At 59.4% G+C, this 51,218-nt stretch carries 38 protein-coding genes, 1 tRNA gene and 3 pseudogenes; 12 read left to right on the forward strand and 30 right to left on the reverse strand.

What is annotated here, in order from left to right:
- Together B060_RS28085 and B060_RS0118040 are read right to left on the reverse strand one after the other, a co-directional pair.
- A pseudogene (locus tag B060_RS28085) lies at nt 1–129 on the reverse strand (IS256 family transposase); the annotation flags it as partial.
- Between the two features lie 1,024 nt (nt 130–1,153).
- Nucleotides 1,154–1,230: transfer RNA gene (locus tag B060_RS0118040), tRNA-Arg, on the reverse strand.
- A 148-nt stretch (nt 1,231–1,378) separates the two neighbouring features.
- On the opposite strand from B060_RS0118040, the pseudogene B060_RS26710 reads away from it, so the two are divergent.
- Nucleotides 1,379–1,629 (forward strand): annotated as a pseudogene (locus B060_RS26710) (transposase); the annotation flags it as partial.
- 151 nt (nt 1,630–1,780) lie between these two features.
- Here B060_RS26710 and B060_RS0118050 read toward each other — a convergent pair.
- A complete protein-coding gene (locus tag B060_RS0118050) occupies nt 1,781–5,341 on the reverse strand; it encodes a TonB-dependent receptor (protein WP_018083206.1) in 3,561 nt (1,186 codons plus the stop codon).
- 279 nt (nt 5,342–5,620) lie between these two features.
- Here B060_RS0118050 and B060_RS0118055 point away from each other — a divergent pair, with 279 nt between their 5' ends.
- The gene (locus B060_RS0118055; protein WP_018083207.1) at nt 5,621–6,646 is read left to right on the forward strand and encodes a hypothetical protein; all 1,026 of its coding nucleotides are present in this window, start codon (nt 5,621–5,623) and stop codon (nt 6,644–6,646) included.
- A gap of 157 nt (nt 6,647–6,803) precedes the next feature.
- Here B060_RS0118055 and B060_RS0118060 read toward each other — a convergent pair whose 3' ends face one another.
- The 4 genes from B060_RS0118060 to B060_RS0118075 all read right to left on the reverse strand — a co-directional run bounded on the left by B060_RS0118060 (nt 6,804) and on the right by B060_RS0118075 (nt 10,022).
- Complete coding sequence (locus B060_RS0118060) at nt 6,804–7,094, reverse strand: DUF3325 family protein (protein ID WP_018083208.1); 291 nt, start codon at nt 7,092–7,094, stop codon at nt 6,804–6,806.
- A gap of 81 nt (nt 7,095–7,175) precedes the next feature.
- The gene (locus B060_RS0118065) at nt 7,176–8,750 is read right to left on the reverse strand and encodes a PepSY-associated TM helix domain-containing protein (RefSeq protein ID WP_018083209.1); all 1,575 of its coding nucleotides are present in this window, start codon (nt 8,748–8,750) and stop codon (nt 7,176–7,178) included.
- Entirely contained in the window at nt 8,747–9,007 is a 261-nt protein-coding gene (locus tag B060_RS0118070) for a hypothetical protein (protein ID WP_211210477.1), read from the reverse strand. The genes B060_RS0118065 and B060_RS0118070 overlap by 4 nt, the downstream gene beginning before the upstream one ends.
- 235 nt (nt 9,008–9,242) lie before the next feature.
- Nucleotides 9,243–10,022, reverse strand: coding sequence for a 3-keto-disaccharide hydrolase (locus B060_RS0118075; protein WP_018083211.1), 780 nt, complete (start codon nt 10,020–10,022; stop codon nt 9,243–9,245).
- A 523-nt stretch (nt 10,023–10,545) separates the two neighbouring features.
- Between B060_RS0118075 and B060_RS0118080 the strand changes: the two genes are divergently transcribed.
- Both B060_RS0118080 and B060_RS0118085 read left to right on the forward strand, forming a co-directional pair.
- The gene (locus tag B060_RS0118080) at nt 10,546–11,112 is read left to right on the forward strand and encodes a gluconate 2-dehydrogenase subunit 3 family protein (RefSeq protein ID WP_018083212.1); all 567 of its coding nucleotides are present in this window, start codon (nt 10,546–10,548) and stop codon (nt 11,110–11,112) included.
- Nucleotides 11,113–11,134: 22 nt separating this feature from the next.
- Nucleotides 11,135–12,847: a GMC oxidoreductase gene (locus tag B060_RS0118085; protein ID WP_155847959.1), complete on the forward strand. Its 1,713-nt coding sequence runs from the start codon at nt 11,135–11,137 to the stop codon at nt 12,845–12,847.
- Nucleotides 12,848–12,917: 70 nt separating this feature from the next.
- Here the strand turns inward: B060_RS0118085 and B060_RS0118090 are convergent, their stop codons facing one another.
- The 7 genes from B060_RS0118090 to putA form a co-directional block, all read right to left on the reverse strand.
- Entirely contained in the window at nt 12,918–14,045 is a 1,128-nt protein-coding gene (locus B060_RS0118090) for an ABC transporter permease (protein ID WP_018083214.1), read from the reverse strand.
- A gap of 4 nt (nt 14,046–14,049) precedes the next feature.
- Nucleotides 14,050–15,012, reverse strand: a complete 963-nt coding sequence (locus B060_RS0118095; RefSeq protein WP_018083215.1) for an ABC transporter ATP-binding protein — start codon at nt 15,010–15,012, stop codon at nt 14,050–14,052.
- Complete coding sequence (locus tag B060_RS0118100) at nt 15,012–15,947, reverse strand: HlyD family secretion protein (protein ID WP_018083216.1); 936 nt, start codon at nt 15,945–15,947, stop codon at nt 15,012–15,014. The genes B060_RS0118095 and B060_RS0118100 overlap by 1 nt, the downstream gene beginning before the upstream one ends.
- On the reverse strand, nt 15,940–16,590 hold the full coding sequence (locus B060_RS0118105; protein ID WP_018083217.1) for a TetR/AcrR family transcriptional regulator: 651 nt from the start codon (nt 16,588–16,590) through the stop codon (nt 15,940–15,942). The genes B060_RS0118100 and B060_RS0118105 overlap by 8 nt, the downstream gene beginning before the upstream one ends.
- 274 nt (nt 16,591–16,864) lie before the next feature.
- On the reverse strand, nt 16,865–18,457 hold the full coding sequence (cimA, locus tag B060_RS0118110; RefSeq protein WP_018083218.1) for a citramalate synthase: 1,593 nt from the start codon (nt 18,455–18,457) through the stop codon (nt 16,865–16,867).
- Between the two features lie 51 nt (nt 18,458–18,508).
- Nucleotides 18,509–19,132, reverse strand: coding sequence for a peptidylprolyl isomerase (locus tag B060_RS0118115; RefSeq protein ID WP_018083219.1), 624 nt, complete (start codon nt 19,130–19,132; stop codon nt 18,509–18,511).
- Between the two features lie 119 nt (nt 19,133–19,251).
- A complete protein-coding gene (gene putA, locus B060_RS0118120; protein WP_018083220.1) occupies nt 19,252–22,320 on the reverse strand; it encodes a bifunctional proline dehydrogenase/L-glutamate gamma-semialdehyde dehydrogenase PutA in 3,069 nt (1,022 codons plus the stop codon).
- 126 nt (nt 22,321–22,446) lie between these two features.
- Between putA and B060_RS0118125 the strand changes: the two genes are divergently transcribed.
- Nucleotides 22,447–22,902 carry an Lrp/AsnC ligand binding domain-containing protein gene (locus tag B060_RS0118125; RefSeq protein WP_026172953.1) on the forward strand — a complete coding sequence of 152 codons (456 nt, stop codon included), beginning with the start codon at nt 22,447–22,449 and terminating at the stop codon, nt 22,900–22,902.
- A 136-nt stretch (nt 22,903–23,038) separates the two neighbouring features.
- On the opposite strand, the gene B060_RS0118135 is transcribed toward B060_RS0118125, so the two are convergent.
- The 7 genes from B060_RS0118135 to cyoA form a co-directional block, all read right to left on the reverse strand.
- On the reverse strand, nt 23,039–24,325 hold the full coding sequence (locus tag B060_RS0118135; protein WP_018083223.1) for a type II toxin-antitoxin system HipA family toxin: 1,287 nt from the start codon (nt 24,323–24,325) through the stop codon (nt 23,039–23,041).
- Nucleotides 24,315–24,653 carry a helix-turn-helix transcriptional regulator gene (locus tag B060_RS0118140; protein ID WP_026172954.1) on the reverse strand — a complete coding sequence of 113 codons (339 nt, stop codon included), beginning with the start codon at nt 24,651–24,653 and terminating at the stop codon, nt 24,315–24,317. Before B060_RS0118140 ends, B060_RS0118135 begins: the two co-directional genes overlap by 11 nt.
- Nucleotides 24,654–25,171: 518 nt before the next feature.
- Entirely contained in the window at nt 25,172–27,409 is a 2,238-nt protein-coding gene (locus B060_RS0118155; RefSeq protein WP_081606918.1) for a TonB-dependent receptor, read from the reverse strand.
- A gap of 310 nt (nt 27,410–27,719) precedes the next feature.
- The gene (gene cyoD / locus B060_RS0118160) at nt 27,720–28,151 is read right to left on the reverse strand and encodes a cytochrome o ubiquinol oxidase subunit IV (protein ID WP_018083227.1); all 432 of its coding nucleotides are present in this window, start codon (nt 28,149–28,151) and stop codon (nt 27,720–27,722) included.
- Complete coding sequence (gene cyoC / locus B060_RS0118165; protein ID WP_018083228.1) at nt 28,151–28,807, reverse strand: cytochrome o ubiquinol oxidase subunit III; 657 nt, start codon at nt 28,805–28,807, stop codon at nt 28,151–28,153. Before cyoC ends, cyoD begins: the two co-directional genes overlap by 1 nt.
- Before the next feature lies 1 nt (nt 28,808).
- The gene (gene cyoB, locus B060_RS0118170) at nt 28,809–30,890 is read right to left on the reverse strand and encodes a cytochrome o ubiquinol oxidase subunit I (protein ID WP_018083229.1); all 2,082 of its coding nucleotides are present in this window, start codon (nt 30,888–30,890) and stop codon (nt 28,809–28,811) included.
- Between the two features lie 6 nt (nt 30,891–30,896).
- On the reverse strand, nt 30,897–31,958 hold the full coding sequence (gene cyoA, locus B060_RS25110) for a ubiquinol oxidase subunit II (RefSeq protein ID WP_236621683.1): 1,062 nt from the start codon (nt 31,956–31,958) through the stop codon (nt 30,897–30,899).
- A gap of 399 nt (nt 31,959–32,357) precedes the next feature.
- Between cyoA and B060_RS0118180 the strand changes: the two genes are divergently transcribed.
- On the forward strand, nt 32,358–32,816 hold the full coding sequence (locus B060_RS0118180) for a hypothetical protein (RefSeq protein WP_018083231.1): 459 nt from the start codon (nt 32,358–32,360) through the stop codon (nt 32,814–32,816).
- Nucleotides 32,817–32,910: 94 nt separating this feature from the next.
- Here the strand turns inward: B060_RS0118180 and B060_RS0118185 are convergent, their stop codons facing one another.
- Together B060_RS0118185 and B060_RS0118190 are read right to left on the reverse strand one after the other, a co-directional pair.
- On the reverse strand, nt 32,911–33,621 hold the full coding sequence (locus tag B060_RS0118185) for an SURF1 family protein (RefSeq protein WP_018083232.1): 711 nt from the start codon (nt 33,619–33,621) through the stop codon (nt 32,911–32,913).
- A 74-nt stretch (nt 33,622–33,695) separates the two neighbouring features.
- Entirely contained in the window at nt 33,696–34,829 is a 1,134-nt protein-coding gene (locus B060_RS0118190; RefSeq protein WP_018083233.1) for an FAD-dependent oxidoreductase, read from the reverse strand.
- Between the two features lie 418 nt (nt 34,830–35,247).
- Here B060_RS0118190 and B060_RS0118195 point away from each other — a divergent pair.
- Nucleotides 35,248–36,258, forward strand: a pseudogene (locus B060_RS0118195) (LacI family DNA-binding transcriptional regulator); the annotation flags it as partial.
- 8 nt (nt 36,259–36,266) lie between these two features.
- Here the strand turns inward: B060_RS0118195 and B060_RS0118200 are convergent.
- From B060_RS0118200 to B060_RS0118215, 4 genes are read right to left on the reverse strand one after another with little or no spacing between them, the layout of a single operon-like run.
- Complete coding sequence (locus B060_RS0118200; protein WP_018083235.1) at nt 36,267–39,407, reverse strand: efflux RND transporter permease subunit; 3,141 nt, start codon at nt 39,405–39,407, stop codon at nt 36,267–36,269.
- A gap of 9 nt (nt 39,408–39,416) precedes the next feature.
- Nucleotides 39,417–40,664 carry an efflux RND transporter periplasmic adaptor subunit gene (locus tag B060_RS0118205; protein WP_018083236.1) on the reverse strand — a complete coding sequence of 416 codons (1,248 nt, stop codon included), beginning with the start codon at nt 40,662–40,664 and terminating at the stop codon, nt 39,417–39,419.
- Complete coding sequence (locus B060_RS0118210; protein WP_051081112.1) at nt 40,664–41,944, reverse strand: TolC family protein; 1,281 nt, start codon at nt 41,942–41,944, stop codon at nt 40,664–40,666. The genes B060_RS0118205 and B060_RS0118210 overlap by 1 nt, the downstream gene beginning before the upstream one ends.
- Nucleotides 41,945–41,992: 48 nt before the next feature.
- Nucleotides 41,993–42,454, reverse strand: coding sequence for a hypothetical protein (locus B060_RS0118215; RefSeq protein WP_155847955.1), 462 nt, complete (start codon nt 42,452–42,454; stop codon nt 41,993–41,995).
- Nucleotides 42,455–42,687: 233 nt separating this feature from the next.
- On the opposite strand from B060_RS0118215, the gene B060_RS0118220 reads away from it, so the two are divergent.
- From B060_RS0118220 to B060_RS0118230, 3 genes are read left to right on the forward strand one after another with little or no spacing between them, the layout of a single operon-like run.
- Nucleotides 42,688–43,494: a 3-keto-disaccharide hydrolase gene (locus tag B060_RS0118220; protein WP_018083239.1), complete on the forward strand. Its 807-nt coding sequence runs from the start codon at nt 42,688–42,690 to the stop codon at nt 43,492–43,494.
- A gap of 5 nt (nt 43,495–43,499) precedes the next feature.
- Nucleotides 43,500–44,090, forward strand: coding sequence for a gluconate 2-dehydrogenase subunit 3 family protein (locus tag B060_RS0118225; protein ID WP_051081113.1), 591 nt, complete (start codon nt 43,500–43,502; stop codon nt 44,088–44,090).
- A gap of 10 nt (nt 44,091–44,100) precedes the next feature.
- Complete coding sequence (locus B060_RS0118230; RefSeq protein ID WP_018083241.1) at nt 44,101–45,792, forward strand: GMC oxidoreductase; 1,692 nt, start codon at nt 44,101–44,103, stop codon at nt 45,790–45,792.
- A gap of 51 nt (nt 45,793–45,843) precedes the next feature.
- On the opposite strand, the gene B060_RS0118235 is transcribed toward B060_RS0118230, so the two are convergent.
- The 3 genes from B060_RS0118235 to otsB all read right to left on the reverse strand — a co-directional run bounded on the left by B060_RS0118235 (nt 45,844) and on the right by otsB (nt 48,456).
- Nucleotides 45,844–46,254 (reverse strand): c-type cytochrome, encoded by a 411-nt coding sequence (locus tag B060_RS0118235; protein WP_031221394.1) that lies wholly within the window; start codon nt 46,252–46,254, stop codon nt 45,844–45,846.
- An 89-nt stretch (nt 46,255–46,343) separates the two neighbouring features.
- A complete protein-coding gene (locus B060_RS25115; RefSeq protein ID WP_018083243.1) occupies nt 46,344–47,717 on the reverse strand; it encodes an alpha,alpha-trehalose-phosphate synthase (UDP-forming) in 1,374 nt (457 codons plus the stop codon).
- Nucleotides 47,692–48,456 (reverse strand): trehalose-phosphatase, encoded by a 765-nt coding sequence (gene otsB, locus B060_RS25120; RefSeq protein ID WP_018083244.1) that lies wholly within the window; start codon nt 48,454–48,456, stop codon nt 47,692–47,694. The genes B060_RS25115 and otsB overlap by 26 nt, the downstream gene beginning before the upstream one ends.
- 430 nt (nt 48,457–48,886) lie before the next feature.
- On the opposite strand from otsB, the gene B060_RS0118250 reads away from it, so the two are divergent.
- Together B060_RS0118250 and B060_RS26715 are read left to right on the forward strand one after the other, a co-directional pair.
- Nucleotides 48,887–50,686 carry a glycoside hydrolase family 15 protein gene (locus B060_RS0118250; RefSeq protein ID WP_018083245.1) on the forward strand — a complete coding sequence of 600 codons (1,800 nt, stop codon included), beginning with the start codon at nt 48,887–48,889 and terminating at the stop codon, nt 50,684–50,686.
- Between the two features lie 312 nt (nt 50,687–50,998).
- A partial coding sequence (locus B060_RS26715) for a transposase (protein WP_018083246.1) occupies nt 50,999–51,218 on the forward strand: 220 nt, incomplete at its 3' end.

A 51,218-nucleotide genomic window follows, 5' to 3' on the forward strand; every position in this document is an offset into this window, starting at 1 on the left:
GGCACCGGTCATGCCGCTCACCTCCAGCGCCATCAAGCGTTCAGCCGTAAAGCTGATCATGTCGCGCAACAAATCGCTGTCGGAGGTCTTTTCAACAAGCCCTTTCAGGGCCATCATATCGTTGGTCATCGGTGGTCTTTCGTCTCTGGAATGAGTGTAGGAACCCAAACCATATCCGAAAATCACTGATGGCCAACCCCGCTTCGCTGAGGCTCGCTTTGCCCTTTGGACGGGCAGCGAGCCTAGCGCTACGCTCTCAACCAATTACACCACGCTGTGGGACACGACCGAAGGTAGTTCCGCTTTGTGTAAGCGGGCGAAATAGCTTGAACGTCTCTTAAGGGCCAAAACCGGCGGTTTTCATTCGGCGCTTTAGCGCCTGCCGTATTCATTCTTGATGTTAGGTCCGGCGGAACGATATATAAAGTTCGGAATTCCGCGACCACCTCCCGATCGAAGACTGGTCGGCCTGCAAAATTTGAAATTACTGAGCAAACCAGTGCCTCAGTAGAACTGCTGCCAAGGACTTATTTGAGTGATAAACGTTGGCATCATGGCACGGCAAAAAACGAGGCCACAGTAAAATGCGGCCTCGTTTTTTAATTGGCCCCGCGCGGGGGGCATGAGGACGATGCTTTCTATGGCATCCATACGTTATTTTCGTGACCCACAAGGGGTCATGTTTAGCAGCCCGTGAAATCCGTTACGTGGACTAAAGATTCCCGCCTTCGGCATTGAGCTCTGACAGCGCAAAAAGAGTCAAGCGATGCCTGATTATGGATTTGGTTCGGCGGAATATCCAGTTTAAATTCCACGGCATAAGACTCAACTGGCATATGACGTCCGTATGAAATCAACGGTGGAACGCAAAGCTGCGAGGCTCGCAGAGATCTCCACATCAGAATCAGTGATCGATATGCAAAAGCTAGAGCGCTTTTCCATGCTCGATGAGCATATCGCCATTTACGGAAAAAACCGACCTCGCGAATATGACCGACGAAGAGTTCTTGAAGGCGGTCTTAGGCGAGGAAGTACCAACTCAAGCCCTAACCGGTCTGAGAACGCGTTCCGCACCTATCGCAGGTGGACTCCTGCGAAGTGCCCGATCTAAACGAACAACATGCCCGTTCTTATCTAGACCGCACAAAGGAAATGGCGCACCCGACGAGATTCGAACTCATGACCTACGGTTTAGGAAACCGGCGCTCTATCCTGCTGAGCTACGGGTGCGTTAGGTCCATTCCTAAAGTAAGCCGGCGAGAGGCTCAACAGGCAGAATGAGATTTTCTTCGAAAAGCTCGACATGCCACGGTCGCATGTGGAAATACCCCACTCACATTCACGCGTAGAGATCCCTTGATGCGTTGTGACAAGCGCTACATGCCATGTTTGGCAAGAGGCCCAAAATCAGACCGATGCCAACAGACTGACCGACTGGGGGAAGGCCATTGCCAGCGACGAAAGGAGACGGTGCAACGCTCATTCGCTGATGCCAAACAACTTCACGGACACCGATTTGTCAGGTTCCGAAGTCTGATCCGTGTCCGCCGGCAATGTTTGCTGGCAAGCACCGCCCAGAATATCAAGGCCATGCCTACGCAATTGACCAAAAAGGCATCGCCCGCATAACGCCCAGCCCCGCCCGCACAACAATTCCTACAAACAGAGAAGCCAACCAACCGGCCAAAAATAAACCCCGCCAAATGACGGGGTTTATCGTAGTCTGGAGCGCCGTCAGCGATGACGGCGCTCCTTCTCGTTTTCAGGATCAGATGCTTGCTTAGAAACTGTATTTCAGTCCTGCCATGACAGAGTAAAGCGTCGCCGACTGACTGACCGTCGGCGTTGTCATGGTCGTCGAAACGCTGGAAATCTGATAACCGGCGCAAACGGCGCTGGCGGCCGAAACCACCGCTCCCGTGGCATCTGTACAAGCCACCTTATAGATCGGCGTACCCTGACGCCCATCTAAACCGTACTCAGCCACAACACCCCACTTCTTGTTGAGCAGGTTGCCCAGGTTGAAGATATCGAGCGTCGCAGTCAGCTTATGACCTTCAAGCATCGGAACGGGAAGCTCCTGGGACAGGTGCAGATCCCAGCGCTTGACGTCCGGGTTGCGGTTGGAGCCCTTGGTCAGGATCCCGGTCGGCAGGCCAAACTTGTCGACGATCTTCTGCAGGTTGGTCAGATCGGCAGACGTCTTGAAATAAACCGGCACGTTTCCGGTCATGAAGCCAAGGGTGTTGCCGGACATCGGCGTCGACATTTGCGGTATGAAGGCCAACTGATTGTTGGACACCACGCCGAACACCTGACCACGTGCGGCCGAACCCGCGTCAGCCACATAGAAGCTCAACGGGCGGCCATCATGCAGATCGCCAAACAGGGTGATGTTGGTCTTGGCGCCGCGGATGAACTCGACCTCATAGCTCGCGTTGAACTTGTAACCACGGTAGATTTCGAAAGAAGACTTGCCAAGCGTCGGCGCATTCGGATCTTCAAGTGAAATCTGGTCGCCATAGTTCGAACCGCCGCAGCAGTCGGTCGTGGCGAATTCCGGCACGCCGCCATACTGGTTGGTCTTCTGGTTGGTATAGGCGGCCGACAAGTCGAGATGGTCTGGCACGCGGAAGAGGTTCAGGGTGTCGAAGCTCTTGGTCGCCGAGAAGGCAATGGTGCGGCTCGACGATTCCTGGGCCGGGTTATAGGCCTGGATGTCATAGCCAGAGCCCGGATTAGCCAGATCGAGGTCGTTGGTGCCGTCGGCATTCTTCGCGGTGTCGAGGCCGAGTGTCGTGCGGTTGGCAAAGATCGAGACGTTGCGGGTATCCAGCGTCGTGCCGGTGGTCGCCCCAACAGAAAGCCCGTCGTAACGCATACGGCCGTCGGGTGTATACTGCTGCACGCCGTTGATGGTCAGGGCGCGGGCGCGAACATCGCGGAACGCCAGGCCGGTGTGGCTGCGAACAAACACAGCATCAAGACCCAGAACCACGCCGATCGGGGTTTGGTAGTGCGTCGACAGGTTCAGCTTCCAGTCAGACGGCATCTCGAAGCCAGGCGCGATGCTGTTGGTATTGGCGACACGCACCAGGCCCGGATTGAGCGACAGCAAAGACGTGGCGGAGGACGGAACGCCCTGAGCGAAGGTGGCGTCTGACTTGTTGATGTTCATCAGAGCCGACGCCGTCGGATCGCTGGCGGCGAAGACTGTACCTGAGTTGGTTTCCTTGAAGGTGCCGTCGAGTTGGCGCTGCAAGGTGAAGGTCGCCGTCAGGATGCCGGTGTTGCCGAAGCGATTAGACAAGAAGACGTCCGGCAGGCCGCCCGTGTAGAGGCCAAAGCTGGCCGAGGCGTCGAGCGTACCCTCTTCATTATGCCACTTTGCGCCGACACGCGGCTGCAGCACGCTTAGGCCATCATAAGTGACTTGATTGTCGTAGCCATTGCGTGCCGTGAAGTTCGCGTTGAGTGCGGGCTTGTCGTCCATGTTCCAGAAGTCATAACGCAGACCATAGTTGACGGTCAGATTTTCCATCGGATCGAAGGTATCCTGCACGAACAGCGTGTTGTTCATGTAGGAGAAATCAGCCGCCGCCTTGCCAGCATCGCCGGAAGGATTGTTGTTGTAGAACAACTGATCGACCTTGCCGTCGCTGAAGGATTTCTGGCTGTCGAAATAGTAAAGGCCATTGGCGGCCTGAACGAACAGGTTGTAGATGCCGATTTGCTTGCCCTGATAGCCCCCCTTGATCGAGTGGCTGCCGAGACGATAGGTGCCGACAAATTCACCCGAATTGTTGGTGGTCTTCAGGACGTTGGCCTGACGGTACTGGTCGGGGCCAAAGTTGAGCGTCAGCTTGCCGGTCGTACAGCTGCTGACCGAGGCCAGGCTGGTGGCGTCGGTACAGACCTGAATGCCGGAGAAGCCCTGACCTTCCGGCGGCATCTGACCGCGCTGGTAGTTGCGCATGGTGATGCGCGCTTCCGTCGAGAAATTATCGTTCCAGCGCGAGTTGAGCTGCAGGGCGTAATTGTCTTCGTTTTCCGGCTGTGTGTACCAGTTAGTGTTGAGGTAAAGCGCCGGCGACGAGTTGGGCGCCCCTTTCCAGGTATTAGAGAAAGCGTGACGGTAGGTGAAGGAGACGCGCTGACCTTCCATGACGTTCCAGTCGAGCTTGACCGAGTACTTTTCGTCCTTGAACGGCGTGGTCAGCGGGATCGCGCCCGGATTGAGCGCAGCCGAGGCGGCATAGCTGGACCAAGGCGCCACGATGGAATCGATATAGGATTGATTGATCGGCACGAACGGCGGCGGCGCAACCGTATTGTCTGTATAGCCCAAGCTGGTGCCGAAACCACCGCCGTCCGGACCGGCGGCAACGACCGAAGCCGAGGTATATTTTTCATAGGAGGTGGCGAAGAAAAGCTTATCCTTCAGGATCGGACCTGACAGGAAGAAGCCATAGTTTTCGTCGGGAACGTAGAGCTTCAGCTTGTTGGAAACGCCAGTGTCGGGATGATAAAGCTGGTTGCCGTTCCAAGCCTTGTTGCGGAAATTATCGAACAGCGAGCCATGGAAGCTGTTGTTACCTGAGCGCAAGACCAGGTTGAGCGAGCCGCCGGTGAAATCGCCTTCTTCGACGTCGGCCGGGACGGCCTGAACCGTCATCTGCTCAACGGCTTCGATTGAGATCGGGCCCAGATTGGTCGACAGGCCACCGGTGTTCAAACCGAAGTCATCGTTCGAGCGCACACCATCGATGGTGATGCGGTTGGCGCGCGGGGCGGAGCCTGCGATATAGAGGCCGCCGGACGGACCGGTGCTGCGGGTATTGGGATCGAGATTGGTCAGGGGGTCACGGCGTGCCGCTTCACGAATATCGCGCTTGTAGGTCACGACTTCCGCCAGTTCGGCGCGGCCCATGCGGGTGCGCGAACCAGGATTGGACAGGATGGTCGTGCGCTTTCCGGTCACCACAACGGTCGTAGCGCCGACCTCTTCCATGGCAATATCAAGCTTTTGCTGGTCACCCAGGGTGAGATAAACGTCGCTCGTCTGGCTGTCTTTCAGGCCGGCAGCGGTAATGTCGATCTCGTAAGGGCCACCCACTTTCAGGCCTGACACATCATACCGCCCATCGGCGCCCGTGCGAGCGACAGCACGCGTGCCGCTGGACACATGGACGATCGTGACGGTGGCGTCGGCCACAGGCGCGCCCTTGGTATCCGTAACGACGCCACGTATGGCAGCCGTTGTCTGTTGTGCGTATACGGCCGGCGCGGAGGCGGCCATCAGCGCCACGGCGGCAGCGCCGAGCATATATTTGTTGAACATTGAGCTATCCCGTTTGAGTATGAGCGAGGCGTTGAAATCGACCCGGCGCAACGAGATGCGTATGAAATTAGCATGACACTTTTGTTGCGCCGCAGCGCACTTCTAAGAAATAAGTTGCCGTGCGGTCAAAATGCCACAACGGTGACGTACTTATTGAAATGTATGTCCTTTTTGAAATTTCAGGTTGCAAAATGGAGGCTTTGTCATCCGCCTGAAATAGGCGTAGTTTAGAGCAAAGTGTGCGGCGCACAATGACATTGCACCTCAAGGAGATACGCGATGAGGCTGAAGACGTTTCCAATAGTGCTCGTGGCCGTTGCCATAGCCATAACCGCGATCGCGCCGTCCTCCGCATCGGCCTGGGGCGATTCAGGCCACCGCATGATCGGCGAAGCCGCTATGCGCCGGTTGCCGAAGGGACTGCCAGCTTTCCTCTATACCGCGGCCTCGATCAGCGATGTCGGCCAGTATTCGCGTGAGCCCGACCTGTGGCGCAAGGCGGGTCTTGTGCATGATGCCGACCGCGATCCGGCGCATCTGATAAGGCTCGATGACACCGGAATTTCACTGGCAGGCATGGGACTCACCGATCTGCCGGCCACGCGCTCGCTTTACGAAGCGGCGGTGCGCGCTAAAGGCGTCGATCCGGTGCTCGCAGGCTACCTGCCCTACAGTTTGGCCGATGCCCATTTGCAGGTGACCAAGGACATGGCCTTTCTGCGCCTCATCGCCTTGGCTGACACGCACGAAAAAGATCCGGCGAAACGAGCGTGGCTCAAGGAAGCGTTGCGCCGCCGCCAGGACCTGACCCTGCGCGACATCGGCATCCTCTCCCACTATATCGCAGATGCCGCACAGCCGATGCATATGTCAGTACACTATGACGGCTGGGGGGATTTCCCAAATCCAAAGGGCTTCACGACCGCGCATATCCACTGGCCTCTGGAGGGCGCCTACGTGCGGCAGAACGTAACCCTCAAGGCTGTGCTGCAGGACATGGCGCCCTACGCGCCGTGCGCGGACAAGGTTGAGGTCTGCATAGCGCAGCGCCTGGAACGTGATTTCGATCAGATTATGCCGCTGTACGCATTGGAAAAAGATGGCGGCTTCAAGCCCGGCGATTCCAGGGGCGGCGCCTACATGACCGGCCGGCTAGCGCACGGCGCCTCAGATCTTCGCGATATGTTGGGTGAGGCCTGGCGCGACTCTGCGAACATGACGATCAATTTCGCCGAGCAGACCTACATGGATGCAGAAGCCGGTCATATCCCAGACCTCTACGCGCTTTTGGCCGGAGAAAGCTAAAGTGATGAGCAAGCATCGATATCTGTGCCATCGTACATTCGAAATCCAGCTGACGTCTTTTGACGGCGGTCTGCCAACTGGCTGCGTCCGAGGTATCACGCCTTGACGGTTGCCTTATCGGGTGAAAGATCTCTCGTGTGGCATCGAGATACTCAGGTCAGCGCCGCAGGTATTTCAGCAAGCGGTCCCGGTTGATATTCACCGCAATAACGACCAGCGCGGCGACCGCTATGCAGCCGCACCAGACGACCGTGCCGTAGGCAAAGCCCACTGTGAAACCTGCCACAAGCCAGGCCGCGAACAGAAGGCCGAAGCCCCCTGCCCGCAGACTTAGGCTAAGAGGCCGGGCCAGTTTGGCGCCGAACCACTCCTGCTGATGTCGGCTCATGGCCGCCAGCAGCAGGGCGAACGCCCCCAGACACAACAGAAAAATGAAGGCGTCGCTCATCATCAGTCTGCGATGTAGGACATGGTGGCGAACAGGACGGCACTCACGGCTATGATCTTGAACATGGCGGTCTCCTTCGGCTTAAGCGGGTTCGGGTTGGGTTTTGCTGGCCTTTGTCTTCGCCTTGACCATCGGTTTGTGACGCGCGACCTTCCTTGCGGCAAAAGCAAAGCCAATAGCCGTCAGTACCATCAGGCCATCGAAGCTGAGAAAAAGGATATCGCCGCTGACAAGGCTGTGGATAAGTCCGCGCGGCGTGGTGATCGCATTGACCACCGGCACCAACGCGAACAGACCAGCACAAACGCTCAGGGCCTCGACCCAGCCCCTTTTGGCCGGCCGCGCAAAGCCCCAGACCAGCACCGCTCCCCAGGCGATGAACAGGCTGTGGATCTCCCAATCGGCCCGTGCGGTCATGCCGAGCGGCAGCAGTCGGTTGGCGAGAAAATAGATGGCGATGCCCGCAGGGAAGCCGACGATGCAGCCGATATTGAGCTTTTCTACCAGTTTGAAACCAATGTGAGGACGCGCAGGATCGGGCAATTTCAGGCGGCGTTTGCTCGTCCATAAAACCAGCCCTGTGGCGATCATCATGGTCCCGCCGATGCCACCGATAAAATAGAGCCAGCGCAGCACGGCACCGGCATAGCGGCCGGCGTGCAGACCGACCATCACGCTTTCGGTCTTTGCTTCAACGCCGCGCACCGGCGAGACCCATAAAATCTGTCCGGTCACGCCGTCAAACTGCACACTGTCGCCGCGCGTCTGCATGCGTTTATCCGGCGCGCTCGTCGCCGTCAGGGTGGCGCCAGCATTGCCGGGATTGACGGCGCTGAGATAGGCGATGCCGGCGCCCTCCCAGCGCTGACGGGTGGTTTCAAACACCTTGTCGAGATTGATAAATGCCGCCGGCTTGCCGGTCGGTTCGCGCGTCGGGGCGACAGGATAAAGCGCCGCGTAATAGCTCTCTTCGGTCATCCCACTCGCCTTGATTGGCCACGGCATGTAGAGCGAGGCCAGCGTGACCAGACCGGTATAGGTGATCATCAGGATAAACGGCAGGGCCACAACGGCGCTGACATTGTGCGCGTCGAGCCACGATCTCTGCCCCTTGCCAAAGCGCAGCATAAAAAAGTCAGCGAATATTTTCTTGTGCGTGACGATACCGGTGATGCAGGCGGTCAGCATCATGATGGCGCAAAAGCCTACGATCCAGCGCGCCCAGATGACCGGGATATAGTGCAGATCATAATGGAAGCGATAGAGGAAGTAGCCGCCTTGTGTATCGCGCCCTGCCGCCTTTTGCCCCGTGGCCGCGTCAAGCCTGACTGTATCCTTTTCCCAGTCACGCACGGCGTCCTTGCCGGCTTCAGGTTTCGGCGTCCAGTACACCTCGACCGGCCCGCCGCGCTTGCCCGGCAGATAGATATCCCAGGCCACGGCCTCGGGCTGGTTCGTGCGCAACCAGGTCATGGCATTTTGCGCGGCGACCTGCGATGTGACGACGACCGTCTGCTCCGGGGTCATCCAGCGCGTGATCTCATACTGGAAATAGGCGGAGGTGCCGCTCAGGAAGATGACGAACAAGAACCAGCCGACCAGAAGCCCTGTCCAGGTATGCAGCCACGCCATGCTTTGCCGGAACGCGCCCTTCATGCCGTCGCCCGCAACAGCCAGAGCGCAACCCCAAGCAAAACGGCGGGAATGAGCAGACCCAGCGCCATGCGCTTCAGGTCACGGGCGGCAAACACCCACATGACGACACAAACGCAGATGGCGAAAGACGACAGCATGCCCGTCAGCACCGCGCCGGACGTCGCCACACCCTCAAAGCGCGATAATCCTGCCGACAGAAGCGCCCCCCACAGGGCGGCAATGCCGTAACCACCGACGGTGGCCGCGAACGTACGCACCAGGACGCCACAGCGCGCACCCCATCGTGGCGAGATCGTCAAACTCAGTCTCAGATCAGGCAAAAGCACATCCTTAAAACTATTGCACATGCAAGTTATTTTCAAAGACGTGACTAGAAGAAGGCAACTTGCGAGTCAATCGCAAAACCATTTGGCCCAGCCGCAATCGATGCCAGTATAAAATTTTTACCTGAGCCTGGACACATCATGTGAGGCGCTATGACGTCACTTTTCGTCAATCAAGCCGCTGAACCTCTATGTTGCGGAACTCAATCTGCTGCCCCTCGGCTTGCAGCGCGATATAGCCTTGCCTCAACTGAAGCGCACCTCCTGCCGTCGCGATTAGCGGCACGGCGTCCTTGTCCGCGGGATCAAGCTCCGGCTTGGAATAGTGCAGGACTGGCTTGCCGTTGATGAAATGGGTGATCTCGCCATTGGGGAGAACTTCAATCTCAGCCTGCGTCCACAAGCCGACCGGCAGAACCGGCGACGACGACAGGATACAATGGCGCTCGTCACGTTTTGCGCCGATCACGACCGATGTGCCGGGCGTACAGAGATTACCGGTGGGCTCTTCTTTCGGACGGGGAATCCCTAGCAATTGAAACTCCAGGCTCACAGGAAAGGCCTGTTCGCGGCGCATGGTCTCTGGCGCCTGCGCATGAAGCATCACACCAGAATTGCTGATCTCCCATTCCTTGATGTCGGGGAGCGGTTCGCCAAACAATCGATACTCGAAACGCAGGCGATAGGCTTTCAGCGGCGCCTTCCAGAAGAGATGGCCGTAGGCACCCTCGAACTTTTTATAATGGGCGTAGGAAACCCGGATGACACCGTCCTGCGCAACGAAGGTGTGCAACGGATCCTCGCCCACCGCGTGCCCGGCAATCTTCGGCGTCCATCCCTCAAGCGTTTCCCCGTCGAAGAGCGGCTCCCACTTGGCTTCAGCCGCCAGGGCCGTAACAGGGGTCGTGGTGATGATGAGCGCAAGACTCATACCCATGAGGTTTTTCATGTTTATCTCCGGAGGGGTTTCTGGTTCGGAAGAATTTTGGCTTATTTTTGCTCGGGCCAATGGCTTGAGAAAGGTCATGTCTGAAGGATGTAAGCGATTGTACCATCTGGATTAAACGCGAACGGCTGCACGGCCACGCGGCGACGCACGTCACCACCCCGTATCCCGTTCAGCCCGACAGATCCATCATGGCAGAATGAGCGAGATATTCAAAAATTGCGAACGAATAATATCCGAGCGTCCAGCACATCGATCGATTGGTCCAGAGAGCGCCAATCCACCTTTTCGTCCCGTGCTTAAAGAACAAGGCAAAGCTTAGCCCACGCACACAGAAAATTCTGAAAAAATCCAACACGTCTGTCGGAACGGACAACACTTTGAAAGCGCTGACGCCTATTCATTTTAATGGGCCAATTGTCGAATTCACTTCAACCTATAAGCCACAGTCTTGCGCTTCGAAAGTATAGCGCTATGGTAAGACAATTAAAAAAATGGCGGATCCATGCCGCCATGGGAGTGAAACATGACGACGCGCCGGCAGGTCTTGCACGGATTGATTTTGAGCCTGAGCGGCGCTGCGGCGCTGTCGACCTTCCAAGGCGCTGCAGCACGCCCGCTGCAGGCGGTAAAGTCTGGCGCTCCCGCTTTTTACAGCGCGGATGAACTGGCGCTGGTCACATGTCTCGCCGACGCCATTATTCCGCGCACCGATACACCGGGGGCCATTGACGTCGGTGTCCCCGCCTATATGGACCACCTTTACCTGACCTGGGCCTCCGCCCCCACGCAAGGCGCACATCATGCCGAACTGGCCGCCATTGCTGGGCACCTGGAACGCTTTGGCGCGCCCCGCACCTCGGGTGACACCAAAAGCCGTCTCAAGGCCCTGACCGATCTCGACGCAGCCGCGTTCGCCTACGGCACCGACGCCTCCGGTCTTGGCGGTTACCGCGCCGTCAAATCCTTGATCGCTACCGTATATTACCTGTCGGAACCAGGCGCGACGCAGGAGTTGCAATACGAACTGGTGCCGGGAAGATGGATCGCTTCAGCACCGATTGGCGACATCGGCCGAACCTGGGCCCAATAAAACACGAATGCAGGATGTTGCTATGCGTGAATTCGATGCGATCGTCATAGGTTCGGGAATGAGCGGCGGCTGGGCCGCTAAGGAACTGTGCGAAAAGGGCCTTAAGGTGCTGCTCCTAGAGCGCGGCCGCGAGCTGAGCGTCGAGAAAGACTATTCCGACATGTTGTCGCCGTGGGAGTTGCCCAATCTCGACCGCATTCAGGAGGACGAGCGCAAGACGCATTATCCGATGCAATCGAGGTCGGTGGGCTATGCCCTGCACGAAACCACCAAGCAGTTCTGGGTCAAGGAGGATGAGCAGCCCTACGAGACACCGGAAGGCGCGCCGTTCGAATGGGTTCGCGGCTATCACAGCGGCGGCAAGTCCTTGATGTGGTCGCGACAATCCTATCGCTTTGGCCCGCAGGATTTTGAATCCAACAAGAAGGACGGCGTTGGCGTCGACTGGCCTATCCGTTATGATGACCTGGCGCCGTGGTACGACCATGTCGAGCGCTTCGCCGGCATATCGGGGAACCGCGACGGTATCGACAGCCTGCCCGATGGCGTTTTCCAGCCGGCCTTCGAGCTGACCATGCCGGAAAAAGCCTTCGCGGAGCGGGTCAACAAAGCCTTTCCCTCTCGCCACGTCATCGCCGCGCGCGTCGCCCACCTGACCGAGCCGACCCAGGAACAGATAGACCTGGGGCGTGGCCCATGCCAGGTGCGCAATCACTGCCACCGCGGCTGTTCCTACGGGGCATATTTCTCGTCGATGTCGGCCACCCTGCCGGCGGCGCGCAACACGGGCAACCTGACCCTGATCAGCCACGCCATCGTGCAGGCCATCGACTATGATCCGGTATCGAAGCGTGCGACCGGCGTCCGTGTCATGGACGCCAATACGCGCGATACCAAGACCTACAGCGCACGCCTGATCTTCCTCAATGCCTCGACGGTCGCCTCGACCCTGATCATGCTGAACTCACGATCCGAAGCCTTCCCGACGGGTCTTGCCAACAGCTCCGGGCAGTTGGGCCACAACCTGATGGACCATTTTGGTGGCGCCGGCGCCGGGGGCGACATGCCCGAGTTCGATGCCTATTACCATGCCGGTCGTCGTCCGGGCGGCATCTATGTCCCCAATTTTGCCAATATCACCGAACCGGACAAGCCCTTCCTGCGTGGCTTCGGCTTTCAGGGCGGCGCCACGCGCCCAGGCTGGACAGGCGACCGGCCGGGTCTCGGACAGGATTTCAAACTGGCCAATCGCACGCCGGGATCCTGGAGCATCGGCATTTTCGCCTTTGGCGACATGCTGCCCAATTACCGCAACCACATCCGTCTGCACGAGACCAGGACGGATAAGTGGGGCATGCCCATAGCGGTTATCGATTGCCGCCTGGGCGACAATGAACTGAAGCTGATGCAGGCGGCCGCCAGGGATGGCCGGGCCATGATCGAAGCCGCCGGGTGCGTCAACATCTGGTCATCGGATGCGGACAACATGACCATAGAGTCGCTGACAGCGCCAGGCAACAAGATCCACGAAATGGGCACGGCGCGCATGGGTCGCGACCCCAAAACCTCGGTACTGAACGGCTGGTGTCAGTCCCACGACGTCCCCAATCTCTTCATCACCGACGGCAGTTGTATGGCCAGTTCGGCGGTTCAGAACCCATCCCTGACCTATATGGCCCTGACGGCGCGCGCGGCCGATCATGCCGCGCAACTGATGAAGGACGGCGCTCTGTAAGCACGCCGTCGCACCTCTACGGATTGTAACCCGTTAAGGTCATACGAGGTCCGCCCTGATCGCTTGAGCCTTAATCCAGTGTGGATCGATAGCGCATCATCGCCACCGTCATGGCGACAACAATAAAGATCAGCATGGGCCAGATATTGGGCCACATGGCCGTCAGGTCCGAGCCCTTCAGCATGACCGAGCGCACAATGCGCAGAAAGTGCGTGAGCGGGAAGATCTGGCCTATAGCTTGTGCCCAGTCCGGCATGCCGCGAAACGGGAACATGAAGCCCGACAGCATCATCGAGGGCAGGAAAAAGAAAAAGGTCATCTGCATGGCCTGCATCTGGCTCCGGGCAATGGTTGAAAAGGTGAACCCCACCGCCAGATTGGCGATGATAAACAGACCCACGCCCAAGGCCATGATCCACGGCGATCCGATAAACGGCACGTGGAAGACATAATAGGCCGCCAACAGGACAATCCCCGTCTGGATCAGCCCCACACCGACATAGGGCGTGATCTTGCCAACCATGACCTCCCAGGGGCGCGCCGGCATGGCCAGAAGGTTTTCCATATTGCCGCGTTCGGTCTCACGCGTCATCGCAATCGAGGTAATCATGATCATGGTCATGGTGAGGATGACGCCCAGAAGGCCCGGCACGATATTGTACTGCGAGATGCCTTCAGGGTTATACATGCGGTGCACCACGATATTGACCGGTGGATCGGTCTGGTTCAGCGGCGCCCACTCGCCTTTCAGTTCAGGGCGCAGGGCCGACTGAACCGTCTGGTCGATCATGCCAATGGCGTTTGACGCCGCTGACGGGTCCGACGCATCAGCCTCGATCAGCAGATCGGGCTTGTCACCGCGCAACAGGGCCCGCGTGAAACCGGCCGGCACCGTCACCACAAACGCCACATCGCCGCTTTGCAGGGCGCGCGTCCCCGCCTCGGCACTGGAAGCCTGGCCCTTGATATCGAAATAGCTGGAATTCGAAAGCCCCGACACAATGGAGCGCACAGCCGAGCTGTTATCCTCCAGATACAGCAAGGTCGGCAAATGGCGCGGGTCGGAATTGATGGCAAAACCGAACAGGGTCAGCTGGATAACCGGCACCATGATCATCATGCCAAACGTCATGCGGTCACGCCGCATCTGGATGAATTCCTTGGTCAGGATGGCGAGGATACGATGCAGCCACGACATGCGCCTACACCCCCACCGAGTTATCAACGGCCGAAGTCATCAGATGGATAAAGACGTCTTCCAGATTAGGCCGTACCTGCTGCCAGTGGACGTTGCTCTTGTCCCGTCCGGCAATCAGGGCTTTCAACCTGTCCAGATCACCGCCGCTGACGTGCAGGGCATTGCCGAAATAGGCGATATGGTCAGCCCCCGGCTCGCCACGCAAGCGCTCCATCAGGTCGCGCACGCCCACCCCTTCGGCCACAAAGGTATAGAGCCCGGAGCGATCGATAATATCATCCACCCGCCCCTGCGCCATCAGCTTGCCATAGGCGATATAGACGATCTGATCACACCGTTCGGCCTCGTCCATATAGTGGGTCGAAACCAGCACGGTCAGCCCTTGCGCCGACAGGCGGTGGATCTGATCCCAGAAATCGCGCCGCGCCTGCGGATCGACGCCGGCGGTCGGTTCGTCCAGCATCAGCATTTTCGGACTGTGCAAGGTGCAGGCGGCCAGCGCCAAACGTTGCTTCCAGCCGCCCGACAGCGTCCCCGCCAGCTGCTTCTGCCGCGACGTCAGCCCTAAGGTTTCCAGCGTCTGATCGACGATCTGGCGGCTGTTTTTCAGCTCATACAGATTGGCAACGAATTCGAGATTTTCGCGGATGGTCAGGTCTTCCCAGTAAGAGAACTTCTGGGTCATGTAACCGACCTGGTTCTTGATCTCGCGGCTGTTTTTTAAGATGTCGAAGCCAAGACAAGTCCCCTCACCGGCATCGGGCTTCAACAACCCGCACAACATGCGGATGGTTGTGGTCTTGCCCGAGCCATTGGGCCCAAGGAAGCCCCACACCTGACCGCGCGGCATCTGGATATCGACCTGATCGACGACCGTAAGCTTGCCAAAGCGCTTGGTCAGTCCGCGGACGTCAATAGCGAGATCTTTTGGCGCCAGGTCTTTTTGAGCGAGATCGGGATCCGCCATCACAGGCTCACATCGACCGGCTGACCAGCATGAAGCACTTGCGGTTTGTCCGGTGTCGCCTCGATCAGGAACATCAGCTTCTGCCGCTCCTTCACGCTGTAAATCACCGGCGGAGTAAATTCCGCATTGGCCGAGATATAGCGCACCTTGCCCGAGAGCGCCGGGCAACCATCGCAATGGATGCTCACCACCCGCCCCACCCTCAGCTTGGCCAGCGCCGACTGCGGCACAAAGAAACGTACAAATTCGCGCCCCTTGGGTCGCACGGTCAGAACCGCCGCCCCGGCCGCCACAAACTCACCTGGCTCACGCAGGCGCTCATCCACCTGCCCCGTCAGCCGCGCATGGACCTCACGATCCGCCAGCGTCCATTGTGCTGAGGCGACATCGGCGCCAGACGCCTCAGCCGTCGCTTGCGCGGCCTTGACTTGATCGGTGCGCGCGGCCAGACGCTTTTCGCTGATCTGTTTGTCGATACTGACCACGGCGGCGGCAGCGGATTTGGTGGCGCTGCGCAAACTGTCCATCTGAGCCGCCGAGACATAGCCCTTCGATTCCAATTGCGCATACCGCGCCTCATTGGCTCTCGCCAGATCAAGCGCCGCCTGCGCCTGCGCCCGTTGGGCCAGAAGCGGCGCTATATCAGCCTCGCGCGCGCCTTTCGACAGATCCGTCGCATTGGCCTGCGCCGCCTCAGCCCGGCTTTGCGCACCCGACAGGGCATGTTGCGCCTGACTGGGATCCAAACGAAACAAAAGCTGATCCGCGACCACCGCATCGCCGCGATCCACAGTGACGGCGGTGAGCCAACCCGATTGCGGAGCGGCAATACTCACCGCCTGCGCTTCGACATAGCCGCTATAACTGGCGTCTGGCTTGGTATTACACCCGCCAAGTGCCAGCAGGCTCACGCTCATCACCACAAGCTTACGCATCAGAAGGCACTCCTGTTTTTAGGCCTTTCATGAACAGATCGATATGGGCATCGAGATAGGGTGTGGCCTTGAACGGCACCGCCTCGGCCGGCGCAAAAACCAGCGACCACAGGACGGATTTCAGCAGGGGGGCGATAAACAAATGGGCCAGGACCTCGCTATCGCCGCGCCGTATTTCGTCACGCGCCATGGCGCGTTCGAACACGCCGCTCAAGGCGGCCAGTATAACGCCGACCACCTCACGGCGATAAAACAGCACAAGTTCAGGAAAGCGTCCGGCCTCAGCCACCAGCAGTTTAGGATAGATAGGCAATTGACCGGAATCGATCAGACCGCCCACCAGACCCGCCACACGTCGCAAAACCGGTTCGAGCGGACCGTCATAGGATGTCAGAAACCCCGACATCATCTCGACGCGCGGCCCGATGTCTCGGCGCACCAAAGCCTCGAACAAAGCCATCTTGGTCGGATAATAGAGATAGACCGTGCCCTTGCTGACGCGAGCCTCGCGCGCCACTTCCTCCATGCGCGCATCGGCAAAACCGCGTGCAGCGAATTGCGATAAAGCGGCATCGAGAATTTCAGCCTGCCGCACCTCAGGCGTTGCTCGCCGGCTACCGAAGCGGACATTGCTATCGACCACCTATAGACTCCTTACAGTACTGACTGGTCAGTACTGTAAGGCGAAAAGCGCGTGGTTGCAAGCCCGCTCCAACCCGATTGCGAGCGCGAGGCGCCCGGTGATGATGTGACGACGTTCCCGGGATTCGGCGGCCTGAGGTTTAAAGGCCATCCAAGGCACGGCCCTCTCGCCCGACCGAAATAACCTCCAGGATTCGCTTCATCCGCCCTTGAACAGGCTTGGCTACAGCCGGCGTTTTCAGCCACAAGTGCCCTATGCGTGCAGGGGGATAGCCCTACGCAGCGGGGTTCTGACGCTTCATCAGGTGATACGAAATCGCATCGTAGAGCGCATTATAGGACGCATCGATCACGTTATGGCTGACCCCGACCGTGGTCCAGGTTGCCCCCATCTCGTCGCTGCTCTCGATCATGACACGGGTCAGCGCGGCCGTGGCCTCCGAAGGCGTCAGGATACGCACCTTGTAGTCCGTCAGGTGCATGGCGGCCAGCGCCGGATAGTGCGGCAGAAGCGCCTTGCGTAAGGCCGCATCGAGCGCGTTGACCGGACCGTTGCCCTCGGCCACCGTCATCACCACCTCGTCCTTGATCGCCACCTTGACCGTGGCTTCCGACAGGGTGACATGGTTGCCATCCGCATCGACACGGCATTCATCGAGCGCGCGATAGCTTTGCAGATCGTAATAGCGCGGAATGAAGCCAAGCGTCTGGCGCGCCATCAGTTCAAAACTGGCCCCGGCGTCTTCATAGGCATAGCCCTGGGCCTCGCGCGCCTTGACCGCCGTGACCAGATCACCGATGCGCGGATCATCCGCCGCCACGTCGATCCCCATCTGCTGCAAACGGCTGAGGATATTCGCACGGCCTGCCTTGTCGGAGACCAGGATCAGGCGCGCATTACCGACCCATACCGGATCAATATGCTCATAGGACCGGCTGTCCTTGCTCATCGCGCTGACATGCAATCCGCCCTTGTGCGCGAAGGCACTGCTGCCGACATAGGCGGCATGGCGATCCGGCGCGCGGTTGAGCCGGTCATCGACCAGACGCGACAACTTGCCGATCTGCGTCAGTTTTTCAGCGCTGATGCCGGTATCAAAACCCATCTTGAGCATCAAGGTCGGGATCAGGGCGATCAGATTGGCATTGCCGCAGCGCTCACCGATTCCATTGATCGTGCCCTGGATCTGGCGCACGCCGGATTCAACGGCCGCCAGCGAATTGGCAACCGCCTGTTCGGTATCGTTATGACAGTGGATGCCGAGTTTCGCGTCCGGCAAAGCTTCATGCACCACAGCGACGATCTTGCGCACCTCCGACGGCAGCGAACCGCCATTGGTATCACACAGCACCAGCCAGTTCGCACCGGCCTCATGGGCGGCACGCAGGGCATCGAGCGCATAGACGGGATTGGCCTTGTAGCCGTCAAAGAAGTGCTCGGCGTCGAAGACCGCCTCACGACCGCTCGTCACCATATGGGCCAGCGAGTCACCGATCATTTTGAGATTTTCGGCCTTGGACACCTTGAGCGCCGTCTCGACCTGCCAGTCCCATGCCTTGCCGACGAGGCAGACGGTTGGCGTATGGACCGCCAGAAGATCCTGCAAGCCGGGATCATTGGAGGCCGAACGGCCGGCGCGGCGCGTCATGCCAAAGGCCGACACTTTCGCGAATTTCGACGCCGGACGATCGGCGAAAAAGGCGTCGTCGGTCGGGTTGGCGCCGGGCCAGCCGCCTTCGATATAGTCGATACCAAAGGCGTCGAGCGCCGCTGCGATCGCCTGCTTATCCGCTACCGTGAAGTCGATACCCTGCGCCTGCGCGCCATCGCGCAAGGTGGAGTCATAAAGATATATCCGCTCAGCCATGGCGCCATTTAGCCTGAACTGCCCCGCACAGCAAGCGGCGGTCGCTTTCTTTTAGTCGATGCGGTGGACCTTGAGGATGCGGACCTGCGGGTCGAGCATCTGGCCCTTCATGACGCCGATGCCTTCGGTAGGCGATACCGGCATGTGCAGGATCGACCGCACAATGTCCATGCCCTCGACCACATGGCCGAAGGCGGCGAAGCCCTCTGTATCGCCCGAGGTGGCGCGGCCGGCATCAAGAAAGCGCATATCGCCTATGATGATGAAGAAGTTCGCTGTCGCGGTGCCCGGTGCGAAGCGCGCCAGCGAGATCACGCCGTCTGTATGAGACAGGCCGGTCTGCGTCGTCGGCTCGTGCTTAACCGGCGGCAGTACACGATCCGGATCGCTGCCGACCCCGCCTTGAATCAAGCCAGACTCTGTTCCGCGCGTCATGGCGCGGTAAAAGACGGTGCCGTCCAGTTTGTGCTGATCGACATAGGCGAGGAAGTTGGCCGTCGTCAGAGGCGCGCGTTCGGCTTCGAGCGCGAGCACGATAGGACCGGCGGTCGTCTCGATGCTGACGTGCACGAGGGCGGGCGCGGTCACCGCCGCCGGAACCGCGCTATCGTGCGTCTGGGCCTGACTTGAAAATGGCCAAAGACAGATAACAGCCAGCAAAAGCGCTTTGTACATGAGGTCTCCTGATCATCCGGCACCGACTGTAGGCGAACGGCGCGTCAGATCAAGGTCTGCAAAAGACAAAGCCCGCGCGCCTGGGGGAAAACACGCAGGGCTTTCAGGCGAAACAGGACTCAGACGTCTGTTTCAGCCAAAGACAGCAGCGTGGCGTTGCCGCCTGCCGATGTGGTGTCGGTCGAGATCGTGCGCTCGGAGACGAAACGCATCAGGAAGTGCGGACCGCCAGCCTTCGGGCCCGTGCCGGAAAGGCCCTCGCCGCCAAAAGGCTGCGAGCCGACGACGGCGCCGATCATCGAGCGGTTGACATAGAGATTGCCAACGCGCGCCATCAGCCCCACCTTGTCGGCGGTGGCCTTGATGCGCGAATGCAGCCCCATGGTCAGGCCGTAGCCCAGGGCGTTGATGCGCGCGACAAGGCTATCCAGTTCGCCGGCCTTCCAGGTGACGACGTGCAGCAGGGGGCCAAACCATTCCTGCTTCAGGTCTTCGAGGCTATTGAGGCGGATCAGGGTCGGGGCGATAAAGGTCCCCGTATTTTGCGGCAGCTCAAGCGCATGCACCCAGTTGCCCTCCGCCGACTGGCGGTAGGCCTCCAGCTTATCGCGCGCGCCGGCGTCGATCACCGGGCCAACATCGGTGCGGATATCGGCCGGATCGCCGATGACCAGCGTATCCATGGCGCCCTTGAGCATGGTGATGATGCCGTCTGCGACCTCGTCCTGCACGATCAGCAGACGCAGCGCCGAACAGCGCTGACCGGCGCTGCGGAAGGCCGAGGTGACGACATCGGCGACCACCTGTTCCGGCAGGGCCGAGGAATCGACGATCATGGCGTTAAGACCGCCGGTCTCCGCGATCAGGGGCACGATCGGGCGGTTGTCGTCCTTCAGCAGGTTGCGGGCGATGGTGCGCGCTGTCGGCATGGAGCCGGTGAAGGCGACGCCGTTCACCTGCCCATGGCCGATGATGGCGTCACCGACCTCGACACCGCCGGGCAGGACATGCAGGACGTCGTGAGGTATACCAGCCTGCCAGGCCAGCTCGACAGCCCGGAACGCGATCAGCGGGGTCTGCGGCGCCGGCTTGGCGATGACGGCATTGCCGGCGACGAGGGCTGCACAGACCTGACCGAGGAAGATGGCCAGAGGGAAGTTCCATGGCGAGATGCAGGCGAAGACGCCGCGGCCGACAAGATGCAGTTCGTTACGCTCACCCGTAGGCCCCGGCAGGATTTCCGGCTGAAGCTGGGTGCGTGCCTGAACAGCGTAATAACGGCAGAAATCGACGGCTTCGCGCACTTCGGCCACGGCATCGCCCACCGTCTTGCCGGCTTCGCGCACGGCCAGTCGCATCAGCTCCAGACGGTTGGCTTCGAGGAGATCGGCCAGGCGTTCCAGACAGGCGGCACGGTCCTCGACCGGACGCTCGTTCCAGGCGGGCGCGGCAGCGGCGGCCGAGGCGATGGCGCGGTGCACATCGGCAGCGGTCGCCTCAATGACGGTGCCCACGACCGAGCCATCGGCGGGGTTGAGCACGTTGCGCGCTGCGCCCGTCACCGGCTGGCCATTCACCATGGCGGCGGCCTCAAGCGGCGTCGTGGGCGCGCTGATCGCCGTCATTACCTGCGCCAGGGTTTCGGTGTCGTTCAGATCGAGACCCGCGGAATTGATACGTCCGGGAAACAGATCGCGCGGCAGGGCTATGGCGGGGTGCGGACGGCCTTCGACGGCCTTGATATGGGTGGCAGGGTCGGCCAAGAGCATGTCCTCCGTAACGGTAGCGTCAGCGAGTTGATGAACAAATGAGCTGTTGGCGCCGTTTTCCAGCAGGCGGCGCACGAGATAGGCGAGCAGTTCGCGGTGGCCGCCAACCGGTGCGTAGGTACGACAGCTATAGCCTTCCTGACGCACGAGGCGCTCATGCAGGCCCTCGCCCATGCCATGCAGGCGCTGGAACTCGAAATCGCGGCGATTGCCCGCCCAATCGATCAAGGTGGCGACGGTCAGGGCGTTATGACCGGCAAAGGCCGGGAAGATGTGCGAGGCGTCGAACATATCGCGCGCACAGGCAAGATAGGAGACATCGGTCGCGGCCTTGCGGGTGAAGAGCGGATAGTCGCTCAGGCCCTCGACCTGCGCCTTCTTGATCTCGGAATCCCAATAGGCACCCTTGACCAGACGCACCATCAACTTGTTGCCGGTGGAAGCGCCTAAGGCTTGCGCCCAGGCGATGACCGGACGACAGCGCTTGCCATAGGCCTGCACCGCCATGCCGAACCCTTCCCAGCCCTTGAGCTTGGGATCACGCGCCACACCTTCGATGATATTGAGCGACATCATCAGGCGTTCGGTCTCCTCGGCATCGACCGTCAGGCCAATGCCGTGACCGGCGGCCTGACGGGCCAGCTCACGGATCATGTCGGTCAATTCGGGCACGCAAGCTGCGGCATTCGCCACTTCATAGCGCGGATGCAGGGCCGACAGCTTGACCGAAATATTGTGCGCCTTGCCCTTGGGCGACGTGCCGACGGCCTCGATGGCGTTGCGGTAGGAGTCGAAATATCTATCCGCATCTTCACGGGTGCGGGCGGATTCGCCCAGCATGTCGAAGCTGGCGGTGAAGCCGGCATTTTCCGGCTTGGCGGCGCGATCGAGCGCCTCGTGGATGTTACGGCCCATGACGAAGACCGACCCCATCATCTTCATCGCGGCCGCCACTCCGGCGCGGATAAAGGGCTCACCGGCACGCGCCAGCAGGCCTTTCAGCGCGCCGCCGTCTTCGGCCACCAGGGCACGGGTCAGAACCAGCCCAAAGGTGGCGGAGTTGACGAGGCCCGAGGACGACTTGCCGGAATGCGCCTTCCAGTCGGCATCGCCAAGCTTGTCGCGGATCAGGAGGTCGGCAGTGGCGGAATCGGGTACGCGCAGGTAAGCTTCGGCCAGCGAAAGAAGCGCTACGCCTTCCTGCGTATTGAGGCGGTATTCGTGCAGGAAGCGGTTGATCCAGCCCGTGTCTTGCGCGGCGCGCAAATCGTTGAGGATCAGGCCGGCCTGGGTAAGCACGCGACCGCGCGTGGCGGCATCCAGTGTGGCGGCGGGCAACAACCCTGCCAGCACCTCGGGCTCGGGCGCCCGAAACAGGGCTTCCATCTGCGAACGGCTGGTATCGAGCCCGTTTGTCATGGTCACTGGTCACTCTCTGAAATTTATATCTCTTGTATAAATCCGAATTGACCGAATGTGCTTGGTATTTTAACCTTCAAGACCGAAGATAATTTTCCAAATTGGCGCTTTACCGAAGATATTGACATGCTCGACGAGATGGACCGCCGCATCCTGCGCACCCTTCAGGACGATGGCCGTATCACCAATCAGGCCCTGGCAGAGGCCTGTCATATCTCTGCGGCTGCGTGTTTTGACCGGGTGAAACGGCTGCGCAGCAAAGGTTATATCCTGGGCACCATGGCGATCCTCGATCCGGTCAAGCTCGATTGCGCCCTGATGATCTTCGTCGAAGTGCTGCTCGATCGCACCACAGGCGGGTTGTTTGAGGAGTTCTCCCGGTCAGTGATGCGATATCCGGAGATCATGGAGTGTCACATGGTGGCAGGTGGTTTCGACTACCTGATCAAGGTGCGCGTCAAGGACATGGCCGCCTATCGCGCCTTTATGGGGGATACCCTTGTCAGCCTGCCCGGCGTGCGCGAAACCCGCACCTATGCGGTGATGGAAGAGGTCAAGAACACCATCGCCCTGCCCGTGTGATCAAAGAGCGCTATAGCTCTGAGCATACCAGCCACAATCCTGATGGGGTTGGATTTGCTATGATCGGCTTTGGCATCTGGATGTTGGCGCGTGTGGGCAAAATCAAAAAAGCCTACAAGCTTGTCGGTGCTGCGCCTTAACTCTTTGCTTGCAAAAGGTGTAGAGCGTCCGGCGCACCTTCAAAGGCAAAGGGATTGAGGATTTGCCGCCCCCAGAGAAGCGTGCGCTCGATCTCAGTAAGTTCGGCCTCATCCGCGATCTTGGCCCATTCCGCATGAATGGCCACGAGCTGATGCTCAATGATCTTTGAGGCTTCGGCTTCGCTAAGAAGGAAGTGGGGCGCAGCCTGGAGGCAGACAGCAAGCTGGCTTCGATTATTGCTTCCTATGATGATCATCGCTTGTCCGGCCTCACCACCCGCGCGCGCTTGCGGGCAAATATCATAGGCCGGTGTCATGGTAAGACTTTCACCGTCCCAGAAGGCCGCATGATTTCGGGCATGGTCATCCGTATTGCCGCACAGGATATTGAACACCAGGCGCTTGAACAGATCCAGTAAAGTCGCTCTAGGTTCGGTGAAACGGTGACGGATGATTTCTGTCAGGGTTTCGTAACTGGCGTAGCGCGCCATCATCTCATCAAGTTCGAAGAGCGTCAGAGCGGATACCATTGCCCGGCGATGCCAGCTATCGCCTTTGCGCACCCGGTCAAAGCGTTCGATCAACAGAACATCCCGCCCGGCGACACGCACGAGATCGACGGGCGCGGCATTGATCCCCACTATACTGGCTAAACGCATGGCGACAAATTCACCTTTGACGACATTGAACACGTCATCCCGTGAAGAAAACTTTGCAATAAGCTTGCGTTCGCCGTCTTCGATAATGGCCTTCGGACGTGCTCCGCCAATGGAGTTTCCATGGAACAGCGCCAAATCAAGATCAGCGCCGATGGGCTTACCCGCTTCCACATGGTCGGCCACGCTCATGAGGTCTTCATACGTCGTATGGCCTTGGCCGCGCGGCACATAGGTTGTTGCCGATGCCTGGAAATCCAGCGCGCCGATACGGTCGGAACCTGACGCCAGCAGATAGGTCAGGTCATCAAGTTGGCCCACGTCAATGGCGTGACCTTTCAGACCAAACTTGCGGTTGATAATGACGCGGCGACCCCAGGCATCTGGAGCGGCATCACGCAGACAGCCCGCCATAGTCAGGCTAGCCAAAGGCTCAAGCACCCCTTTTTGTAAAGGAAGCTCAGGTTCGTACAGAGCCATGGCGTCTTTGCGGTCCAGGTAACTGCGCCCATAGTTGAACACCAGGCGTTCACCATCCCTGGCAATGAGGCCCGCGACAATGGGTTCGGCGTGGCCGGGGAGCCAGACCCAGACAAAAGCCTCGTTCGGATTTTGATTAGAAGTCATCTTTTACCGCCCTTGTCGATGAACGCACTTTCTTGGGCAGAAGCGCGACGATGCGTTCCTGTGCGGCTTTTCTGGTCGCCAAAGCGTGAGGATCGGCATCGAACAGTTTGACACCAAGAATGGCGGCTACTTCAAAGACAACGCCAATCGTACAGCCAGGGTCTCCCTGTTCGATGCGCTGAATGAGCCCACGTGATATGCCTGCGCGCTCAGCCATTTGAGCGGCGGTCAGCTTCCTTTCCAGGCGGGTTTCACGGATCATCTGCCCAAGAAGCGCGACGGCGTCCTGGCTATAACGCGAATAGGCGCGAACCGCAGGCTTAGGCATGGTTTTGGTCCATAAAGGCAGCATTAGAAGATCTAAGGTTCTGTTTATGGATCATAACGGTTTGGCGGTTAATAAGTCAATAAATGATCCATAAAGGAAGCTTTTGCCCAATACAGGTCTATTTATAGACCAAAATTATTATGTAATGACAATGTGCCAACGACAGCCGCATGAAGACACTGATCCAGATGATGTCGAGGATGTGACAGACCAGGGCTAAGCGTCATCAGATGGATCTAGTTGGCGGGGATCATGCCTTGCTCGAACATGTGGATGAACATGGCCCCCATCCAGATCAGACCGGAGGTGACGTGCAGGCCGTCGGAGCCGACCAGGGGCAAGAAGGCCGCACAGGGCGGTCATGGTTAGCTTGCCGGGCGTGCGTGAAACCCGCACCTACGCGGTGATGGAAGAGGTCAAGAACACCATCGCCCTGCCCGTGTGATCAGAGGCCACGCGCTATCGGTCTGGGTAAGACTATGAAAAAGGCGGCGCCATGAGCTTGTGCCCTCTCCTGCCTAATTCGCCGGCGCGCGCATCGGCCCAAAGCGACTGAAATGCCGGCTAAGACCGATCATGAAGGTGGGGGACTGGCGGCTGCTCACGAAGCGGGTTTGCAAAAGCGGCGTATCAATCACCGTCACCGTCCGGGTCTGGCGGAAGAGATCGTCAACCATCAACTCGAGATCGAACTTGTCGGTGAGCTTACGGCTGTATTGAATGTTCGCCTGGCCAGAACCGGTCGTGTAGCCCTGACCGGTATAGGATTTGCCAACACGCTTGTAGCTGGCGAAAATGCGGTCGCCCTTCTTGAAGAAATAGTTGAGAGAAAAGCCGCCATCCACAGACGTCGCCGACCGGACACCGGAAATCTGGGGATTGCGCAACGCACTTTGCGTCAAGGTGGCGTCGGCGCTAAACATCAGCTTGTTGGAGATCTGTCGGCTGACATCGGCCGAGACACCGTAGGCTGAGCGGCGACGCCAGTTCACGCGCGTGCTTTGGGTGACGATATTGCCAAGGCCCTGGGGATCGGGAATAATCTGCGAGACCGTTGTAATGGTACGGGAATCTCCGCGCCAGAAACCCCGCAGGCCATAGTTCAGCCCCTTCCCGTTAAATTCATAACGCGCTTCGATAGCGTCGCTTTCCTGCGGTTTCAGTCCCGGATTGCCGGCATCTACTGACGTATCTGAGGAATAGACGATATGCGGATTGAGATCTGATGCCTCCGGCCGTTGCTGACGATGCGTGTAGTTGAAACGCACCTTTTGTTGAGATGAGATGACATAGGTGGCAAACAGGCTTGGGTTCAGGCGGCTATAATTGATATTGCCTTTGGTGCGATAGGTCAGGTCGTTGGTCGCGAGATGAAGCACCTCTCCGCGAAGGCCTAACAGCACCGTCCACCTAGGGGTAACTTCACGCTGAAACGTTGCATAGAAGGCCGAAACCACTTGATGGGAACGGAAGTCATCGGTCAGAAGGGGATTGACCATCAAATTGTCATCGTTGTCTGCGGGGCCAAAGACGCGACTATTTATGGTGTTGTCCTCGAGATCAACCTCGGCACCCAAGGTCAACTGGTCGTCGCCTATGGGCGTATTATATTCGGCATGCATGTTTGCCTTCGTCTTGTCGTTGCGCCGATCATGGGTCTGTATCCGGGTGCCCGTATTGCCTGGGATGGTCGAGATCAGATAGGTATTGGCGCTGCGGAAATCGTTTTGCGATGCGCTACGTGCCAGACTACCGTCCATCTTCAACGTTTCGTCGGGCTTTTGACCGTAGTGGGTGTAGTTGCCGGATAAGCCAGCACTTTCAGTTACGAAGCGCCCAGCGCCGGACTGGTCGAAAAGGTTTGTGACCGCGCCATCTGCCGCCTGGCTGACCGCATGCGATATATCAGTCGAATCCGACGGCATGCGATTATAGTTGAACGCCGCTGCCAGGACATCATTTGGGCCAAGATCATATTGCAGATTGGCCATCAGGAACGGTCCACGATAACTTGAACGTCCCTCACCCTTTGAACTGGACGCCTGCAGGGTCGCGTCCGTGCTGTCCAACACGGACGTTTGCGACAAGGAACGAGAGTCCATCTCGTTGTTGAGATAACTGCCAATTAAGGTTATGCTCAGCTTGTCCTTGGTTATCCCGAGGAACGCTGTCTCCAAAGACCCCGCAGGCGAGCTATATCTGGCGCTCAGACTGCCGAACATGCCAGGCGGCATATTGCGCTGCGTGTTGATATTGATGATCGGCGCGCCGTCACCCGACGACTGTTGCGCCCCCGGATTGGAAATCACCTCGATCGTCGAAATATAGGCCGAGGGCATCGATTTTAACGCCACGCCGCGATTGTCGCCTGACAGCATCAACGAGGGCCGTCCGTTCAGATACACAACCACATTACGCCCGTGATAGGTGACATTGCCGGAGGGATCGACATTGACACCCGGGATTTTGTTCAAGGCGTCAGCCGCGGTGCCGGTCTTCGCGTCCAGGTCCTTGCTGACGTCATAGACATCACGGTCGTTGGGGGCTTTTTTCTTGCCGGTGACCGTGACGGTCGTGGTGTCCGATTTCACGGCGGATGATGTGTCGCCGCTCGATGGCTCGGCCTGTGACGGGTCGGCCTTGGCCGATTCAGCCTGTGTTTGGCCGTCGGTGGTCTGTGACCACGCCGTCGCCCGTAGGCCGAGCCCCGACGCCAGGCACGTGGCCACTAATAATATACGGATGGATCGTTTCATACCTTCCCCCTCTTCAAGTATGGACTTAGACAAACGCGTCGCACCGGCCCGCAAGGCGTAGGGGCCGATTCAATCAAGACGTGTTGCAAATTCCTTTTACACGCTTTCCCAAAAACGGAATGCATTTTTTTCCAAAAGCCCTTTAAATATAGGTCTTTTGGTTAAAAAAAGCGGTAATGGCAGTGAGCGTCAAGGCATAATCCCGATCAGAAAGGCAAAGACTGTTTTGCTGCCACCTAACCGACATGTAAAAACGGCGGCCTTCGCAGGGAAGACCGCCGTTGGGTAGGCTTATACAGGATGCAGCGGACTATTCCACCGGCATCATGCCCGGCATCATATTGGTGTTGAGGTGGTACATGACCCACAGCGACCCGACGATCAGGATACCCACGATCAGCACGGTGAAGACGAAGGCCGCATTGTTCCACATCTGGCTCGAAGACGTGTTCATATGCAGGAAGAAGTAAAGGTGCACCAGGATCTGCACCACGCCGATGGCGACGACGACCGGAATAAGGCTTGAGGCCGGTAGCATATGCGCCATGGTCAGGCCAAACGGGATCGCCGTCAGGATGACCGACAGGATAAAGCCGATCAGATAGGACTTGACCGTGCCGTGGCCGGCCGTGTCGTGGTGGGCATCGTTGTGCGCCACCTCGGCATGGCTCTGATCGATATCGACCGGCTTGGTGTGCAGCGCCTTCGGCGTCTTCGGCTTGGCAGTATTGGGCGTGCTCATTATGCGGCTCCCATCAGATAGACGATCGTGAAGACACCGATCCAGATGATGTCGAGGAAGTGCCAGAACAGGCTCAGCGTCATCATGCGGATACGGTTGGCGGGGGTCAGACCGCGCTTGAACAGGTGGACGAACATGGCGCCCATCCAGATCAGGCCGGAGGTGACGTGCAGGCCGTGGGTGCCGACCAGGGTAAAGAAGGCCGACAGGAAGGCCGAGCGGTCGGGACCGGCGCCTTCATGGATCAGGTGGGCGAACTCATAGATTTCCATGCCCATGAAGCCAAGGCCGCAAAGAGCAGTCATGGCCAGCCAGCCGATCACGCCCTTGAGCTTGTTGGCTTCCATGCTGATCATGGCCATGCCGTAGGTCAGGGACGAGATCAGAAGCAGCGCCGTTTCGATCGCGACATAGTTGAGATCGAACAGTTCGCGGCCATTGGGGCCGCCCGCGGTGGCGTCTTTCAGAACCGCATAGCCCGCAAAAATCGATGCGAACAGAATGCAGTCGCTCATCAGGTAGATCCAGAAGCCCAAGGTGACTTTCGGACCTTCATCATGATGATCACCGGCGTGGTGAGCATCGTTCGGATTGTGGTCGTAGGCAGAATCGATCTGATTTTCGTAATGATCGACGGGGTTGGCTGGTTTGCTCATCTTATTTTCCCGCCTTTACAGGTTGGCCCGCCTTGGCAAGACCGGCGGCTTTGAGATTGGCGAAGTGCGCGTCTTCGATGGCCTTGACCTCTTCAGCCGGCACATAATAGTCGCGGTTTTCATTGAAGGTGTGGGCAATGCCAAGGCCGATCATAACCAGCAAGGCGCCGCCCGCCATCCACCAGATGTGCCAGACAAGACCAAAGCCCAGGCCTGCGCTGACAATACCGATCAGGAAGCCGCTATAGGTGTTGTGCGGCATGTGAATTGGCTCATAGCTTTTCGGCTGCACATAGGCAGTGCCGGTTTGCTTGGCATCCCAGAAGGCGTCGTGGTTGCCGACCTTCGGGACGACGGCGAAGTTATAGAATGGCGGCGGCGACGAGGTCGCCCATTCCAGCGTGCGGGCATCCCAGGGATCACCCGTCAGGTCACGCAATTCGTCCCGCTTCCAGATGGAATAGACAATCTGGGCGATCTGGGCGAGGATGCCGACGAAGATCAGAAGCGCGCCGCACAGGGCCACGATCAGGTAAACGTGCCAGACAGGATTGTTCATGAAATCGAGGCGGCGGGTCATGCCCATCAGACCCAGGGCATAGAGCGGCAGGAAGGCCACCCAGAAGCCGATGAGCCAGCACCAGAACGACACCTTGCCGAGGCCTGTGTGCAGCTTGAAACCGAACGCCTTGGGGAACCAGTAGTTCAGGCCGGCGATGCAGCCGAACACCACGCCGCCGATGATGACGTTATGGAAGTGGGCGATCAGGAAGACCGAATTGTGCAAGACATAGTCAGCGCCAGGCACGGCCAGCAGAACGCCGGTCATGCCGCCGATAACGAAGGTGATGATAAAGCCAAGCGTCCACAGCATCGGCAGTTCGAGACGCACACGCCCGCGGTACATGGTGAACAGCCAGTTGAAGATCTTCACACCCGTCGGGATTGAGATGATCATCGTGGCGATGCCGAAGAAGGCGTTGACATTGGCGCCTGCGCCCATGGTGAAGAAGTGGTGCAGCCAGACAATGAATGACAGAACGCAGATGCACAAGGTGGCGTAGACCATGGCGTCGTAACCGAACAGGCGCTTGCGTGAGAAGGTGGCGACGACTTCGGAGAAAATGCCAAACGCCGGCAGAACAAGGATATAGACTTCGGGGTGGCCCCAGGCCCAGATCAGGTTGACGTACATCATCGCGTTGCCGCCGCCGTCATTGGTGAAGAAGTGCATGCCGAGATAACGGTCCGCGCCCAGCATGGCCAGGGTGACGGTCAGGATCGGGAAGGCCGCGACGATCAGCATGTTGGCTGCGAGCGTGGTCCAGGTGAAAACCGGCATACGCATCAGGGTCATGCCCGGCGCGCGCATCTTGAAGATGGTGGCGATCAGATTGACCCCGGAAAGCAACGTGCCAAGTCCGGATATCTGCAGCGCCCATATGTAATAGTCGGTGCCGACGCCCGGCGAAAACTCTATCTCAGACAAGGGCGGATAGGCCAACCAGCCGGCGTGCGAGAACTCACCGACGACCAGCGACACGTTGATCAAGATGGCGCCGGCCGCGGTCAGCCAGAAGCTCATGCTGTTGAGATACGGGAAGGCAACGTCGCGCGCACCGATCTGCAGCGGCATGACGACGTTCATGAGACCTATGACGAACGGCATAGCCATGAAGAAGATCATGATGACGCCGTGGGCCGAGAAGATCTGGTCGAAGTGGTCCGGCGGCAGATAGCCCGCGCCGCCATTCGACGCCAGGGCCTGCTGGGTGCGCATCAGGAGCGCGTCGGCAAAACCGCGCAGCAGCATGATCAGCGCCAGGATGATGTACATCGCGCCGATCTTCTTGTGGTCCACGCTCGTGAGCCATTCGGTCCAGAGGTATTTCCACTGTTTGAAATAGGTGATGAGCGCCACCACCAGAACAGCGGCACCCACCATGCCGCCACCGGCAATCATGATGATGGGCTCATGCCAGGGAATCGAATCGAGGCGCAGCTTGCCGAAGAGGAAAGCTACGAGCGGCGAGACGTCCGCTGTGGAGGCCGCGTGCGCGGCAGGTTCTGCGTGCGTTAACATGTGATACTAGCTCTTGATCGCTGTGGGCGATGCGGTGACGGCAACGGCCTGTGTCTTCACGGACTGAGTCTTTGATACAGGCGCTTTAGGCGCAAAGCTCTTGTTCGTTGTCTTTTGTTCTTCGCCGGGTTTGCAGATCTCGGCGTCCGGCGCGATGGTCTTCATCATCGCCATGTTCATGGCGTCTTCCCGGCACAACTTGCCGTCCGTGCAGTTGTTGAGCACCTTGTGGAACAGCATCGGCTCGACCGTGGCGTAATAGGACGGCTTGAATTCCATGCCGGGCTTGGCGAGCTGAGCGTAGGCCGCCGCATCAAGCGGGGTCGGGGCGGCTTGCGCCCTGACAACCCAGGCCTTGAAATCAGCGTCATCAAGCGCGAGCGCCTTGAACCTCATGCCAGCGAAACCCTTGCCGCTGTAATTGGCCGAGATACCCTCGTACGCACCGACGTGATCGGCGCGAAGGTTGAGCTGCGTTTCCATGCCGGTCATGGTGTAGATCTGCGAACCGATCTGCGGAATGAAGAAGGAGTTCATCACCGTGGCCGAGGTCAGCTTGAAATGGACGGGCGTGCCGACCGGCACAGCCAGTTCGTTGACGGTCGCGATATTATAGTCCGGATAGATAAACAGCCACTTCCAGTCCAGCGACACCACCTCGACTTCGATGGGCTTGACATTGGGCTGGCTGACGTGGGCCAGCGGGGCGCGCGGATCGAGTTCGTGGGTCGAAATCCACGTCACGGCGCCAAGCGCGACAATAATGAGGGTCGGAACGGCCCAAACCACAGCTTCGATGCGGTTGGAATGCTCAAAATCGGGCGCGTAGGTCGCCTTCTTGTTGGAGGCGCGATAACGCCAGGCAAACCAGAAGGTCATGAAGATCACCGGCAACACCGGAATCAGCATGAGCAACACGGCCAGGATGATCAGGTCCTTTTCCTGCACCCCGATGGGCCCCTTAGGGTCCATCACAACCATGTTACAACCCGATAGCATGAAGGCCGCAGCGGCCAGACCACCGAGCAGGACGACACGCTTTATATTGCGCTGCAGCGAAGACGGCACAGGCACGCCTCCGTGTTGAGAGACGTGAGATGTCATAGGCACCGAGTGAGAGTCCAATTTACACAACAGGAAAGAATCCTAAACCACACAAAGGAGTTAAAAGCGTACTCGCGCATTTTTTTCAGAGATTTTCCAAGCCCCTAAACAGGATTTTCACGAAACTGGCAAGTGCCATATTGTCGCACACGCCCACATTATTTTTCGCACTTGCGTTAAAAAACATCGGTATTCAAAATCCATACGAAGCGCGTCAGATCGCAACCCCATGAGCCTTTACGGTTTTGTGATCATTTTTTTATAAGGTTAAGGGCGAAAAAACCGTTGCAATATCCGGTTTTAGCGATAGCATGGGATAAATTGACGCAGGCGTTAAAAATATTTGACCTGGAGTATAAAAGCATGGAAACGACCAAGACCTACCCCCAAGTCTATCAGTTCGGGCCGGTTTTCAAAACCTTCCTGGTAATGGCCGCCTTTGCCCTGATCGCTGTGGGTGTGACCGGTGCGATACAGTCCTATGCCCGCATGGATGGTGTCGCCACCCAGTTCGCCGGCATCCTGCTCAGCATGATTCCCATCGCGGCCGCCCTTTTTGGCGCCCCGATGCTGTGGCGCTGCAAACTGACCCTGCATGAAGATCGTCTGGTCTATAACGGCCTAATCGTCGATGCCGTCATCCGCAAGTCGGACGTGCTCGAGGCCCTGACCCCTGCCCCGCAATACGGCATGTTCCAGATTTTCCTCACCCTGGCGGGTCATCCGTTCAAGCGCCTGCATCTGGCCGTGCTTGGCCATATGGATGATGCGCTGGAGCGCTGGGTCAACGCCCTGCCGCACGGCCAGACCTCACGGGTTTGACAAGATTTTTCCGGTTTGAGACGTCCAGGGTTTAGAGCGGACCCTGTGATCGCAAAGCAAAGCGGCCGTTGGAGCAATCCGGCGGCCGTTTTTGTTACGCCTCAGCGTCCGCCTTGCGAAACCATCGGAGCCAGACCATCACCCCCATGAGCATGGCCGCCAGCGAAAACCAGGTCAGGGCATAGACCAGATGGCTGTTGGGGAATTTGATCACGGTCATACCGCCCTTTGGCCAGCCACCCGGATTGGGCGTGGCATCGGCATCGATAAAGTAGGGCGCCACCGTTCCAAGCTTACGTCCTTGCGCCAGTTCGGCGACATCGCGACGATACCAGCGCTCACCCACTGGGTCATTGGCCTGCGACAACAGCCAGCCCGTATCTTCCGACATGCGCAACAGGCCCGTCACCGTTACCTCGCCCGTCACCTGGTCTTCGAGTCGCGTCGCCGGCGCCTGGTGATCGGTCGGCACAAAGCCGCGATTGACATAGACGATCGTGCCGTCATCGGCCTTGAGCGGCGTCATCACCCAATAACCGGCGCCCCGTTCGCTGAGGGCATAAACTTGCGCCTCCTTGTCGTTGAGAAACTGACCCGCCAAGGTGACGTGGCGGTACTCGTCCTTCTTTTTCGTCAGGTGCGGCCACTCGGTTGGCGCAATCGATACCGCTGAAGCATGGACGCGCGCATCGACCTCGGCGATCAGCTTGGTTTTCCACATCAGGCGCTGCACCTGCCATACGCCCAGCGTCAGGAACACGGCGAAAGCGAGAAGAAACAGGGCATTAAAGAGAAGGCGGCGCATGACGAGCCCCTTTCACAGGAACAAAAGCTGTTCCCTAGCGAAAATGGCACCTTCTTACAAGGCAATGGGGCGCGTCACCCTGCCGCATAGAAGGTTTTGAGCTTCTCCAGCGCCGCTTGCGCTGCCACCGGATCGGGCGCCTCGTTGTCATCGTTCCAGCCGAAGGTCTCGTTCGGCCCGACCTCCTGCACCACGATGCCATCGCGACGCGCCAGCACGAGCAGGGAATTGTAATAGGCGCCGTAATGCACACCCTCTTGCGGCACCAGCCAGACGATTTGGCCGCGTACCGGCACGACCGTCTCGTCCTTCCACAACGCCCTGGCGCCATAGCCGGTGCAGTTGATGACGACCTTTTCCTTCAGTTTAGACAGATCGGACGGCGCATGAAATTCGGCCTGCACGAAGCGACCGCCGGCCAGCAGGAAATCACTCTCAAGCTGATGGCTGTAATCGGCCACATTAAAGGTCATGTGCGCGCCGCGCCTGACATTGCTGACCGAAAACGGATGCTCGCCCGGTGGCACCATGCTGTAATGCGGGGAAACATCACGCAGGCGATCTTCGAGATAGAGAAAGCCCGGATCGACGTCCTCGGCAGCGGAGGGCATGTCCACGGGCGGATCGCGCAGGATATAGTTGTCGAGCCATTCGACCGGATTGCCGGCCAGACCGACAAAGGCCTGGTGCATGGTCAGGGCCGTGCGCGCCATGCGTTCCCAGCGATCGCCGAAATCGGGCGCAGCCGCATCTGCCTTGGCGATACGAGAATCGGGTGTCCAGCTTCCGGTGGCGCGCGCCGAACGCACAAAGGGAAAGCGTTCACGGGCGTAGATGGTGACCTCGGCGCCGGCGCGCTGAGCGGTGATGGCCGCCGTCAGGCCAAGCGCGCCTGCGCCAAGGACGGCGATCTTGCGCGGCGAACTTTGCATGGCCAGGCGCACCGCCACATCGGCCGAGCCCCAGGACAAAGACCAGCCACTGCCGCCATGACCATAGTTATGAATGACGATCTTGCGGCCGACCTCTTCGCTCTCTAACCTTGGGCCCGCCGCCCGGAAAGGGCGCAGGCAGACCGTGGTGCGGAAAACATCAGCAGGCGACACCCGGATGCGCGGCACCATCATGCCCTGCCCCCGCGCGCCGTTGGCCAGACCGATAAGCCCGGCCGTCGCCAGTCCCGATTGCAGCAGCTTTCGTCTGTCCATGGCGCACCCCCGCTTTTGCTGGCGATACCTTAGCCAAGTTCAAAAAGAGCGCAACGCACAAGCCAAAACAAATCTGTTGATGCCTGAGCCAAAAAAAAGCCGCGCTAAACAGCGCGGCCAAGTTTACAGGGAGGAAACGCCCAGGAAGGGCATCAGCGCCGAAGCGCCGAACACCCTCAATATATTGTGCGGCGCAATAAGATTCAAGTTAAATCGGATACCGTATCTGTAAACTCACGTAACACTTATGTTTCATTTTGTGAGCAGATTCTAACCTTACGGAAGGTAGCTTTGAACGCTTTTAAGTTCAAAGCTCATCTATAGCCAATGAACAGCATCAATTTTGCTTGGCAAACCAGGCCCTTAAGTCCTATGAGACAAGGAAAGCGCGCCATGAGGGTGCGACTTACGAAAGCACGTCATGTCCACCATTCAGGATGTCGCAAAACTGGCTGGCGTCTCCACCGCTACGGTATCCCGTGCGCTGAATGGCTATGAACACGTCTCACCCGGCGTTTTTGACAAGGTGATGAAGGCGGTCGGGCAACTGGGCTACGAGCCCAACCAGATGGCCAAGTCGCTGCGCACGCTGAAAACCAAGCGCATCATCGTTACCGTCCCCAATATCGCCAACGCCTTCTTCGCCAATATTATCCGCGGCGTTGAAGAAGCCGCCCAGGCCGCCGGCTATACCGTTCTGCTTGGCGATGTCGGGTTTCGCGGCGACAGCGAAGACGCCTATGCCGGTCTTTTGCGCCGCAAGGAAGCCGACGGCATGATCTTCCTCGGCCACACCCTGCCCGCGTCGCTGCAAGGCCTGATCGCCCGGCAAGGCGCGGCCGCACCGGTCGTCAATGGCTGCGAATTCAGCGATGATCTCGGTGTATCGTCGGTCCATATCGACAATGCCCGCGCCGCGCAGGACGTCATGGACTATCTCTATGGCCTGGGACACCGCCACATCGGCATTATCACCGGCGATATGGGCAGCCCGATCAGCCGCGACCGCCTGCAAGGCGTACATGACAGCGCCAATGCCCATGGCCACGACGGCCAACTCCAGGTGGTCAACGGGGATTACTCGATCGAGTCGGGCGCCGATATGGCGGCCAGACTCATCGCCCTGACGCCGCGTCCCAGCGCCATCTTCTGCTTTTCGGATGACATGGCCTTTGGTGCGCTCCACGCTATTCGCTCTGCGGGTCTGGCGTGTCCGGCCGATATGTCGATCATCGGCTTTGACGACGTGCGGCTGGCGCGCTTTGGCACGCCGGCGCTGACCACGGTGCGTCAGCCGATGCGCGATATCGGCCGCAAGACGGTCGAGCTTCTGATCGGCATTATGGACGAGGGCGTGACCGAGCGCGTCAATATTACGCTCGGTCACGAACTGATCGTGCGCGAAAGCACGTCTGCGCCCCGTTCTTAGCTTAAAGTTTAAGCCTTAGACGCCACCTCACGTGGCATGCGTCCATGCACCAGACGATACAGCACCGGCAACACCAGGAGGGTCAGCAGGGTCGATGACACGATGCCGCCAATCACCACAGTCGCCAGCGGACGCTGAACCTCCGAGCCGGCGCCGACATTGAACGCCATGGGCACGAAACCCAGTGACGCCACCAGAGCCGTCATCAAAACGGGCCTGAGACGGGTCAGGGCCCCTTCATAGATAGCGGCGTCCAATGTTCTGCCTTCACTTAAGAGCGAGCGGATAAAGGTCACCATCACAACACCATTGAGCACCGCCACGCCGGACAGGGCGATGAAACCGACGCCGGCGGAGATCGAGAGCGGTATTCCGCGAAGCGCCAGGGCGATCACCCCGCCGGTCAGCGCCAGAGGCACGCCACTGAAGACGATCAAGGCATCCTTGATATTGCCGAACAGCAGGAACAAAAGCCCTATGATCAGCACAAGCGCGATCGGCACCACGATCTGGAGACGCTGCGTCGCCGAGGTCAGTTGCTCGAAGGTGCCACCGAAACTGACCCAGTAGCCCTCTGGCAATTTCACCTCCTGATCGACCTGCGTGCGCAGCCGGGTGACAAAAGACCCGAGATCGCTGCCACGCACATTGGCGGTGACGACGACCCGGCGCTTGCCGTCTTCGCGGCTGATCTGGTTCGGCCCCACCACGGTCTCGATGGTAGCGACCTCTGACAGGGGTACAAAGCCCGCCATGCCGGCCTCCCCATGCAGAGGCACCCGCAGACGGCCGATGTCGTCGATGTTCGAGCGGATAGGTTCCGGCAAACGCACGACGACATCGAAACGCCGGTCACCTTCGAATATCTGCCCGGCTTCTGTGCCGCCAAGTGAGGTGGCGACCACGTCCTGAAGATCGGAAACGTTCAGTCCCAGACGCGCCATGGCGGCGCGATTAGGCGTCACCTGAAGCACCGGCAGACCGGTCACCTGCTCGACCTTCACGTCCTCGGCGCCCGGTATCTTTTCCATAATCTCCTGAACCACCTCTCCACTGGCCAGCAGTTGATCGAGGTCATCGCCGAAAATCTTCACCGCCACATCCGAGCGCACGCCTGAGATGAGCTCGTTAAAGCGCATCTGGATGGGCTGTGTGAACTCGTAATTATTGCCGGGAATCTGTTCGACCGCCGCCTGAAGCCTGGCGACCAGTTCGTCCTTGGGCTCCTTCGGATCGGGCCATGCCTTACGGTCCTTCAGCATAACAAAAGTATCGGCAACCGACGGCGGCATAGGGTCGGTGGCGACCTCCGCCGTGCCCAGCTTGGCGAAGACACGATCAACTTCGGGAAAGGCTTTCAGGCGCGATTCCAAAGCCGACTGCATCTTCACGGCCTGGGTCAGGCTGGTGCCGGGGATACGCAGGGCATGCAGCGCCACGTCACCCTCGTCGAGATTGGGGATGAACTCTGCCCCCAGACGCGTGGCCAGAAAGCCGCAGACGACCACAAGGCCAAGCGCCAGCCCCATGACCAGACGGCGCGAGACCAGCGCCTTTTGCAGGGCCGGCTCATAGAGCCTGCGCGCGCCACGCATGAACCCGCTTTCCTTTTCCTGCACCTTGCCGGTGATGAACATGGCCACCATGGCCGGCACGAAGGTCAGGGAGAGGACCAGCGCCGCGGTCAGGGCGGTGACGACGGTAAAGGCCATCGGGTGAAACATCTTGCCCTCGACGCCCTGCAGGGCGAAGATTGGCACGTAGACGATGGTGATGATCAGCACGCCGAACAGGCTGGGCTTGATCACCTCATCGCTGGCTTTGGCCGCAAGGCTGAAGCGCTCTTCCTTCGTTAACAACCGGCCAAGGCCTGCTTGCGCCTCCGCGAAACGGCGCAGGCAGTTCTCGATGATGATCACGGCGCCATCGACGATCAGGCCGAAATCGAGCGCGCCCAAGCTCATCAGATTGCCCGACACCTTGTTTTCAACCATGCCGGTGATGGTCATCAGCATAGCGACCGGAATGACCAGAGCCGTGATAATGGCTGCGCGGAAATTACCCAGCAGCAGGAAGAGGATGACGATCACGAGCAGCGCGCCTTCGATCAGGTTTTTCTCAACCGTTTTGATGGTGCGCTCGACCAGATCGGTCCGGTCATAGACCGCGACCGCCCGAACGCCCGAAGGCAACGCCTTGTTGGCGACCTCCAGCCGTTTGGCCACCGCTTCGGCGACCGTGCGGCTGTTCTCACCGATCAGCATGAAGACGGTGCCGAGCACGACCTCCTTGCCATCTTGGGTCGCCGCCCCCGTGCGCAGTTCCTCACCGAGCGCCACATCAGCGACATCGGCCACGCGGATGGGCACACCTGAGCGCGTCTGGACAACGATCGACGACAGGTCGGCGATGGTGGCCGCCTGTCCGGGCACGCGCACCAGATACTGTTCACCGGCCTTTTCGACATAGCCCGCGCCGCGGTTGGCGTTGTTGCCTTCCAGCGCCGTGATGACATCCGTCATGGTCAGGCCATAGGCCGACAGGCGTTCCGGCAGGGGCGTGACATGATACTGGCGCTCAAAGCCGCCGATGGTGTTGACCTCGGTAACACCCGGCGTGTTGCGAAGCTGCGGCTTGACGACCCAGTCCTGCAGGGTGCGCAGATCTTCAGACGTCCAGGCCGTGCCGTCAGCCTTGACAGCGCCGGGTTTGGCCTCGACCGTGTACATGAAGATTTCGCCAAGGCCGGTCGAGATCGGCCCAAGGGTTGGCTCCGCCCCTTCCGGCAACTGGCTTTTGGCCGATTGCACGCGCTCATTGACGAGCTGACGGGCAAAATAGATGTCGGTGCCGTCCTTGAAGGCGACCGTGACCTGGCTCAGGCCATAGCGCGAAATCGAGCGGGTATAATCAAGCCCCGGCAGGCCGGAGATCGCCGTCTCGATCGGATAGGTGATGCGCTGTTCGGCCTCCAGCGGCGAATAGCCGGCGGCTTCGGTATTGATCTGGACCTGCACATTGGTGATATCCGGCACCGCGTCGATCGGCAGGCGCTGGAAATTATAGATGCCAAGCGCACTCAGCGCCACGACGATGATGAGGACGATCCAGCGATGGCGGATCGATTGTTGGATGATTTTTTCTAACATCTGGGCCCCCTAGTGATCGTGGCTCGCGCCGGACTTCTCGATGTCCGCGCGAATAAGGAAGGCGCCCTTGGTGACATAGACCTCACCCGGTGCGAGGCCGCCCAGAACTTCGGTCCATTCCGGCGTCTGACGGCCCAGTTTGAGCATCCGAACCTCGTAGGTGGTCCCGACCCTGGCGAACACCACCTGAAAATCGCGGAAGCGCTGGATGGCTTCGGTGCGGACGGCCAGTGGCATGCCTTGCGAACCCACCGTAAAGCTGCCCTCAACACCGAGACCTGAGCGGAAACTGGCGGAGGCGCCCGCCGGCAGATGGACATGCGCCATCAGGGTCTGTGTGGTCGGATCGGCATGGGGCAACAAGGCCTCGACCTTGGCCGTAAGTCTGGTCTGGCCGTCGAGGCTGCGCACCTCAACGTCCTGCCCCACCCGGATCTTCTCGGCATCACGCGGAAAGACGAAGAACTCGGCATGCAGGGCATTGGGATCGGCGATCACATAGAGCGGGCTGTCATAGGCCACGCCGCCGACATTGGCGTTCTTTTCCATGATAACACCGGAGATGGGCGCCGGAATGGCGTAGGTTTGCAGGCTTTCGCTCGATTCGACGCGCGCCAGCACCTGCCCCTTTTGCACCAACTGCCCGAGCTCGCCGTTCATCGAGATGATGCGACCGGGGTACCAGGCGCGGACCTCGCTCCTGCCCTCGGGCGTGATCTCGATACGACCCGACATGTCGATACGCTCAGCCAGGATGGCAGCCCCCGCCGCTTCGGTCTGGATGCCGGCGCTGACCGCCGCATCCGGCGCAAGCGTTGTCCGGCCCTCATAGGAAGCATAGGTCCAGGTCGAGACCTTGCCGTCGTGCGTTGCCTTGATGGCGACATCGAACGAATGCGGTTCGCGCACCACACCCTGCCCGCGCAGGAAATCGCCTTCAGGTGCGAAGCTGAAGCTATCAACCTGGCCGCCCAGCCTTGTCAGGCTCGTCGTGACCGTCACCGATTTCGGACTGAGGGGCTTCGATTTCAGATATGGGTAAAAGCGGAACTCAGGCTCAACGCCATCCTCAAACAGGGTGACCTCGAGCGAAAAATCGCCGTCTTCCAGCAGACGCCCGCCGTGCGGTCCCTTGGCGGTCTCCCCGCCTTCGGCATGACCATGCTCGTCCTTTTCAGTCTTGCTACAGGCGCTAAGCGCCAGCGCAGCCGCACCGGCCAGCCAGAACCGGCGATTTATAAGATGTGATCTATACATTAGTTGGCATCCTGAACGGGAATAAGAGGAACCCACTGGCCAGCCAGGTGTTCACGGCGGGCGCGCTCCAATTGAAAGGTTTTAAGAACGAAGAGACGGCGCGTTTTGATGCCGATCAGGGCGTCCTGCGCGCCGATGACATCGCGGTAGCTAAAGCCACCCCGCGCGAAACCCTCACGCACCTGCGTAACCGCGCGTTGGGCTTGCGGAATCACCTCGGCGTCGATCCGCCTGACCTCTTCGGCATAGCTGACAAGCCTCGGTGAGATGGCGGCGATCTCACGCAACCGGATGCGTTCGCTCATTTCGATATCGGTTGCCGCTGCCTCCGCCTCGGCCTGAGACCGGACGACGGCGCCCTGATTGGTGTCATAGCGACCAAGCGGGATCGAGCCACCGACGACAAAGGCGACCGCCCCATCGGCCTTGAAATGACGCACACCGGCTTCAACGGTCGGGTCCTGTGCACGCTTTGATGTTTCCAGCGCTACTTGCGCCGTCGCTATGCGCTGCTGCACCCGCAAGCGCTCGATCTCCGGCGTCTCCATAAGAGTCGGTGTGGCGCCGGCTGCACTCATATCTTCCAGCCACGCCGTATCAAGGTCAAAATCGACCGGGCCATTCCAGTAGGCCGCGAGTTGCGCCTTGATCGCATCGGCCTTCTGTCTGGCCTGATCGACGGCAATCTGCGCCTGCGCCACGTCGCTATCCGCCAGAGAGCCGGCAAACAAAGGATCGCGCGCGGCCTTCACCCGCCGCGTGACCTCGGTTTGCGCCTGACGCGCCAGGGTCAGCCTGTCCTGCGCCAGCCCCACTTCGGCCTCGCAGACAACCGCCTCGATCCACAAACCCTGAACCTCGGTCATCAGATCAAGCGACCTGATGCGGCCATTAGCGACGATCAGGTCACGCTCGGCACGGGCAACGCCGATCCGGGCCTGCCGCTTGTCGCCGCGCTCCAGGATCTGCTGGTAGGTCAGCGTGGTTTCGGTCCGGTCGATACCGCCATAGGGCTGTGAGCCCAAGAGGTTCTCGACCTGAAGATCAAGGCGCGGATTGGGTTTTACGCCGGCCTGAAGAAGGCTTCCCTCGGCACCCAGCAGGCGCTGACCTTGAGCAGACAGGGAAGGATCGGCGGTGGCTGCGCGGGTTATGGCCACAGAAAGCGGCAGGGTTTCTGCCTGAAGGGCAAGCGCGGATATCGCCCATGCCAGGGAAAGGCCTGCGACACGCAGGGCCGTCGTCTTTGCGCCACCAGGGCGCAATTTAGGGAAAGTCATTGAAATATCTCGCTATGTTTCTGAGCGCGCCCATAGGCGCAGGTGCACTTAAATGCGGCTCAGACCACGCGGAGGCTGGTCAATGGAGGCCGGAAACTGACCGGCAAGGCTTTTCGTCACATCCGGGCGCAGGATGACGGACGCAACGGCGGGAAAAGGCACGGACACATCCATATTGCTGAGCGTGCCGGAAGGATTTTCATTAAAATGGTGGTGGTGATTGAGGTCCATCATATCGGCCGCATCATGCACATCCGGCGCATCTGTATGGCCAACGCACGACTCTTTCGAACCGTCACAGGCCGATAACCAGCCACCATCGGCCAGTTTGATGTCGCCCTTGGCCTGATGCTCCATAATAAACAGGCTAGACTGCGCTGACGCAAAGCTGGCGTTGAGAATCGCCACCGTGCAGAGCAAGGCGGTGAAAGCCCAAAGGCGTGACAACCATGATGTGGCCGGGCGTTGCATGCAGATCAAAGACGGGTCCGGAGATGGCATGAGAACCATGCACGAGCCTCTCTACACTGTTTTTCGATGAACGAACAGATGGATGTCACCTTATCATATGCGACCAGCCGCAGCTAAAAACACCCCCCTTCAAAGGGGTTCCGGCCAGCCGCAAGGAAGTTGGTGAGAGGCCATTGTAATCGATTTCAGATCATGTTACCCATTTTGAAAATGAGACCATGGGCGCATTAAGACGTCCTCTCACACATGATAAAAAATACAGGGTCGGCAGGATGAAACTTTTCACATTAGCCACGAGTCTGCTCGCACTGTCGCTCGCGCCAGCGGTGACACAGGCCGGGGACTTGGGCTTTACCGATACACCCCTACTGCCCGGCGGCAAGTGGCACGTCCATGATCCGGCACGTCCGCATCCGGCCATTGTCACCGCCGGCAAGACAGCGTCCGATGCGCCTTCCGACGCCATCGTGTTGTTCAATGGTGGCGACCTTAACGCCTTTAAAATGAGCGACGGCAAGCCGGCCGACTGGATCCTGGCCGATGGCGCCATGACCGTGCCAAAGCGCGAAGGCCAGCATGGCGATGGCAGCCTGACCACTAAGGACAGCTTCGGCGATATCCAGCTTCATCTTGAATTCCGCTCGCCCGCTATCGTCAACGGCACCTCGCAGAACCGCGGTAATTCCGGCGTTATTCTCATGGGCCAGTATGAGGTTCAGGTGCTCGATTCCTACGATAACGTCACCTATGCCGACGGGCAGGCCTCCGCCATCTATGCCTGGAAGCCGCCGCTGGTGAATGCGTCGCGAAAGCCCGGCGAATGGCAGACCTACGACATCATTTTCGAGCGCCCGCATTTCGACGCTGGCGGCCAGGTCACAAGGCCAGCCTATGTCACCGTGCTGCACAATGGCGTGCTGACGCAGAACCATCAGGAAATCCTCGGCAAGACCGACTGGAAGACGCTGGCCACCTATCATCCGCACGCCGATGCCATGCCCTTCACCCTGCAGGACCACGGCACACCGGTATCCTATCGCAACATCTGGGTGCGCAAACTGGCGCCCGCCGAGGAGTAGAGATCATGGCTCACGATCATAATCCCCTTCTTGATCCCCAACGACTTGACAGACGCAGCTTGCTGACCGGTATCCTGGCCATGGTCGGCGGCGTGGCGATAGCCCCCATAGCCCGCGCCATGCAGGCCGGCATGGACCCCGGTTACACGGTAGAAAAGCCTTACATGACCGATGATCAGCGCAAGCTGACCGCCGCCGTTTCCGAACGCATCATCCCAACCACCGATACGCCAGGCGCGATCGCCGCCGGTGTGCCGGCCTTTATCGAGATGATGTTGTCGGAATGGTACTGGCAGGACGAGCGCGACCTGGTGATGGGCGGGCTTACGGCCATCAATGCCTTCGCACAAACCACCTACGGCAAACCATTTGCCGGCGCCACGCCTGTTCAGCAGGACGCCATCCTCACTCTGGCCATGGACAAGCAACTGACCGGAGCGCCGGCCGACGCCTTCGAACACCTGCGGCAAATGGTGATCTTTGGCTATTACAGCTCCGAGATCGGCTGCACCATCGAGCGCGTCTATCTGCCGGTGCCCGGCCGTTATGACGGCGCCTACCCCTATGCCGACGTCAACCGCGTCTTTTCGTCTTAAGAGGCCCCCAATGTCTGACTATGAATTCGACGCCATCGTCATCGGCTCCGGCGTCTCCGGTGGCTGGGCCGCCAAGGAACTGACCGAAAAGGGCATGAAGGTTCTGATGCTCGATCGTGGCCGCATGGTCGAGCACGGCACCGACTATCCTTTTGAGGGCACCGGCGCGTGGGAGCAGCCCTATCGCGGCGACACACCCCCTGCCCTGACGGAGAGCGACTATTACGCATCGCGTTACGGCGGTGCCGGCCAGACGGCCGTCAAGGACTTCATGAACAATGACCGCCTGAACCCCTACGCCATCAAGGACGGCCCAGAATTTCGCTGGGTTCGGCCAGGGATTGTCGGCGGCAAGTCGATCACCTGGGGGCGCGTGTCTTTGCGCTTTGGCCCGCAGGATTTCACCGCCAACGGTCAGGACGGTCACGGTGTCGACTGGCCGATCCGCTACGACGACATCGCGCCGTGGTATTCTTATGTCGAAGCCTATGCCGGTATCGCCGGCTCAAAAGAAGGCCTGACACACCTGCCCGATGGCGAATTCCAGCCGCCCCACCCGATGAATGTGGCGGAGATCTGGGCCAAGGAACGCCTCGAAAAGGCCATCCCCGGCCGCAAGCTCATCCCAACCCGCGTCGCCAACATGACCGAGGACAAGCCCGAACAGGGCCGTTCGCGCTGCCAGAGCCGCTCGCAGTGCAATCGCGGCTGTTCGTTCGGCGCCTATTTTTCGACCCAGGCCGTCACCCTGCCCGCTGCCCGCGCCACCAACAAACTGACCCTGCTGGCCGATCAGGTGGTGACCTCGCTCGAATACGATCCGACAACCAAGAAGGTCACCGGCGTGCGCACCATCGACGCCAATACCAAGGTGGCAAAAACCTATCGCTCGCGCATCGTTTTCCTGTGTGCCTCGGCCATGGCGTCGAACCAGATCCTGCTCAATTCGAAGCTCGAAGGCAGCGACAAGAGCTTCGCCAATGCGAGCGGCGCACTTGGCCGCTACATCATGGATCATCCCATGCTGACCGTGTTCTCGGGCAATCTGCCGCAAGGGGTGCACGCCGACCTGATCGAATATGGTCGCAAACCGACCGGTGTCTATATTCCGCGCTTCCGCAATATCGACGGTCAGGACCCTGACGCCGATTTCGTGCGCGGCTATGGCTGCCAGGGCGGGGGCCATCGCGACGTCGCCAATGCCACCGGCTTTGGCGCGAGCATGAAGGAAGGCTTGCGCAAATATGGCGCCTGGTCGGTAGGGTTTAATGTCTTTGGTGAGTGCCTGCCCTATCTCGACAACACCATCACGCTTCATCCCGACAAGGTCGATCGCTTCGGCGTGCCGCAGGCCCTGTTCAACGTCACCTACCGTGACAATGAGCGCAAGATGATGACCGACGCCAAGGTGCAGGGCGAAAAAATGATGAAGGCCGCGGGACTTGTCGATGTCTATGCCGAGGAAAGGCCGCATATTCCGGGCGATTCGATCCATGAAATGGGCGGCGCCTGCATGGGCAAGGATCCGCGCACTTCGGTGACGAACAAGTGGAACCAGCTCCACGACGCCCAGAATGTCTTTGTCACCGACGGCTCGGCGCTGTCTTCGACCAGTTGCGTCAACCCGTCCTTGACCTTCATGGCCTTCACGGCGCGCGCCGCTGACTATGCCGTCAAGCAGGTCAAGGCGGGGGTGATATAAAAAAAGGGGCGCGGACTTAAAGTCCTCGCCTTTTTTCTATTTGTCGTGACGCTACTGGCTCGACTTGACGCGCAAATAATCGACCAGAGCCGCACGGGTCTTCGGGTCGGTCACGCCGCGAAACGCCATGCGCGTGCCCGGCACAGCCTTCGTCGGAGCGGTCAGGAAGGTGTCGAGCGTCTTGTCATCCCAAGTGACGCCATAGGCCTTCATCGCCGCGCTGTATTTGAAAGTCGCCGAGTGGCCGCCAGCCTTGCTGCCGTAAAAACCATAGAGATTGGGCCCGACGCCATCACTCTTGCCGGCCTCGATGCTGTGGCAGGCCTTGCACTGCGCAAAAGCGCGCTCCCCAAGAGCCAGGGTGGCCGGATCAACCGGCGCTGGCTTGGCGGGCTTGGCCATCACCGCCGCGGGCATGCTGCCCAGGCAGACGGTCAATATGAGAGCGTGAATAGGTTTCATAGGATCTCCAGCCTGTAAGCGCCAATATGCCGCAAGTCTATGGCATTTTTGCAAGAGGTGCCACACATTGTAATCCATTACAACAGGATTTAGGCCGCCTTGAGACAGGCGACGAACTGATCGCGCCAACGTCCCACGTCATGCGTGCGGACATTATCATAGAGCGCTTCCCAGCGCGCCTTGCGCTCTTTCAACGGCATGGCCAGCCCCTTCTTGATCGCTTCGGACATATCCTCACGACTGAGAGGGTTGACGATCAACGCCTCCTTCATGTGCTCGGCGGCGCCGGCGAACTGCGACAAGACCAGCACGCCCGGATTGGCCGGGTCCTGCGCCGCCACAAACTCCTTGGCGACGAGGTTCATGCCATCACGTAAAGGCGTCACCAGTCCGATATGGGCGGCGCGGTAAATGCCGGCGAGTTCGTCACGCCGGTAAGGCCGGTTGACATAGCGCAGCGGCACCCAGTCAACCGTGGCATAGGCCCCGTTGATCTGGCCGGAAATGGTGTCCAGCCGTGCCCGTAAATCCTGATAGGCGTCGACATCGTCGCGCGAGCGCGTGGCGATCTGCAGCATGAAGAGATGCTCGTGAAGATCGGGATTATCCGCCAGCAGGGTCTCGTAGGCGGCAAAGCGCTCCTCCAGCCCCTTGGAATAGTCGAGCCGATCGACACCCAGCACCATCTTGCGGCCCGCCTGGCTCTTGACCATCAGCTTGCGAAAGGCCTCTGCCGTGTCGCTTTTCAGCGTTTCCGCGAAATCCTCGGCGTCAATACCAATGGGGAAGGCCTTCGCGCGCACCTTCTTGCCATAGGCCTCGACCAGACCGCCGTCTGAGACCACCGCCTGCACATCATGAACGGCGTAATCGACGAAGTTTTCGCAGTCGTCCTCGGTCTGAAAGCCGATCTGATCATAGCTGAACAAGGCCTCGACCAGTTCACCGTGGCGCGGCAGGGTGCTTAAGATGCTGCGCGCCGGCCACGGAATATGCAGGAAGAAGCCGATGCGGTTGGTGACGCCGCGCTTGCGCAGTTCGCGCGCCAGCGGGATCAGGTGATAGTCCTGCACCCAGATGAGGTCGTCCGGTCCGATCAAAGGCAGCAGGGTTTCGGCGAAGCGCGTATTGACGCGGGTATAGCCCTCATCGAAACTGCGCTCATAGGCGACCAGATCGGTGCGATAGTGAAAGAGCGGCCACAGCGTGCGGTTGGCATAGCCGTTGTAATATTCGCTCTGATCCTGCTCCTCCAGATCGAGCAGGGCCACGGTGACGCCGCCGACCTTCTGCATCGACATCTGGCCAGTATAGGTCTCGACCGTCTGGCCGCTCCAGCCGAACCACAGCCCCTTGTCTTCGCGCAAGGCCGCCGCCAGCGCCATGGCGAGGCCGCCGGCGGTGCCGACGCCGGAATCGGCAGGCGGATTAACACGATTAGATACGACGATAAGACGGCCCAACAGGCACCTCCAGTTTGAACACTTCAGTTTGCAGCGCCTGCGCCAGCCAGGCATGGACGCCGTCTACGCTGTCCAGCCGGAAGCGCGCATAGGTTGGACGCGGCGGCCCGACCAGAACCCCGACACCGCCAAAGGCGTTGACCGCAGCAAAGGCGTCCTCATCGGTCAGGTCATCGCCGATAAACAGCGGCATCGTGCCGAAAAAGGGCGGCTCGACCATAAAAGCCCGTACCGCGCGGCCCTTGTCCATGCCGGGTGATAGGAACTCCGCCACCATGACGCCGCGTTGCAGCTTGAGGCCGGTTCGATCCGCCAGATCATCAGCGAAGGCACCGACCTGCACATCGATATCGGCGGCGTTGCGGTAGTGCAGCGCCACGCTGAGCGGCTTGGTCTCGACCACGACGCCCGGGTACTTTTCAGCAAAGGCCGCGACCTCACGCACCGCCTGCGCCAGCTTGGGATGGCACCGCGCCGTCAGCATATCGAGGCGAGCGTCACGGCGTTGCAGGCCATGACTGCCGGCCATGGCGACGATGGTCCCTTCGAGAATACGGTCGAGATCCGCGATCGAACGGCCGCTAACAATCGCCATCCGGCCGCCCAGACACACCTGCATGTCGCGCAGCAAACTGTTGCGCGCGGCGTCCGGCCCGACCCCTTCCGGCACAGGCGCGAATGGCGCAAGCGTGCCATCAAGGTCAAGGAACAGCGACACGTGCGCCATCGTCAACGTCATTTGACCGCCTGTACCTTGCGCGGCGTGCTCAACCTGCGACATTATCATGATACCGCCCGCCCACAGTGCAGGGGGCGCGACACATCTGCCATAGCCGTAATCTCCTTTTGGTCTGCTACGTGTTCTACAGTCCAAAAGCCTGATGAACTCACCCGATATAAGCAATATAGTATCAAATACCGATATAGATTTGAGTATCGCCTTAGATTCGAAACAAAGTCTCAAAAAATAAAATATTCATAAAGGCAAAAAACTGCCGTTGAGGTAAGGTTAGACATATGATCCTGTCGTGTCCACCCTCATACCTATATTTTTAGCCCATCTCTCGTTTCTGTGATCAGACCCGTTATCTGCCGTGAACATGCGCCCATAATTTAGCCACGGTCGTGGGTTGCTTGACCTCACGCCCTGCCAGCCTGAAAGTTTTGCCATGCCCCCATCACCGCCCCATACGCTCGATCTGTCGCCGATCGGCAATTGCGCCGCCACTGCGCTGATTGATCGACAAGGGCGCTTTGTCTGGGCCTGCTGTCCACGCGTCGATGGCGAACCTGTGTTTTCCGCCCTGCTCGATCCAACGGCGGCCGAAGGCGCCGGTTACTGGTCGGTCGAGATCGAGGATCAGGCCGATATCGAACAGGCCTATATCCGCAATACCGCCGTGCTACGCACGGTGATGCGCGACACCCACGGCAACGCGCTAGAGGTCATCGATTTCGCGCCGCGCCTGCACCATCTCAACCGCACCTACCGACCGTGGGCCTTTTACCGCCAGGTGCGGCCCCTCAATGGCGCGCCACGTATCCGCATTCGCCTAACCCCAACAGGCAACTGGGGCCGGGATCTCGCCCGTGAGACCGCCGGCTCCAGCCATATCCGCTATGAATGCGGGGCCGTCGATATGCGCCTCACCACCAACGCGCCCCTGACCTATGTCCGCAACGCCCATGTCTTCCGGTTAGAGAAGACTCTGGCCTTCCATCTTGGTCCGGACGAGCCCTACCCCAATGATGTGCTGGCCGATTCCGAGCACATGCTGCACGCTACCACGGCCTACTGGCAGGGCTGGGTGCGCACCCTCTCCCTGCCCCTCGAGTGGCAAAGCGCCGTCATCCGCGCCGCCATCACGCTCAAGCTATGCGCCTTTGAAGAGACCGGCGCCATCGTCGCGGCCATGACGACATCGATTCCCGAAGCGCCTGGATCGCAACGCAATTGGGATTACCGCTACTGCTGGATACGCGATGCCTATTATGTGGTGCGGGCGTTGAACCGGTTGGGCGCCGCCGACATGCTGGAATCCTACCTGGTCTACCTGCGCAACCTTGTGGACATGTCCGCCGGTGGACATGTCCAACCCCTCTACAGCGTTGGCCTTGAGGCCGATCTGGTCGAGCGGATCGCGCCTGACATGCAAGGCTATCGCGGCATGGGGCCGGTGCGTGTCGGCAACCAAGCCTTTGAGCATCACCAGCACGATGTCTATGGCCAGATGATCCTGCCGCTGACCCAGGCCTTCTTCGATGAACGCTTTTTACGGTTGGGCACCGAAAGCGATTTTGCTGCCATGGAGCGCGTGGGCGAGCGCGCCTTCACCGTCTATGATCAGCCCGACGCCGGCCTGTGGGAATTTCGCACGCGGGCGCGCGTCCATACCTATTCGGCGCTTCTGTGCTGGGCGGCCTGTGATCGGCTCGGCAATGCTGCGGCCTCGCTTGGCCTTACCGAACGCAGCGAACACTGGACCCACCGCGCGAAGATCATCCGCAAAGCCATCGAAGAAAAAGCGTGGAACGAGACGCTTGGCATCTTCGCCGGTTCGTTTGGCGGCGATGAGGTCGACGCCAGCCTGCTGCAACTGTTTGAACTGGGCTTCCTGCCGGCCGATGATCCGCGCTGCGTCGCCACTTTCGCCGAAGTCGAGCGCCAGTTGCGCAAGGGTGATAATCTCTATCGCTATGTCGAACCCGATGATTTCGGTGAACCCGAGACGGCGTTCAACTTCTGTACCTTCTGGTACATCGAGGCCCTCTACATGCAGGGCCGTGTCGAGGAAGCGCGCGATCTCTTCGAAGCCATGCTGGCGCGGCGCACCCATTCGGGCCTGCTGTCCGAAGACGTCAAGGTCGATACCGGCGAACTATGGGGCAATTTCCCTCAGACCTATTCTCTGGTCGGCCTGATCACTTGCGCCACCCTGCTCAGCCGGCCCTGGACAGCCATACGTTAGCATCAAGGCGAGGTCGTGCCCTAGCATTCAGGCAGATCGCGCCCCGGCGCATCGCCAAGGCATCGCTGCGATCGAAATTCGTCCACATGGTGCCGCCAAAGAAATTTACCTCACCAACCTCCCTGCCTTCATTTCGCAGGACTTGCACATTACGTATTTTGGCGTCTATTTTAACGATCGAAGCGGTGGGACTGGCCAGGACAGGTCGAAATAGGCCTGGTGCAGATCCATGATCTCGCCTTCTGAAATAGCCCCATAATTGACCGGACAGGATCTCCCACTTAAATAAGAGGTAGGAGCAATGTCGTCATTATGACCAGCCACAATCCAAAGATAGAAATTCTGGGACAGGAACGGCGCCGCCGTTGGACAACAGCTGAGAAGCTGTCGATGGTTCAGGAAACGTATGAGCCAGAGGTCACGGTGAGCCTTGTGGCCAGGCGCCACGGTGTTCAGCCCAATCAGTTATTTGCCTGGCGCAAATTGGCCTCTCAAGGGGCGTTCACGGCGACCGCGTCTGAAGAAGAGGTTG

This window comes from Asticcacaulis benevestitus DSM 16100 = ATCC BAA-896, assembly GCF_000376105.1.
GTDB lineage: Bacteria > Pseudomonadota > Alphaproteobacteria > Caulobacterales > Caulobacteraceae > Asticcacaulis > Asticcacaulis benevestitus.

Excerpts from the sequence above, each read along its gene's own strand:
- cimA (WP_018083218.1), bottom strand. The coding sequence starts at position 18,457 with ATGGCTGAGCGGATATATCTTTATGACTCCACCTTGCGCGATGGCGCG.
- cyoC (WP_018083228.1), bottom strand. The coding sequence starts at position 28,807 with ATGAGCAAACCAGCCAACCCCGTCGATCATTACGAAAATCAGATCGAT.
- B060_RS0118225 (WP_051081113.1), top strand. The coding sequence starts at position 43,500 with ATGGCTCACGATCATAATCCCCTTCTTGATCCCCAACGACTTGACAGA.
- B060_RS0118085 (WP_155847959.1), top strand. The coding sequence starts at position 11,135 with ATGCGTGAATTCGATGCGATCGTCATAGGTTCGGGAATGAGCGGCGGC.
- B060_RS0118060 (WP_018083208.1), bottom strand. The coding sequence starts at position 7,094 with ATGAGCGACGCCTTCATTTTTCTGTTGTGTCTGGGGGCGTTCGCCCTG.
- B060_RS0118210 (WP_051081112.1), bottom strand. The coding sequence starts at position 41,944 with ATGACTTTCCCTAAATTGCGCCCTGGTGGCGCAAAGACGACGGCCCTG.
- cyoD (WP_018083227.1), bottom strand. The coding sequence starts at position 28,151 with ATGAGCACGCCCAATACTGCCAAGCCGAAGACGCCGAAGGCGCTGCAC.
- B060_RS0118215 (WP_155847955.1), bottom strand. The coding sequence starts at position 42,454 with ATGGTTCTCATGCCATCTCCGGACCCGTCTTTGATCTGCATGCAACGC.
- B060_RS0118140 (WP_026172954.1), bottom strand. The coding sequence starts at position 24,653 with ATGCCTAAGCCTGCGGTTCGCGCCTATTCGCGTTATAGCCAGGACGCC.
- B060_RS0118190 (WP_018083233.1), bottom strand. The coding sequence starts at position 34,829 with ATGGACAGACGAAAGCTGCTGCAATCGGGACTGGCGACGGCCGGGCTT.
- B060_RS0118200 (WP_018083235.1), bottom strand. The coding sequence starts at position 39,407 with ATGTTAGAAAAAATCATCCAACAATCGATCCGCCATCGCTGGATCGTC.
- B060_RS0118220 (WP_018083239.1), top strand. The coding sequence starts at position 42,688 with ATGAAACTTTTCACATTAGCCACGAGTCTGCTCGCACTGTCGCTCGCG.
- B060_RS0118065 (WP_018083209.1), bottom strand. The coding sequence starts at position 8,750 with ATGAAGGGCGCGTTCCGGCAAAGCATGGCGTGGCTGCATACCTGGACA.
- B060_RS0118055 (WP_018083207.1), top strand. The coding sequence starts at position 5,621 with ATGAGGCTGAAGACGTTTCCAATAGTGCTCGTGGCCGTTGCCATAGCC.
- B060_RS0118235 (WP_031221394.1), bottom strand. The coding sequence starts at position 46,254 with ATGAAACCTATTCACGCTCTCATATTGACCGTCTGCCTGGGCAGCATG.
- B060_RS0118180 (WP_018083231.1), top strand. The coding sequence starts at position 32,358 with ATGGAAACGACCAAGACCTACCCCCAAGTCTATCAGTTCGGGCCGGTT.
- B060_RS0118075 (WP_018083211.1), bottom strand. The coding sequence starts at position 10,022 with ATGAAAAACCTCATGGGTATGAGTCTTGCGCTCATCATCACCACGACC.
- B060_RS0118090 (WP_018083214.1), bottom strand. The coding sequence starts at position 14,045 with ATGTCGTGGCTGCATCGTATCCTCGCCATCCTGACCAAGGAATTCATC.
- B060_RS0118135 (WP_018083223.1), bottom strand. The coding sequence starts at position 24,325 with ATGACTTCTAATCAAAATCCGAACGAGGCTTTTGTCTGGGTCTGGCTC.
- cyoB (WP_018083229.1), bottom strand. The coding sequence starts at position 30,890 with ATGTTAACGCACGCAGAACCTGCCGCGCACGCGGCCTCCACAGCGGAC.
- B060_RS0118155 (WP_081606918.1), bottom strand. The coding sequence starts at position 27,409 with ATGAAACGATCCATCCGTATATTATTAGTGGCCACGTGCCTGGCGTCG.
- B060_RS0118050 (WP_018083206.1), bottom strand. The coding sequence starts at position 5,341 with ATGTTCAACAAATATATGCTCGGCGCTGCCGCCGTGGCGCTGATGGCC.
- B060_RS0118230 (WP_018083241.1), top strand. The coding sequence starts at position 44,101 with ATGTCTGACTATGAATTCGACGCCATCGTCATCGGCTCCGGCGTCTCC.
- B060_RS0118100 (WP_018083216.1), bottom strand. The coding sequence starts at position 15,947 with ATGCGTAAGCTTGTGGTGATGAGCGTGAGCCTGCTGGCACTTGGCGGG.
- B060_RS0118250 (WP_018083245.1), top strand. The coding sequence starts at position 48,887 with ATGCCCCCATCACCGCCCCATACGCTCGATCTGTCGCCGATCGGCAAT.
- B060_RS0118095 (WP_018083215.1), bottom strand. The coding sequence starts at position 15,012 with ATGGCGGATCCCGATCTCGCTCAAAAAGACCTGGCGCCAAAAGATCTC.
- putA (WP_018083220.1), bottom strand. The coding sequence starts at position 22,320 with ATGACAAACGGGCTCGATACCAGCCGTTCGCAGATGGAAGCCCTGTTT.
- B060_RS0118080 (WP_018083212.1), top strand. The coding sequence starts at position 10,546 with ATGACGACGCGCCGGCAGGTCTTGCACGGATTGATTTTGAGCCTGAGC.
- B060_RS0118125 (WP_026172953.1), top strand. The coding sequence starts at position 22,447 with ATGCTCGACGAGATGGACCGCCGCATCCTGCGCACCCTTCAGGACGAT.
- B060_RS0118115 (WP_018083219.1), bottom strand. The coding sequence starts at position 19,132 with ATGTACAAAGCGCTTTTGCTGGCTGTTATCTGTCTTTGGCCATTTTCA.
- B060_RS0118205 (WP_018083236.1), bottom strand. The coding sequence starts at position 40,664 with ATGTATAGATCACATCTTATAAATCGCCGGTTCTGGCTGGCCGGTGCG.
- otsB (WP_018083244.1), bottom strand. The coding sequence starts at position 48,456 with ATGACGTTGACGATGGCGCACGTGTCGCTGTTCCTTGACCTTGATGGC.
- B060_RS0118185 (WP_018083232.1), bottom strand. The coding sequence starts at position 33,621 with ATGCGCCGCCTTCTCTTTAATGCCCTGTTTCTTCTCGCTTTCGCCGTG.